Raw genomic sequence first — 56,894 nt, 5'->3', positions numbered from 1 at the left:
CGACCTGATCGGCCGGCCGCACCACGTGCCCGAGTCCGCGCAGGACCCGGCCGAGCGGCGCACCTCGGTGCCGGGCGTGGCGACCGGCCTGGCGGTGACGGGAGCGGGCGGCGACGTGCTGTACGTCGAGGCGTCGCTGGCCGACCCGGAGACGGGCGCGGCGGGCCTGACCCTGACCGGTCAGCTGGGCGACGTGATGAAGGAGTCCGCGCAGATCGCCCTCAGCTTCCTGCGCTCCCACGGCGCCGAGCTCGAACTGCCGGTGGGCGACCTGAAGGACCGGGGCGTGCACATCCACTTCCCGGCGGGCGCGGTCCCCAAGGACGGCCCGAGCGCAGGCATCACGATGACCACGGCCCTCGCCTCGCTGCTCTCCGGCCGCCTGGTCCGCACCGACGTGGCGATGACCGGCGAGGTCTCGCTGACCGGGCGGGTGCTGCCCATCGGCGGCGTGAAGCAGAAGCTGCTCGCCGCGCACCGGGCGGGCGTCACCACCGTGATCATCCCCAAGCGGAACGAGCCCGATCTGGACGACGTCCCGGCCGAGGTGCTGGACAAGCTCGACGTCCACACCGTCACCGACGTCCGCCAGGTGCTGGAGCTGGCGCTGTCGCCGGCGACGAACGGCGCGGCGCCGGAGGTTCCGGTGGCGGCGTGACGGACGCCACCGGATGAGGGAAGGCCCGGGTCCTCGTGAGGGAGGCCCGGGCCTTCACCGCACGCGGCGGCCGCCGGCCCGGCGGACCCGCCGTGGCCGCCGGCGACCGGACCGGACGGCACGCGGCCCCGTGTATGTCGTGTGCATGGCAATCTCTTTCCCGGTGGAGGGGCCGCGCACGTGGACCGCGCCCGGGAGGGGGACCGTGGGGCTGCCGTTGGTCTACGCCTGCGAAATACTGGCGGAGCTGCGGCGATGGCGGCGACGGGCGGGAAATTTCACGGCCGGAAAACACGAGGCAGGGACTGACGTGCACGAAGACGCGAACGGCGACGGGCGGAGAACCGGGTCCGGGATGTCCGCGAGCGGAATGGAGCAGCCCGGATTCCTGGCCCTGGAACGCGAGTTGACGGTGCTGCTGCGACGCGCCCGGGCCAACCAGGGGGAGATGGCCCGTGAGGTCCACCCGGACCTGGAGCCGTCCGCGTACGGGCTCCTCGTGCGCCTCGACGAGCACGGCCCGCAGCGGGCCACCGAGCTCGCCGCCTACATCGGCGTCGGCAAGGCCACGATGTCCCGTCAGCTGCGCGCCCTGGAGGAGCTCGGCCTGGTCGTCCGCGAGCCGGACCCCGCCGACGGCCGCGCCTGGCTGGTCACCCTCACCCAGGAGGGCCACGACCGGGTGAGCCGGGTCCGTGAGGCCCGCCGCGCCCGTTACGCCCGCCGCCTCGCCGACTGGGACCCCCACGAGGTCACCGAGCTGGCCCGGCTGCTGCACCAGCTGAACCGGGGGATGGAGAAGTAGCCGCGCGGGGCCCCGGCCCGCCCGCGCGGTCTTCCGGCCCCGGACCCTCCGGCTCGCGCCCCGGGACTCCGCAGGTTCCCTCCGGCTCGCACCCCGGGACTCCGCGGGCCCTTTCCGGGGCTGCCGGGCTCGCGCCCCGGGACTTCGCAGGCTCTTTCCGGGCTGCCGGGCTCGCGCCCCGGGGCTGCGCAGGCCCTTTCCGGGCCGCCCACGGCCCGGCGGGGCCACCCGCGCCCGTCACCCGGCCCTCAGGCGGGGCCGCCCGCGCCCGTCACCCGGCCCTCAGGCGGGGCCGCCCGCGCCCGTCACCCGGCCCTCAGGCGGGGCCGCCCGCGCCCGTCACCCGGCCCTCACAGCTCCGCGTACACCACCGTCGCGTCGTCGTGCCGCTTGCCCCGCCCCAGGAACACCCGGTCCCCGTCCGCCCGTTCCCGGGCCCGCACCCGGTCCACCAGCGCCTGCCCGCCCTCCTTGCGCACCAGGGTGAGGCAGTCGCCCCAGTCGCCCTCGCGGAACGTCTCCACCCAGCGCGCCGCCCCGTCCGTGAGGGCCGCCAGGGCGCGCACCTCGTCCCGTGGCAGCACCCCCGTCACCGCCCGGCCGGCCACCGCCGGATCCGCCGCCGCCGTGAAGAAGCCGCCCTCCTTGTTGCGGACCGTCGCGTCCACCAGGGCGTCCGTGGCCAGGGCGGCGCGGGGCAGGCGGGCCAGGCGGTCGTCCAGGACGGCGGTGACCGAGCCGTCGGTGGACTCGAGCAGCAGGACCGAGTCCGACAGGACCAGGTACTCGACCGCGACCGGCGACCAGCGGGCCACGACCACCGTCGCCTGGGGCGTCCGGGGGTGAGAAAGGTCACAGGTTGAGGCATGTGCCTCGGCGGTATGCACGAGAGCGCGGGACAGGACGTCGGTCAGGGGAACATCCGGGAGTGAAACGGTCAGTTCGGTCAGGGCCCCGCCGAGGCGCGCGGTGAACCAGGGGACGGAATGCAGACAGCCCGTCCCGCCCCTCGGCGGCGTCACCCCGTCCAGGACGACCAGCGAACCGCCCTGTCCGGAAGCGGGTACTCCGACGCTCGCGAAGTCCTCGTTGGGGCGGTCCGGGGTGCCGGGCACCGAAACAAGCTCCGTACGCATTCGGCCAGTCTGCACGAGCCCTTCACACCGTCCGCAAAAGACCGGCATGTGTGGCCGGAAGGGTGCGCGTGCGCAGGTCGGGCGCCGGTTTTGGGAGGTAAAGTCGTGCTCTGGGAAGGTGTGGTGGCGAATACTGCCACCGGCCGCCCCGGACGTCCAACCGGCGTGCCGCGCGAGGCGGGCGCACGCGCCAGGGGAACTTGCCCGCCAACTCCCCTCCGGGGTTCACTCCTTCGGGTGGCGGGTCAGGTGATGCGCGTCCACTGCCCACCGGCACTGGGAGGGTCGGGAACAGCACCCGGAGTACGCGCCGGTTGACGGAGCGTCACCCGGGCCCATGGGTACACGAGTCAGGAATGCGAGCACCGGTGCAGAAGACGCGGCCTCGTCGCACAGGCAAGCAGACGGCCCCCACGGAGGATGCCGAGCACACGCCCCTCACCGGCAAGGGCCGCCCGACCCACGTGCGCAACCGGCTCATCGTCGCCGTGGCCGTGGTGGCCGCCGCGATCGCCGGTGCCGGCACCCCGTCCGTCCTGGCCGCCTCCGGGCAACTCCACGACACCCAGAACCTGGTGACACTCGCCGGGCGGACCCAGGACGCCCTGGTCCTCGCCCACTCCCTCGCCGACGAACGCGACGAGGTCACCTCCTACATCGCCGCCGGCCGCCCCAAGTCCAAGGCGCCCTCCGAGCAGCGCAGCGCCCGCGTCGACCGGCAGGTCGAGGAACTGCGCTCCGACACCGACACGCCCGCCTCGCTGCGCTCCGACCTCGACGACATCGCGGCCGTACGGCGAGCGGCGCTCACCGGCAAGAGCGGCGCCCTGGAGGCGCACCAGGCGTACTCCGCCGCCATCACCGAGCTGCACCGCCTCGCCGAGCGGCTGGCCGGACAGCTCCCGCCGCGCGCCGGCGCCGGTGCCCACGCCCTCGCCGAGCTGGACTCCGCCGTCCAGCAGGCCGCCGCCGCCCGCGGCCTGCTGCTCGCGGCCCTCAGCGTGCCGCGCAGCACCCGGACCGTCATCGACCCGGTCACCGGCCTGCCCACCACGGCCTCCGGCTCCTCGGACGCCGACGCCGAGCGGCGCGACGCGCTGACCGCTGCCGCCCAGCAGGCCCGGCTGCGCTCCGACGCGGCCCTCGCCGACTTCCGCGCCACCGCGCCCAAGTCCGCCCGGGCCTCCTACGACTCCACCGTCACCGGCCCCGAGGTCAACTCCGCCGAGAAGTACCTCGCCGCCCTCACCGACCAGCCGGCCCTCTCCGACAGCGAACTCGGCACCGACGCCAAGAAGCTGGAGGCCGCCCTCTCCGCCCGCGTCGACCTGATGCGGGGCGCCGAGTCCGCCCTCTACGACCGGCGCACCAAGGACCTGGAGGCGCTGCGCGACGACGACGTCACCGCGCTGGAGATCCGCATCGCGGTCCTCGGCGCCCTGATGCTGATCGCCGTCGGCGTCGCCACCGCCATGGCCCGCACCCTCACGCGCCCGCTGTCCGTGCTGCGCCGTGGCTCCGCCCGTCTCGCCGAGGCGGAGAACCCGGCCGCCGAGGAACCCGTCACCTTCACCGGCCGCAACGACGAGTTCGCCCAGGTCGTCCGCTCCGTCAACGCCCTGCACGCGCACGCCGCCGCCCTCGCCGAGCGCGTCACCACCCTGGAGTCCGACCGCAAGCACCTCGTCGGCCAGCGCCAGAGGATGGCCGACGCCCGCGAGGAGCTGCGCGCCGAACTCACCGAGGTCACCGCCCAGATGGAGCGGCTGCGCACCGCCATCGGCGGCACCTTCGTCAACCTGGCGCTGCGCACCCTCGGCCTGGTGGAGCGGCAACTGTCCGTCATCGAGGGCCTGGAGGAGCGCGAGCAGGACCCGGAGCGCCTCGCCACCCTCTTCAAGCTGGACCACTTCGCCACGGTCATGCGCCGGCACAGCGAGAACCTCCTCGTCCTCGCCGGCACCGAGCACGTCCAGCACACCGCCCACCCCGTGCCGCTCGTCGACGTCGTCCGGGCCGCGGTCAGCGAGATCGAGCGCTACGAGCGGGTGCGCATCGCCGCGCTGCCGCCGCACGCGCACATCGCCGGGTTCGCCGCGGACGACCTCTCCCACCTGCTGGCCGAACTCATGGAGAACGCCACCTCGTTCTCCCCGCCCGAGCTGCCCGTCGAGGTCTCCGGCTGGCTGCTGGAGAACGGCGAGGTGATGCTCTCCGTCCAGGACGAGGGCATCGGCATGGCCGAGGACCGGCTGGAGCGCCTCAACGCCCGCCTCGCCGACTTCGACCCCGAGTCCCCCTACGACCAGGAGGGCGAGGACGGTCTCGGCCTCGGCCTGTACGTGGTGGCCCGCCTCGCGCACCGGCACGGTGTGCGGGTGCAGTTGCGCGAGCAGAAGCAGGGCGGTGTCGCCGCCGTGGTGGTGCTGCCGAAGACGCTGCTCGCCGCGGCCCCGCCGGCCGCCGTCGCGAGCTCCGGCCCCGTCGCGGGCACCACCCAGGCCTTCTCCCTGCCCGGCGCCGACGCCGAGGCCAACTCCAACGTCCTGCACGGCCGTACGCAGGACGCGGACCCGCTGGTGGCGCTGGCGGAGAGGACGGTACGGGAGAAGGCCGCGGAGGCGGCGAGGGACGGCGGCACGGAGAAGTCCGCCGCGGAGCACGCGCCGGAGACCTCCGCCGAGACCACGATGGAACTGCTGATCCCCGCACAGCAGCAGGGGCAGGCGGACCGGACGGACGACGGGGACCGGCCGGCCGCCGCGGACGAGGGCACCCCGCGGGGAGCGCCCGCACCCGCCCACGGGAACCGTACGGACGGCGCGGGCGGGAACGGCCCGGCCGGAGGCGAAGCCGAGGCGGAACACGAACGCACCCCCGACGAGGAGGAACTCGTCACCGACAAGGGCCTCCCCAAGCGCACACCCAAGATCACTGCACCCGCACAGACCCCGCGCCGGCGGTCCGGCTCCGTCGACGCCGAGGCCCTGCGCCGGCGTCTGGGCGGCTTCCGCCAGGGGGCACAGGCGGGTTACCGCGACGTGGAGGCGGAGATCGCCGAGAAAACCGGCCAGAACAAGTCGCCGTACGCAGGAACCGCAGAATCCGAAGAAGCCACGGGGGGCACAGTCGAGGAGGCAAGCAGTTGACCGCGCCCAGTACCTTCGGACTGAGCAGTGAGGCCCGCAATCTGCAGTGGCTGCTGAGCAACCTCGTCGAGGAGGTGCCCGGCATCCTCTCGGTCGCGGTGGTCTCCTCCGACGGACTGCTGCTCCTGTCCTCCGACGCCGGACGGATCGAGGAGGCCCGGCAGACCCGCGGAGCCCAGCGCACCGGACCGCGCGGCTCCTCCGCCGACCTGGCCACCATCGTCTCCGGCATCGGCAGCCTCACCGTGGGCGCCGCCAAGCTGATGGACTACGGCGCGGTCAAGCACACGATGGTCGCGATGGACGAGGGCAGTCTGTTCGTGATGTCGATCAGCGACGGCTCGCTGCTCGGCGTGCACGGCTCCGCGGACTGCGACATGAGCGTGGTGGCCTACCACATGGCGCTGTTCGTCGGCCGCGCCGGACATGTCCTGACCCCCGAACTCCGCACCGAGCTACGCAAGTCCCTCGAGGCCGAGTCGACAGGGAGCGCCCGATGAGCAGTACGAGGAAACATCAGCTCCCGGTCCGGGGCGGCGACCGCAAACCCGCCCGGGTCCGCCCGTATTCGCTCACCGGCGGCCGTACCCGCTTCGGCCACGTCCTGCTCGTCGAGACGTTCGTGGCGAGCACGGCCGCGCTGGACGCCCCGCAGGAGCGCAAGGAGCTGACGAACGGCTCGCTGAGGTCGGCGATCATGCCGGAGATGCGGGCCATCGTCGAACTGTGCCGCCGTATGCGTACGGTGGCCGAGATCGCCGCGCTGCTGAAGATGCCGCTCGGTGTGGTCCGCGTGCTCCTCAGCGACCTCGCGGACCAGGGAAAGATCCGTGTGTACGGAACGGGAACCGGCCACGGCGCGGGCCGCCCGGACCGGGCTCTGCTGGAAAGGGTGCTGAGTGGACTCCGTCGTCTCTGACGCCGCTCACGGTGTCTCTGGTGTAACCCCGCTCGTCGAGCCCGACGAGACTTTGCGGCCCTGGCAGACGGACACCACCCGTGCCCCGATCGCGACGAAGATCGTGGTGGCGGGCGGCTTCGGCGTCGGCAAGACCACACTGGTCGGCTCCGTCTCGGAGATCATGCCCCTGCAGACCGAGGCGCTGATGACCGAGGCGAGCGAGGAGCACGACGACCTCACCGCCACGCCGGAGAAGCTGACCACCACGGTGGCCATGGACTTCGGCCGCATCACCCTCGACGACGACCTGGTGCTGTACCTGTTCGGCACACCGGGCCAGCAGCGGTTCTGGTTCATGTGGGACGACCTGGTGCGCGGCGCGATCGGCGCCGTCGTCATGGCCGACACCCGCCGCCTGAAGGACTGCTTCCCGGCGCTGGACTACTTCGAGAGCTGCGGGCTGCCGTACGTCGTCGCGGTCAACCACTTCGACGGCAGCACGCTGTACGAACCGGAGGACGTGCGGGAGGCCCTTACCATCCCCGCGCACATACCTGTCATGATCATGGACGCGCGGCGTCGGATTTCGGTCATCGAGACCCTTCTGGCGCTCGTGGCCCACGCACTCGAGGAAACCCCCGAGTAGGCCAAGTCGTAGTCCACCTAGGAGTCACCCCGCATGCGGAAGATACTCGTCGTCGGAGCCGGCCAGTCCGGCCTCCAGCTCGCCCTCGGCCTCCAGTCGCACGGGTACGAGGTCACCCTGATGTCCAACCGGACGGCGGACGAGATCCGCACCGGCCGGGTCATGTCGACGCAGTGCATGTTCCACACGGCACTCCAGCACGAGCGCGATCTCCAGCTGAACTTCTGGGAGTCCCAGGCCCCGAAGATCGAAGGACTCGGCGTCTCGGTCGCCGCCCCCGGCTCCTGGGCCGAGGGCCCCGCGGCCCGTGCGATCGACTGGGTGGGCAAGCTGGACGGGTACGCCCAGTCCATCGACCAGCGGGTGAAGATGGCCGGCTGGATGGAGACGTTCGCGCAGCGCGGCGGCCAGCTGGTCATCCACGGCGCCGCCGTCGGCGACCTCGACTACTTCTCCCGCACCTACGACCTGGTGCTGGTCTCGGCGGGCAAGGGCGAGCTGGTGCAGATGTTCGCCCGCGACCCCGAGCGCTCCCCGTACAGCGAGCCGCAGCGCGCGCTGGCGGTGTCGTACGTGCACGGCCTCGGCCCGCGCCCGGAGCACCCGGACACGGAGGCGGTCCGCTGCAACCTCGTCCCCGGGGTCGGCGAGCTGTTCGTCATGCCGTGCCTGACCACCTCCGGCCGTGCCGACATCCTGTTCTGGGAGGGCATACCCGGCGGCCCGCTGGACGTCTTCAACGGCGTCAAGGACCCCGCGGAGCACCTCTCCCTGACCCTGGAACTCATGGAGCGGTACGTCCCCTGGGAGTACGCGCGGGCCACCAAGGTCGAGCTGACCGACGCGGGCGGCACCCTCGCCGGCCGCTACGCCCCCACCGTCCGCAACCCGGTCGGCCGCCTGCCCGGCGGCGGCCTGGTCCTGGGCGTGGCCGACGTGGTCGTGGCCAACGACCCGATCACCGGCCAGGGCTCCAACTCGGCCTCCAAGTGCGCCGCCGCCTACCTCGCCTCGATCCTCGAACGCGGCGACAAGCCCTTCGACGAGGAGTGGATGAGGGCCACCTTCGACCGCTACTGGGACACGGCCCAGCACGTCACCAAGTGGACCAACACCATGCTCGCCCCGCCGCCGGAGCACGTCCTGAACCTGATCGGCGCGGCCGGCGAGATCCAGCCGGTCGCCGACCGCTTCGCCAACGGCTTCAACAACCCGGCCGACTTCGAGAACTTCTTCTACGACCCGAAGAAGACCGAGGCCTACCTGATGGAGGTCTCGGGGGCGGCGGGCGCCTGACCGCCCTCCGCCTCGCCGAGGACGGTGCGGCCGTGCCGGCCGGGACCTGCCCGGCCGGCGTCCGGCCGGGCGGAGCGCCGCGGACACCCGGCGCGTGACGGGACCGCCCCGGCGCCGAGCGGTCCCGGCCCGGCCGCGGCGCTCAGCCGGCAGAGCCGTCCGGCGCCGTGACCGACGCGTGCCCCTCGTCCGGCCCGTCGGTCGCGCCCTCGGGCAGCGTCGGCGGCACGTACCGCCGCAGGGGCCGCCCGCCGGGGTCGGGGCGCACGGCGCCCAGCACCGGGTTGGCCGCGATCGGCGACACCTTCACCCGCGCGCCGGGCCGGGGCGCCTGCACGACCGTCCCGTCGCCCAGGTACATCGCCACGTGCGTGGCCCCGGGGAAGTAGACCACCAGGTCACCGGGCCTGAGCTCGCTCAGCGGGATCCGCTCCAGCCGCTTCCACTGCTCCTGGCTGGTCCGGGGGATGGGCGTCCCGGCGTACGCCCACGCCTGGGAGGTCAGCCCCGAGCAGTCGTACGACTCCGGCCCCTCCGCCCCCCACTCGTACGGTTTGCCGAGCTGCGCCACGGCGTAGCGCACGGCCAGGGCGCCCTTCCGGGACGGAGTGCGCGCGCTGCCGGGCGCGCCACCGGCACCGGAGGCCATGAACTCCTCCTGGGCCCGCTCGGCGCCGTTCTTCTCGAGCGCGGCGAGCGCGGCGAGCTGCCCGTTGCTGAGCGAGGCGAGCAGTTCCTCGACGTCGCGCAGCCGCTTCCGTACGGCGTTCCGCTCCTTCCTGCGCCGTTCGGCCAGGACGAGCCGGCCGTCCAGGGCCTTGCGCGCCCTGCGGGCCAGCGCGTCGGCCCTGCGTTCGCCGGCGGCCAGCCGCTCCACCGTCGCGGCCCGGTGCCGCGCCACCTGCCCGATCACATGACCCTGGTCGAGCGCGCGCTGCGGATCGCGCGCGAGCAGCAGCCGTACGTACGGGGAGAGGTCCGTGCGGCTCTGGTACTGCTGCCGGGCCAGCCGGCCCGCGGCGCCCCGGCTGTCGCGCAGGGAGAGCCGGGCGCGGACCAGGGCCCGGTCCAGCCGCTCGACCTCGGCGCGCTGCTTCCTCAGCTCCTCGTCGGTGGCGTTGTACGCCTCGGCCGCCTTCTCCGCCTCCCGGTACAGCCGCTGAAGGTCCGTCAGCAGGCCGGTCACGGAGCGGACCGGGGATTTTGGGGGCTCCTGGGGCTCCTGCGGCTGCTGGGACGGCTTGCGGCCCTGGGGGCCGGGCGCGGCGGTGGCGGGCACGGGAGCGAGGACGGCTCCGGCCGTCAGCGCCGCCGTGCAGACCAGACGGACCAGCCTTCCCGACCTTCCTGACACATCATCACCTCCGGTGCGTATGCGCGGCGTTCGGCCGCTCTTCGCGGCGGCCTCGTCGGCCGCTTCGCACCGTGAGCATGGGACGGGCGGGCGCCGTCCGCGCGCCGGGTGTGCGCGGTCGGCGCAACGGCGTCACCCGTCGGTGTCGTCCGGCTTGCCGCCCGGCGTGGCGTCCGGCCGGCGGCCGGGCCCGGACCACGGCCACCTCGGGCGGCCGCCCGCCTCGCCCTCGGAGTCGTGGACGTACTTCCACCCCTGCGTCAGCCCGAGCCTGCCCTGCGCCCGGGGGACGCGCCGGTAGACGAGCACGGTGGACGGCCCGCCGTCCGGGGCCGGGACGGGGATGCGGTAGGTCTTGGGCGGGTGCCCGGTGATGCCCAGCAGCACGGGCAGCACCCGTCCGTCCATGGGCCCGCCCTCGAAGGGGGTGTCTGCGCTCTTCACGGCACCAGTGTCAGCCATCGGCGGCCAGCGCCCGGACCAGCTCCCCGGTCTGCGGGTCACGCCGCCCCGTCACCGACAGGACGGCGACGAACTGCTCGACGAGCCAGTCCCGCAGCTCCTCGGCGGGCGGCTGCTTGTCCTCGTCGAGCCAGATGAGGGAGGCGGCCTCCACGGCGGTGATCCACATGCGGACGGTCATCCGCAGCCGGGGGCCGGGCTCGGCGACCCCCAGATGGCTGAGGATGTGCTCGGCGGCGGCCCGGCGCACGCCGTCGACGATGGCCGTCGTCCGCGAGGTCTCCACGACGCTGCCGCCCTGGAGCAGGGCGCTGAAACCGGTGTCGTGCTGGTCGACGAAGGCGAGGTAGCGGTCCAGGGCCCGGGACAGGCGGGGGAGCGGCGGGCCCTCGCGCGGTTCGTCGAAGCAGTGCCGCAGCTCCTCGGCGGCGGACCTGAGCGCGGCCTCGTACAGCTGCTGCTTGCCGCCCGGGAAGTACCGGTACACCAGGGGACGTGACACCCCGGCCGCCTCCGCCACGTCGTCCAGGGAGACGTCCTCGGGCGCGCGGTGCGCGAAGAGCGACAGCGCGGCGGCGAGCAACTGACTGCGACGCTCCTCGACACTGAGGCGCCGGTAGGCGGGGGTGGCGGCGGCGGGTGTCATGCCCGGCAGCGTAATGCGGGCGCGCGGGCCCGCGCAGCCGCGGGCGGGGGCCTCCGGTGGTTCGGCGTGGGCGGGCGGCGGACCGCCCGGACCGGCGAGCGCCTGCTCCCGCGCCTCCTGCCCTCGCGCCCCTACGCCAGCAGCCCCGACGACTTCCACAGCCGCCGCCCGACCCCCCGCAGCACCCCGATGTCGTCCAGGAAGTCGGTCAGCCGCTTCGCCCCGTTCTGCATGACCTCCCGCCGGTGCCCGCTGGCCCGCACCTGCGCGAGCGCCTCCCGCTTGTCCAGCCCCACGTTCGTGTACACCTCCGGGTTCACGAACGCCACGGAGAACACCCGAGCGAACTCCCCGGAGGTGATCCGCGTGAACTCCTGCGACCACTTCGGGGCGGTGACCATCTGGCGCCGCAGTTCCTCGCGCGCGTAGCGGACGTGCCGCGCCTCCTCCACGACGTGGATGCGCGTGACGCCCCGGATCAGCGGCTGCACCCGCTCGTCCGGGAAGGTCAGCCGCTGCATCCAGTCCAGGACCTCCTCGCCGAGCAGGGTCGCCGTGAAGGACCCGGGCGTGGTGGAGACGGTCTTGAACAGGCGCCCCAGTTGCTGGTGCACCCGGCTGACGGGGTACCACGGGGTCCCGCCGCGCTCGATCAGCCGCGCGAACATCTTCGAGTGCCGGCACTCGTCCTCGATCTCCGTCAGCGCGTACCGCACGTGCGCGCTCGTCGCCGGCTTGTCGTAGATGTGCCGCACCAGCAGCTGCATCAGGATGATCTCGAACCAGATGCCGAGCGAGGCGAGCGCCGCGGCCTCGTGCCGGGAGAGCAGGATCCGCTGCTCCTCGCCCATCCGCTTCCACATCGGCGTGCCGTACAGCGACACCAGTTCCGGCGGCCAGAACCACTTGCCCTCCTCGAAGGGCGCGTCCCAGTCCAGCTCCTCGTCCGGGTCGAAGGAGTGCTTGGCGGAGGAGTCGAGCAGCCGCCGGGCCACCTGCTCACGGTCCTTGAGCAGGCCGAGCGCGTCGCGCAGGCCGTCGAGCGCGTCGGCTTCCGTCAGGGTCGTCATCGCTGTCCCACCTCGTTGTGCTCACGTCACCTTGCCCTTATGAGACTGCCTGTCAGCAAGCTCGTCAATCCCCCGCGCGCGACTTGTTGACCCGGAGTCCACGGCTTGGGAGCCTGCGGGACATGCCGACCTCCGACCTGTACGCCGACGGCCCGGACGACACCCGGTGGCAGGTGCCCGCCACCGCCGCGGCCCGCTTCAGCTGGGAGTACGACGACGGCCGCGACCGCCTCCTGGCCCTCTACCAGAAGGGCAAGGACAAGCAGTGGGACGGGCAGAAGCGGATCGACTGGGACCTGGAGGTCGATCCGTACGATCCGCTCGGCACCCCCGACGAGGCGATGAGCCTGTACGGCACCCGGCACTGGGCCAGGCTGAGCGAGAAGGACAAGGGCGAACTGCGCCGGCACTACGCCTCCTGGCAGTTCAGCCAGTTCCTGCACGGCGAGCAGGGCGCGATGATCTGCGCCGCGCGCATCGTGGAATCGGCCCCCGACCTGGACGCGAAGTTCTACTCGGCGACCCAGGCCATGGACGAGGCCCGGCACGCCGAGATCTACGGCCGCTTCCTGCACGAGAAGATCGGGCTGCTGTACCCGATCAACGACAGCCTCCAGTCCCTGCTGGGCGACACCCTGCGCGACTCGCGCTGGGACATGCCCTACCTCGGCATGCAGGTGCTGATCGAGGGCCTGGCCCTGGCCGCCTTCGGCATGATCAGGGACACGACCGACAAGCCCCTGCCGAAGCAGATCCTGGCGTACGTCATGCAGGACGAGGCCCGGCACGTCGCCTTCGGGCGCATGGCGCTGCGCGACTACTACAGGCAGCTGACCGACGCCGAGCTGCGCGAGCGCGAGGAGTTCGTCATCGAAGGCTGCCACCTCATGCGGGACCGGCTGCGCGGCGTGGAGGTGCTGGAGAACTTCGGCATCCCGAAGGCCGAGGCGGAGTCCTGCAGCGAGCAGTCGCAGTTCCTGGCCCTGTTCCGCAGACTGCTCTTCAGCCGCATCGTGCCCTGCGTACGCGACATCGGCCTGTGGGGCAGGCGCCTGCAGCAGGCCTACGTCGACATGGGCGTCCTGGAGCTGGGCGACTGCGACCTCGACCTGCTGATGAACCAGGACGAGGAGATCGCCGAGAGGCTGGACGCGCAGCGCTTCGCGGCGGAGGAGGGGGAGCGGGTGGCGGAGGTGCGGGAGACGATCGAGGAGGGCCGGGACCCGGCCGGCTGACCACCGGGCCGTCGGACGGCGGCCCCGGCCCGGCCACCGGCACCTCCCGCGACGGGGCCGGGCGCCCCCGCCGCTAGGCCGAGCAGCCCAGTCCCTCCGGCACCTCGCCCAGGAGCGGCCGCGCCCCCTGGGGCGGGAACGACGTGCGCAGCGTGAACGCGTACGGCGTCGGGCCGTGCGCGCGCAGGTGGAGCAGCCGCGCCTCCGCCTCCGCCACCGTCGGGCGGTGCCCGGCCGGGACCCACCACAGGGCCGTCATCGCCTCCCGCAGCTTCTCGAACCACTCCCGCCGCCGGGCCAGCATCTCCCGGTGACGGCCCTGGTACATGTACGCCGTCAGGGCGCCGGTGTCCCGCCAGACCGACATGTTGACGATCAGCCAGGAGTCGCCGAAGACCGGGACGTCCGTCGCGTTGCCGGAGTCGCCCTGCAGCCGCCAGACGAACCCGTCGGCGGCGTCCGCGTCCGCGTTCACCGGGTCGAGGGCGTCGACGAAGTCCTTCAACTGCGGTGAGTCCAAGGGGGCCTTGAGGCGGGCGAGGTTGACCTGGGCGAGTTCGTACGCGGCGGCTGCAGTCATGACCGGACGGTAGGCCGGACCCCGCGCTCCGCGATACCCCCCTCTCAGGACCTGAGAACCGCCTCCATCACCGCCCGCGCGACCGGCGCCGCGTCCCCGCCGCCGCTGATCTCGCCCCGGTGCGCCTCCGCGTCCTCCACCACCACCGCGACCGCCACCTTCGGCTCCAGGTCGCCGTGGGCCCGCGCCCAGGAGACGAACCAGGCGTACGGCGTACCGGAGTTGCCGAGGCCGTGCTGGGCGGTGCCGGTCTTGCCGCCGACGACGGCGCCGCGGATCGCGGCGCGTGTGCCGGTGCCCCGCTCCACCACGTCCCGCATCAGCGCGCGCAGCTGCACGGCGGTCGACGGGTGCATCGCCTGCCGTGCCGGACCCGGCGCGGCGGCCGACAGGGTGCCGCCGCCCGCCCGCGTCGTCCGCTCCACCAGGTACGGCTGCCGCACCTGCCCGCCGTTGGCGACGGCCGCCGCGACCATCGCCATCTGCAACGGCGTGGCCCGCGTGTTGTACTGCCCGATCGAGGACAGCGCGAGCTGCGCCCGGTCCACCGAGGTGTCGAAGGTGGACCGCGCCACCGGGAACGGGACGCGCAGGTCCCCGTCGTTGAAGCCGAAGGCGTGCGCGGTGGCCGCCATGTCCGCCGCACCCGTCTCCACGCCCAGCTTGGCGAACACCGTGTTGCAGGAGAAGGCGAACGCGTCGCGCACGGAGGCGTCCGCGCAGCCCCGGGACCCGTTCGTCAGACTCGTCGTCGTCCCGGGCAGGGTGTACCGGTCGGGGGAGTCGGTCGGCGCGTCCAGGTCCGTGACCACGCCCGCGTCCAGCGCCGCCGCCGCGGTGACCACCTTGAACGTCGAACCCGGCGGATACGTCCGCGCCACCGCCCGGTTGAGCATCGGCCGGTCCGGATCGGCGTTCAGCCGCGCCCAGGCCCGCGCCACGTCCGGCCCGTTGCCGGACAGCTCCTGCGGGTCGTACGACGGGACCGACACCAGCGCCAGGATCCGGCCGGTCGACGGCTCCAGCGCCGCCACCGCGCCCTTGCGGCCGCTGAGCCCCTCGAACGCCGCCCGCTGCGCGGCCGGATGGATCGTGGTGACGACGTTCCCGCCCCGGCTCCGGGAGCGCGTGAAGTCGTTCCACAGCGGGAACGGCGTCAGCAGCGCGTCCGTGCCGGACAGCAGGCCGTCCGCGGCGTGCTCCAGGAGCGCCGTGCCGTACAGCTGCGAGGCGAAGCCGGTGACCGGCGCGTACAACGGGCCGTCGCGGTAGGTGCGTTCGTAGCGGAGCTGCTCACCGGTGTCGCGTGAGCCGGTGACGGGCCGGCCGCCGACCAGGATGTCGCCGCGCGGCTGCCCGTACCGGGCGATGTCCGGGCGGCGGTTGGCCGCGTTGCCCTCGTAGGACCGGGCCTGGAGGACCTGGACGCGCGCGGCGTTGCACAGCAGCGCCACCAGCAGCAGGGCGCAGAAGACGGCGGCGTGCCGGATGTGGCGGGTCAACGGGCCTCCCCGCGTCCGCGCGGGCGCCCGTCCCGCCCGCGGCTCATGGGGCGACCCGCCCGTCGTACTGCCGCCGGGCCGAGCCGCTCACGCGCACCAGCAGCGCCACGATCGCCCAGTTGGTCACCACCGACGAGCCGCCCTGCGCCAGGAACGGCATCGCCATGCCGGTCAGCGGGATCAGGCCGCTCACCCCGCCCGCGATCACGAACACCTGCAGCGCCACGATCGAGGCGAGCCCGACGGCCAGCAGCTGCCCGAAGGGGTCGCGGATCGCCAGGCCCGCCCGGTAGCCGCGCTCCACGAGCAGGCCGTACAGCAGGAAGACGGCGGACAGGCCCGCCAGGCCGAGCTCCTCGCCGGCCGTGGCCAGGATGAAGTCCGACTTCACGGCGAACCCGATGAGGACGGAGTGGCCGAGCCCGAGCCCCGTGCCGAGCATCCCGCCCTCGGCGAAGGCGAACAGGGACTGCGCGAGCTGGTTCGGGCCCTCGCCCGCCTCGATCGACGCGAACGGGTGCAGCCAGGTCTCGATCCTGCCGTGCACGTGCGGCTCCAGCCGGCCGACGGCGACCGCGCCCAGCGAGGCCAGCAGCAGGCCCACGGCGATCCAGCCGGTGCGGCCGGTGGCGACGTACAGCAGCACCACGAACAGGCCGAAGAACAGCAGCGAGGTGCCGAGGTCCCGCTCCAGGACCAGCACCCCCACGCTCACCAGCCAGACGGCGACGATCGGGCCGAGCACCCGGCCGGTGGGGAGCTGGAGCCACCCCAGGCGGCGGCCCGTGTAGGCGAGGGCGGTGCGGTTCGCCGCCAGGTACGCGGCGAAGAACACCGCCAGCAGCACCTTCGCGAACTCGCCCGGCTGGATGGAGAACCCGGCGACCCGGATCCAGATGCGGGCGCCGTTCACCGCCGGGAAGAGGATCGGCAGCGTGAGCAGGACGAGGGCGGCGGCGACACAGACGTACGCGTAGCGCTGGAGCACCCGGTGGTCGCGCAGCAGCAGCACGACCAGGATGAACAGGGCCACGCCCAGCGTCGACCAGACCAGCTGGGCCGGGGCCGCCCGGTCGCCCGGCGTCTCCAGGTCGAGCCGGTAGATCAGCACCAGGCCGAGCCCGTTGAGCAGCACCCCGATCGGCAGGAGGAGGGGGTCGGCGTACGGGGCCCGCAGGCGTACCGCGAGGTGCGCCAGGAGCGCGAGGACACCGAGCCCGGCGCCGTACCCGGCCGCGCCGGGCGGCACGGAGCCGGTCCTGGCGAGACCGACGGCGCAGTAGCCGTACACGGACAGCAGGACGGCCAGGACGATGAGGGCGAGTTCGACGCCACGGCGCCGGGGAGGGCGCGCGGCGGGCGCGGGCGGGTCCGCCGTCGCCAGGGTGATTCCGGCCTTGCTCATGCCCGGAACCTACCCAAATGATCTGCCTTGCGTGCTTCGGGTGGGCCGAGCGTGCTCCGTGTCCGGGACATCGGCATCGGCGGGGCGGGGCCGGGCTCCGGGGACCGGGCGCGTGACCGGCGCGGGGAAGGGGCCGCCCGGGGCCGTGAAGGGACCGCCCGTGACCGGCGATGACCGATGACCGATGACCGCGTGCATCCCGTTCGGGGGAAGTCTTTTTGCGCACCGGGTGGGCCGGCCGGCCCCGCGGGTCGTCCACGACGACACCCGCCCGCCCTCCCGCCCCGCCACCCTCGAAGGCGACTGGCTTCTTGCCCCGGAGCGCCCCGCCTGTTCCCATGGTCATGAGGTGATGGCGTATGAGCCGACTGCGCGTCGTACCGACCTGGCGGCACGGTCGGGAACGGCTCTACGTCTGCCTCCCGGACGGCAGGAACGTCGCCTGGTACGACCGTGAGGCGGCCCGGGTGAGCCTGCTCAGCGAGGACCGCGCGGACGACGTACTGGAAGCCCTGGGCCCCTTCATCACGGGCCGGGTGACCGTGGGCCCGCCCCCCGTGCCGACCCCCGCCGAGCTCGCCCGGCTCTCCCTCCACCCGGACGACGACCTGGCGCCCAACCGCCCCGGCGAGGCCCTCCTGATCGCCCTGGACCGCGACCCCGGCCCGGCCCACCGTCTCCGCCCCGACCCGCGCCGCCGGGCCCTGGAGGCGGAACAGGCGGTGGGGGAGGTCCTGGACCGCCTGGACGGCGCCGGCTGGCACGCCCTGCACTCCGTCCCGCTCCCCGGCGGCGACCGCATCCACCACCTGGTGATCGGCCCCGGCGGCCTGTTCGCCGTCCATGCCCTGTACGCCCGCAGACAGCGGGTCACGGTCGCCGGTCCGCTGATCACCCTGGGCCGCCGCGACCCCCTCCCGCTGCTGCGCCGCCTGCGCGCCGACGCCGACCGCGCCTCCTACGCCCTGACCGCCGAGGTCCACCCGGTCCTGGTGCCGGTGGGCGCGGCGGAACTGTCGGTCACCGCCGCCCCGCGCGGGGTCCGCGTCCTGGCGGACTCGGCCCTGACCGACCTGGCCCGCCTGGGCGGAGTGCTCAAGCCGGCCGACGTGGAGGCCCTGCACGCGATGGCGCGGGACCGGAACACGTGGGGGCGGGTGTGACCGCGAGCTGACCGCCGCAGCCGCCCCCTGGCGCGGCCGCCCCCGGAAGACGCCCCGGCACCACCCGGCCCCTCCCCGATTCGCGGAGCGCACCCTCCGCCCCACCGCTCCTCCGCCTCCACCGGAGGAGACATACGATGAGGTTCCTGACCAAAGCCGTATAAATCCTCCAGGCGACTCAATCGCTCAGGCGACCCAACGGTGATCACCGGACGCCCGGAAACCGGAAAGGTGCTGCACGTGAGATCCATATGGAACGGCGACATCTCGTTCGGCCTGGTCAGCATCCCGGTCAAGCTGGTGAACGCCACCGAGAACCACGCGGTCTCCTTCCGCCAGATCCACACGGAGGACGGCGGCCGCATCCGCCACCGAAAGTTCTGCGAACTGGAGGACCGCGAGATCAGCGGCGCGGAGGTCGGCAAGGGCTACGAGGACAGGGACGGCACGGTCATCCCGATCACCGACGAGGACCTGTCCCGTCTGCCGATCCCGACGGCCAAGACCATCGAGATCGTGGCCTTCGTCCCGGCGGACCGGATCGACCCCCTCCAGATGGAGACGCCGTACTACCTGGCGGCGAACGGCACCCCGGCCGCGAAGCCGTACACGCTCCTGCGCGAGGCCCTGAAACGCAGCAACAAGGCGGCGATCGCGAAGTACGCCCTGCGGGGCCGGGAACGCCTGGGCATGCTGCGCGTGGTCGACGGCGCCCTCACCCTGCACGGCCTCCTCTGGCCGGACGAGGTCCGCTCCCCCGAGGGCCTGGCCCCCGACACCGACGTCACGGTCCGCGCCAAGGAACTGGACCTGGCGGAGCTCCTGATGGACACCCTGGGCGAGATCGACCTGGAGGACCTCCACGACGAGTACCGCGAGGCCCTGGAGGAGGTCGTACGGGCGAAGGCGGCCGGCACGACCCTCCCGGAAACCCCGGGTCCCTCGCAGGACGGCCAGGTCCTGGACCTGACGGCGGCCCTGGAGAGGAGCGTACGGGCGGCCCGGGAACCACGCGGCGACAAGCCCCTCGCACAGGAGGCCGACGTCAGCCGCCTCCCCCGGCACGGGTCGACCCGGACGGCCCCGGACGAGGCCGACGGCGAGGAGCCGGCGTCCACGGCGGGAACGCCGGCGCCGGCGCAGGAGCCGACACCGGACACCGGGAAGAGGCCGTCCCCGAAGAGAACGACATCCCGCAAACGCTCGGCCTGACACGGGACAGGCCGCCCCGGAGCGGGCGAGGGCGACCCGCCGACACGCCGCCCATCGCTCCGCTCTCGGACCTCGGTGACGCCGCGATCGGCTCGCTGCGCCAAGTCCATCGACGGACGGCAGGAGATCGCCGACCGCAAGATCGAGGAGCTCTTGCCCGAGGACGAATGATCCCGCGCGGCGCTAGGCTTCGAGCCCCCGTACCCGCCCGGGGGCTTTTGACATTGAAGGGCTGACAGGAACCGGTGGCCGACTCCCTTTCTGCTCGCCCGCGGGCGACGAGCCGCTGGGCTTCCAGCACCTCGAAGTCTGGTTCCCCAGTCGTTTTCAAGAGCAGGTCGCACTTGTGGTCTTGGGAGATGTCATGAGCTTGCTTGCGGTCCTGGACGAAGCGGTGACCGCCCTCAAGGCTCCTCTGGAGGAGGACGACCGGGCGCAGGGCTGGACCGATGATCTCCGAAGGGAGGTGCAGGAGGAGATCTCGATCAATCGCTCGGTGCTGCGTCGCCACGGGATGGGCATGGTGCGGCACCTGCGTCCTCGCTTCGACGAGTGGATGGAACACGAGGGCGTGCAGCCCGGACGCCTCCGGGACCTGGTGGGCGACGTGCAGCGGTCGCTGGTGGAGGCTCGGGCCACGGCGTGAGAAACGCCCGCCGGCCTGGGCGTCCGTCGCCCGTTGCCAATACGTGAACACTCCACAGCCCCCGCCACACGCCCGCTCCGGACAGCACACGCCTGCACATACGCGAAGACCCCGGCCTCAGCGTTTCCGCTGGTGACGGGGTCTTTGGGCACCTAGTCCAAGGTGCCCCCGGCAGGATTCGAACCTGCGCACACGGCTCCGGAGGCCGTTGCTCTATCCCCTGAGCTACGGGGGCGTGTCGGTCGCGTTGCTCGCGGCGACGGGTAGAACACTACCAGCTCCGCCGGGGTGGTCATGAACGGGTTTCCGGCAGGTCGGCCCGGGCGGGTCGGGCCGGGGCGGCGGGTGTGGGTCCCCCGGGCGGGCGGAAGTGGGGAAAACCCGGACGCGGTGGCCGGTCCGGACCTACTCTCAAGTTGTGCCAGGCGCGTCGGGCCGGGTGCTTGTTGTGGACGACAACAAGGTCATCCGGCAGTTGATCAGGGTCAACCTCGAGCTGGAGGGCATCGAGGTCGTGACCGCGGCCGATGGTGCCGAGTGTCTGGAAGTCGTCCATCAGGTGCAGCCCGACGTGGTCACCCTGGACGTCGTCATGCCTCGGCTGGACGGGATCAGGGCCGCTGCGCGGCTGCGTGCCGATCCGCTCACCCGTGACCTTCCCCTCGCCATCATCAGTGCCTGTACGCAGTACGAGGTCGAGGCCGGTCTCGACGTCGGGGTCGACGCCTTCCTCGCCAAGCCCTTCGAGCCTGCCGAGCTCGTGCGTCTCGTACGGCAGCTGATGGGACGGAAGCGGGACCGGGGGAGTCGGGCGGAGGGTGAAGGGGGCACTCCCTCGTTCGAGGGAGGAACCTCGTCGTTCGAGGGGGACACCTCCTCCTTCGGAGGCGTCCTCGGGGTCGGGGAAGCCGAGCGGGCAGGCCGGGCCGGCAGTTGATCCACCGGCCGGGCGCCCGCTGGTCCACCGGCCGGGCACCCTCTGGCCCACCGGCTGAACACCCGCTGACCCACCGGCCGGGCGCCCACTGATCCACCAACCGGGCGCCCGTTGATCCACCATCGGGTGTCCGCCCGTCCACATCCCGGGACCCGGGGCAAACCGGCTCGCCCGCCCACCCCCCTCCTCCCCTACGCTTGTCCCGTGACCCCCGTCGAGCTCTCGCGCACCGTGCTGCACGCGGTGCGCCGTGCCGTCGACGACGGGGAACTGAGCGTGACGCTTCCCGAACGGGTCGTGGTCGCACCGCCCGGTCCCGGGGGATGCGGCGACTACGCCACCAACATCGCCCTCCAGCTCGCCCGGCCCGCCGGACAGCCGCCCCGCCGTGTCGCCGAGATCCTCCGTCCGCGCCTCGTCGGACTCGACGGCATCGCCGACGTCGTCGTCACCGGGCCCGGATTCCTCAACATCAGCCTGCGGGACGGTGCGCCCTCGGCCCTCGTGGCGGAGATCCTCCGGGACGGCCCGCGGTACGGGCACGTCGAGGACCGGTCCGCCGGGCAGGTCACCCGGTTGCACCATCCCCATGAGGTCCGGGCCGCCGTCCTCGCGGACGCCCTCGCCCGCATCCTCCGTTCCCAGGGCGCCCCGGTCCGCGTCACCCGCGACGCCCCGCCCGAGCCGGCGTGGCAGAGCGTGCTGGGCGTCCACGTCGACGGCCAGGGCTTCCCCGGGCCGTCGATCCCCGAGCCGTCGACCCGTGAGCAGTCGGCCCCTCGGCCGACCCCCGCGCAAGCCCCGCCCTCCGCGCAGGCCCCCGCCCCCGCCTCACTCACCCCCGTCACCCTCCGCCCCGTCCCCGCCCCCGCCGACCCTCTTCCCCTCGGCCGTGACGCCGCCCGCTGGGCGCTGCTCCACCCCGCCGCCCACGACCGGCCCCGGATCTGCGGTGACCACCTCGTGCAGCGCGAGAGCAATCCGCTCTTCCGCGTGCGCTACGCCCACGCCCGCACCCGGGCCCTGGTGCGCAACGCCGCCGACCTCGGCTTCGCCTCCGAGCCGGGGGAGGTGCGCGAGGACGTCGCGTCCCTCCTCGCCGTCCTCGCCGACCATCCCCGCGTCCTGGCCCGGGCGGCGGCGCACCGCGCCCCCGACCGTCTCGCCCGGCACCTCGTCGCCGTCGCCGACGCCGCGCTCCCCCTGCTCCCCGCCGTCCTGCCCCTCGGCGAGGAGAAACCCTCGGCCGCCCACCGCGCCCGGCTCGCCCTCGCCGAAGCCGCCGGGACGGTGCTGGCCGGCGGCCTGTCCCTGCTCGGCATCGACGCACCCGACCACCTCTGAGACGAGACACGGAGAGCGACCCAGACATGAGCCGTTCCGCACACCCCGCCGGGCCCCGTCACGCCGACGTCCTCCCCGAGGGGCACTACAGCGCCCCGCCCGCCGACCTCAACGCCCTCGACCCGAAGGTGTGGGCCCAGACGGTCAGCCGTGACGAGCACGGCGTCCTCAGCGTCGGCGGCATCCCCGTCACCCGGCTCGCCGAGGAGTTCGGCACCCCCGCCTACGTCCTCGACGAGACCGACTTCCGGGCGCGCGCCCGTGCCTGGCGGACCGCCTTCGGCGCCGACGCCGACGTCTTCTACGCCGGCAAGGCCTTCCTCTCCCGCGCCGTCGTGCGCTGGCTGCACGAGGAAGGGCTCAACCTCGACGTCTGCTCCGGCGGCGAGCTCGCCACCGCGCTGTCCGCCGGGATGCCCGCCGAGCGCATCGCCTTCCACGGCAACAACAAGTCCGCCGCGGAGATCGACCGGGCCGTGCGCGCCGGGGTCGGGCACATCGTCCTCGACTCCTTCCAGGAGATCGTGCGGGTGGCCCACATCGCGCAGTCCCTCGGCAAGCGGCAGAAGGTCCTCATCCGCGTGACCGTCGGCGTCGAGGCCCACACGCACGAGTTCATCGCCACGGCCCACGAGGACCAGAAGTTCGGCATCCCGCTCGCCGGCGGGCAGGCCGCCGAGGCGGTACGGCGTGCGCTGCAGCTCGACGGGCTGGAGCTCGTCGGCATCCACAGCCACATCGGGTCGCAGATCTTCGACATGTCCGGGTTCGAGGTCGCCGCGCACCGGGTGGTCGGGCTGCTGAGGGAGATCCGCGACGAGCACGGTGTCGAGCTGCCCGAGATCGACCTCGGCGGCGGCCTCGGCATCGCGTACACCAGCGACGACGATCCGCGCGAGCCGCACGAGATCGCCAAGGCGCTGACCGAGATCGTCGGCCGGGAGTGCGAGGCCGCCCGCCTGCGCACCCCCCGCATCTCCGTCGAGCCGGGACGCGCCATCGTCGGGCCCACCGCCTTCACGCTCTACGAGGTCGGCACGGTCAAGCCGCTCGACGGGCTGCGTACGTACGTCTCCGTCGACGGCGGCATGTCGGACAACATCCGCACCGCGCTGTACGACGCCGAGTACAGCGTCGCGCTGGTCTCCCGGGCCTCCGACGCCGAGCCGATGCTCTGCCGTGTCGTCGGCAAGCACTGCGAGAGCGGGGACATCGTGGTGCGCGACGCGTTCCTGCCGGGCGACCTGGCGCCCGGGGACCTGGTCGCCGTGCCGGCCACCGGGGCGTACTGCCGGTCCATGGCCAGCAACTACAACCACGTGCTGCGCCCGCCGGTCGTCGCCGTCCGGGACGGCGAGGCGCGCGTGATCGTGCGCCGGGAGACCGAGGAGGACCTCCTGCGTCTCGACGTCGGCTGAGGCCGGCGCCGCCGGGGCGGAAGATCTTCTGTCTCCCGCCCCCGTACAAATGAAATAAATGTCTCACGATCCGGACGAAGGGCAGAAACTCCGGTCCGGTGGGTGAGACTGGTTCCACCGCATACGGTATTGAGGAAACGAGGTCGGATGATGCGTACGCGTCCGCTGAAGGTGGCGCTGCTGGGCTGTGGAGTGGTCGGCTCAGAGGTGGCGCGCATCATGACGACGCACGCCGACGACCTCGCGGCCAGGATCGGGGCCCCCGTCGAGCTGGCGGGCGTGGCCGTACGGCGCCCCGGCAAGGTCCGTGCGGGCATCGACCCGGCCCTCGTCACCACCGACGCCACCGCCCTGGTCAAACGCGGCGACATCGACGTCGTGGTCGAGGTCATCGGCGGCATCGAACCCGCCCGTACGCTCATCACCACCGCCTTCGAGCACGGGGCGTCCGTCGTGTCCGCGAACAAGGCGCTGCTCGCCCAGGACGGGGCCGCCCTGCACGCCGCCGCCGAGGAGCACGGCCGGGACCTGTACTACGAGGCCGCCGTCGCCGGTGCCATCCCGCTGATCCGGCCGCTGCGCGAGTCCCTGGCCGGCGACAAGGTCAACCGGGTGCTCGGGATCGTCAACGGGACGACCAACTTCATCCTCGACAAGATGGACTCCACGGGCGCCGGATACCAGGAGGCGCTCGACGAGGCCACCGCCCTGGGGTACGCCGAGGCCGACCCGACCGCGGACGTCGAGGGGTTCGACGCCGCGGCCAAGGCGGCCATCCTCGCCGGGATCGCCTTCCACACGCGCGTGCGCCTGGACGACGTCTACCGCGAGGGCATGACCGAGGTCACCGCCGCCGACTTCGCCTCGGCCCGGGAGATGGGCTGCACCATCAAGCTGCTCGCCATCTGCGAGCGGGCCGAGGACGGGGCCTCCGTCACCGCGCGCGTGCACCCGGCCATGATCCCGCTCAGCCACCCGCTGGCCTCCGTCCACGGCGCGTACAACGCCGTCTTCGTCGAGTCGGACGCCTCCGGGCAGCTCATGTTCTACGGGCCGGGCGCGGGCGGTGCCCCGACCGCCTCCGCCGTGCTCGGCGACCTGGTCGCCGTCTGCCGCAACCGGCTCAGCGACGCGACCGGGCCGGGCGAGTCCGCGTACGCCGCGCTGCCCGTCTCGCCGATGGGCGAGGTCGTCACGCGCTACCACATCAGCCTCGACGTGGCCGACAAACCGGGTGTGCTCGCCCAGGTCGCGACCGTCTTCGCCGAGCACGGTGTCTCGATCGACACGGTGCGCCAGCAGGGGAAGGACGGCGAGGCCTCCCTCGTCGTCGTCACCCACCGTGCGTCCGACGCGGCCCTCGGCGGGACCGTCGAGGCGTTGCGCAAGCTCGACACCGTGCGCGGTGTCGCCAGCATCATGCGGGTTGAAGGAGAGTAACCAGCAATGACCCACCAGTGGCGCGGAATCATCGAGGAGTACCGGGACCGGCTGCCGGTATCGGACACCACGCCGGTCGTGACGCTCCGCGAGGGCGGCACGCCCCTCGTGCCCGCGCAGGTGCTCTCCGAGCGCACGGGCTGTGAGGTCCACCTCAAGGTCGAGGGCGCGAACCCCACCGGGTCCTTCAAGGACCGCGGCATGACCATGGCCATCTCCAAGGCCAAGGAGGAGGGGGCGAAGGCCGTCATCTGCGCCTCCACCGGCAACACCTCCGCCTCCGCCGCCGCGTACGCGGTGCGTGCGGGCATGGTGTCCGCCGTGCTCGTGCCGCAGGGCAAGATCGCGCTCGGCAAGATGGGCCAGGCCCTGGTGCACGGCGCGAAGATCCTCCAGGTCGACGGCAACTTCGACGACTGCCTCACCCTCGCGCGCGGCCTGAGCGAGAACTACCCCGTGGCGCTGGTGAATTCGGTCAACCCGGTGCGCATCGAGGGGCAGAAGACGGCCGCCTTCGAGATCGTGGACATGCTCGGCGACGCGCCCGACATCCACGTGCTGCCGGTCGGCAACGCCGGGAACATCACGGCCTATTGGAAGGGCTACCGGGAGTACGCCGGTGACGGCGTCGCCACCAGGACCCCGCGCATGTGGGGTTTCCAGGCCTCCGGCAGCGCCCCGATCGTGCGCGGCGAGGTGGTCAAGGACCCGTCGACCATCGCCACCGCCATCCGCATCGGCAACCCCGCGTCCTGGCAGTACGCCCTGGCCGCCCGGGACGAGTCCGGCGGTCTCGTCGACGAGGTGACGGACCGTGAGATCCTGCGGGCCTACCGGTTGTTGGCCGCGAAGGAGGGCGTCTTCGTCGAGCCCGCGTCCGCCGCGTCCGTCGCCGGTCTGCTGAAGGCCGCCGAGCAGGGCAAGGTCGACCCGGGGCAGCGCATCGTGTGCACGGTCACCGGCAACGGCCTGAAGGACCCGGACTGGGCCGTCGCCGGCGCCCCGCAGCCGGTCACCGTGCCCGTCGACGCGGCCGCGGCGGCCGAGCGCCTCGGACTGGCGTAGCCCGCGGCCCGGAGGGGCCCGTCCCGCCACCGCCCGCGCACCGGCGCCCGCGGTGGCGGGGCCCGCGCCACCAGCGCCGGGGCACCGCGCGCCACGGCCCGGCGTAAGACGACGCCCGCCCGGGGAAGTTCCCTACGATGGGTGCACAGGGGGCTTGCGACACGCATCGTGCGCCTTCTGTGCGCCCTATGTCGCCACAGAACCTTCCTTCGATAGGCTGTACCGAACCCGCCCGCCGCATATGCCCTCGCATATGGCGCGTGCCGCGCCGTCTCCGCGGCCCGGACAGCGGCCGGCCCCCGGCCGGCAGCGGCCCTCGGGGTTCTCGTACGTCATCGAATGTCGTTCGACCACCACGCAGCTCAAGGAGAGTCATCGAGCGATGGCCGGTCCAGCGTTCCGCGCCGCCGCCGTCCGGGTGCGCGTCCCCGCCACCAGCGCCAACCTCGGGCCGGGCTTCGACGCCCTCGGTCTCGCGCTGGGGCTGTACGACGACGTGGTCGTCCGGGTGGCCGACTCCGGGCTGCACATCGACATCGCGGGCGAGGGCAGCGAGACTCTCCCACGCGACGAGCGTCATCTTCTTGTGCGCTCCCTGCGTACTGCCTTCGATGTGCTGGGCGGGCAGCCGCGTGGCCTGGAAATCGTCTGCGCCAACCGCATTCCGCACGGCCGGGGCCTGGGCTCCTCCTCGGCCGCCATCTGCGCCGGCATCGTCGCCGCCCGCGCCGTGACCATAGGCGCCGAGGCCAAGCTCGACGACATCGCGCTGCTGGAGCTCGCCACCGAGATCGAGGGCCACCCCGACAACGTCGCGGCCTGCCTGCTGGGCGGCTTCACGCTCTCCTGGATGGAGGGCGGCGGCGCGCGGGCGATCAGGATGGAGCCGGCCGATTCCATCGTTCCGGTGGTTTTCGTGCCCGCGAAGCCGGTTCTGACCGAGACCGCCCGCGGCCTGCTGCCGCGCACCGTGCCGCACGTCGACGCCGCGGCCAACGCCGGCCGCGCCGCACTGCTCGTCGAGGCCCTGACCAGGCGCCCCGAACTGCTGCTGCCCGCCACCGAGGACCGCCTCCACCAGGACTACCGGGCCCCCGCCATGCCCGAGAGCGCGGCGCTGGTGGAGCGGCTGCGGGCCGACGGCGTCCCCGCGGTGATCTCCGGCGCCGGCCCCACGGTCATGGCGCTCGCCGACGCGGGCACCGCCGACAAGGTCGAGGCGCTGGCGGGCGCGGACTGGGCCGCGAACCGGCTGGGCCTCGATCTGCAGGGCGCGAGCGTGCTGCCGCTCGCCACCCTGGACACCGCCTGACACGGTTGCCGGATTTCGAGAGGGGGAATGTTTGTTGGATCCGGTAGTGTTAATCTCAAGTCTGCACCCGACCCCACCATGGCGAGGTGCCTCGTGTCCCCGTCCGGGACAGACATTCTTCCGGGAGCCCCCCAAGCCGCACTGTGTTCCGTACGTCGTACGCAGGCCGTACGCCGTGCACGAACACTGAACGGCCCGACGGGCACGCTCCGGAACCGGTGCGACCACGCCGCGTGACACAGACACTGGGTGCCACGGCTCAAGGAAGCGCCATCACCAGATATCTCTTCCGCCGTTCAGGCGGACCACCGCCCCGGCGCGGTCCACACAGCAAGGACCGAAGCCGGACAGCACAACCGGTCGCCGAGCCAGACAGGCCGACGTCCGCTCCAGGGAAGGACCCTTCGTGAGCGACACCACCGATCTGATGGGCGCACGTGTCGAGGAGACCGCTGCCGCGCCCGCCACGGACGCCTCCGCGCCTGCCACCGGTGCCGGCTCCCGGCGGCGCCGCGGTACCGGCCTCGAGGGCATGGTGCTGGCCGAGCTGCAGCAGGTCGCATCCGGCCTCGGCATCAGGGGCACCGCGCGCATGCGCAAGAGCCAGCTGATCGAGGTCATCAAGGAGGCGCAGGCGGCCGGCGGCGCCGCCCCGGCCAAGGCCGAGGCCCCCGCCGAGACCAAGCCCAAGCGCCGCGCCACCTCGCGGACCCGTACGGGTGACAGCGCCGAGAAGGCCGAGAAGCAGGCGGACGCCAGGACCGAGGCCCCGGCCGAGAAGGCCGTGGCCCAGCAGCAGATCGAGATCCCGGGCCAGCCCTCTCCCAAGGCCTCGGCCTCGCCCGACCAGCAGGGCGCCCCCGCCGGCGAGGACGCCCCCGCCGAGCGCCGTCGCCGCCGCGCCACCGCCGAGGCCGGCGCCCCGTCCGCCGCGCCCGAGACGATCGCCGCCGAGGCGAAGGGCGAACCGAAGGCCGAGACGTCCGCGCAGTCCCAGCAGCAGTCCCAGAACGACACCAGGGGCGAGGGCGGCGAGGGCGGCGAGGGCCGCCGCCGCGACCGCCGTGAGCGCGGCCGTGACCGCGACCGGGACCGCGACCGCCGCAAGGGCGACGACCAGCAGGGCGGCCAGCGCGGCCAGCAGCAGAACCAGCAGCAGGGCGGCGGCCGTCAGGACCGTCAGCAGGACGACGGCTACGACGACGAGGCGGGCGGCCGCCGTGGCCGCCGCGGCCGCTACCGCGACCGCCGTGGCCGCCGCGGCCGCGACGACATCGCCCCCGAGCCGCAGATCGCCGAGGACGACGTCCTGATCCCCGTCGCGGGCATCCTCGACATCCTCGACAACTACGCCTTCATCCGCACCTCCGGCTACCTGCCGGGTCCGAACGACGTGTACGTCTCCCTCGCCCAGGTCCGCAAGAACGGCCTGCGCAAGGGCGACCACATCACCGGTGCGGTCCGCCAGCCCAAGGAGGGCGAGCGGCGCGAGAAGTTCAACGCGCTGGTACGCCTGGACTCCGTCAACGGCATGGCGCCCGAACACGGCCGCGGCCGCCCGGAGTTCAACAAGCTCACCCCGCTGTACCCGCAGGACCGCCTCCGCCTGGAGACGGACCCGGGCGTGCTGACGACCCGCATCATCGACCTGGTCTCGCCGATCGGCAAGGGCCAGCGCGGTCTGATCGTGGCCCCGCCGAAGACCGGCAAGACCATGATCATGCAGGCCATCGCCAACGCGATCACGCACAACAACCCCGAGTGCCACCTGATGGTCGTCCTGGTCGACGAGCGTCCGGAAGAGGTCACCGACATGCAGCGGTCGGTCAAGGGCGAGGTCATCTCCTCGACCTTCGACCGCCCCGCCGAGGACCACACCACGGTCGCCGAGCTCGCCATCGAGCGCGCCAAGCGGCTGGTGGAGCTGGGCCACGACGTGGTCGTGCTGCTCGACTCCATCACGCGTCTGGGCCGTGCGTACAACCTCGCCGCCCCGGCCTCCGGCCGCATCCTGTCCGGTGGTGTCGACTCGACCGCCCTGTACCCGCCGAAGCGCTTCTTCGGTGCCGCGCGCAACATCGAGGACGGCGGCTCGCTCACCATCCTGGCCACGGCTCTCGTCGACACCGGCTCCCGCATGGACGAGGTGATCTTCGAGGAGTTCAAGGGCACCGGCAACATGGAGCTCAAGCTCGACCGGAAGCTCGCCGACAAGCGCATCTTCCCGGCGGTGGACGTGGACGCGTCCGGCACCCGCAAGGAGGAGATCCTGCTCGGCGCCGAGGAGCTGGGCATCGTCTGGAAGCTGCGCCGGGTGCTGCACGCGCTCGACCAGCAGCAGGCGATCGAGCTGCTGCTCGACAAGATGAAGCAGACCAAGTCGAACGTCGAGTTCCTGATGCAGATCCAGAAGACGACGCCGGCGCCCGGCAACGGCGACTAGCCGACCGGGTTCGCGGGGCGCGACGCGGCTGCGGCTGCGTCGCGCCCACGCGGCGGAGCCGCGCATCGGCACGGCTCCGCGCCCCCGGGACGAAAGGCCGTTCCCCGTCACCCTGTGACGGGGAACGGCCTTTCGGCGCAGAGGGGAAGGGGCGCACCAGGCGCCCCTTCCATCTCATGCATCTCTGGGGGGACTTCCTTGCCCACGTCCATGTCCGGCGCCGGCCGTCACAGACGCCGGATACGCTTCGCCCTGCCCATCGGAGCCGCCGGGATCGCCGCCGTCCTGGGCGCCGCGCTGCTGACCTCGTCCGCGGACGCCGCCACCCCGCTGCCGCGGCCCACCGCCAAGCCCGCCACCGCCTCCCCGTCGCTCGCCGAGCTGCAGCGGCGCATCGCCGGCGCCGTCGCCGGCGACGACACCGCCGGGCGGACGAGCAGGTCGCCGCTGAACGCGAGCGCCGGCGACGGCACCGTCGACGCGAAGATCATCGGCGGTACGACCACCACCCTCACCTCGGCGCCCTGGATGGCCCAGCTCTGGTACCACGACGACCGGGGCACCACCGGCACCACCGACGACATCGGCTTCTTCTGCGGCGGCGCGGTCGTCGCGCCGGCGAAGATCCTCACCGCCGCGCACTGCGTCAAGGGCTACGACTGGCACGCCAAGGGCGCCGTCGTGACCGGCACGTCCCAGCTGGCCTCGGGCGACGACCTGCACGGCGGTACCGCCACCGGCGTCTGGCGCCAGTGGAACCACCCGTCGTACAACGCGACGACGCTCGACAACGACATCGCCGTGCTGACCCTGCCCCACCCCGTCAGGGCCACGCCGATCCGGATGACGACGTCCGGCGACACCGCCTCCTACGCCGCCGGCACCAGCGCCAAGGTCTACGGCTGGGGCCGTACCAGCTCCACCAGCCAGGACATCTCCGACACGCTGAAGACGGCCACGCTGCCGATCCGGTCCGACAGCACCTGCGCGGGCTACTACGGCGCCGACTTCGTCAAGGGCCACATGGTCTGCGCGGGCACCCCCGCCAGCGGCAGCGACACCGGCACCACCACGGCCTGCAACGGCGACTCCGGCGGCCCCCTGGTCGTGAACAACCGGATCGTCGGCGTGGTGTCCTGGGGCGTGCGGGACTGCGTCGAGAAGGGCGCCTACAGCGTCTTCGCCAAGGTCAGTGCGTACGTCGGCGCCGCCTACCCGCGCATCGACGACACCAACCTCAACGGCGACCACAGGGCCGACCTGTGGGTGCGCAACGCCGCCACGCGGACCGGCTACTCCAAGAACTCCACGGGCACCGCGTTCGCCACCCGCGAGTCCTGGGGCGGCTGGGACGGCGTGAACACCGTCCTGCAGACCGACCTCGACCGGGACGGCTACGAGGACCTCGTCTACCGGGTCGGCGCCACCGGCGACGTCCACTGGACGCACTACGTGCCCGCCAGTGGCACCTGGGCCACCAAGCAGCTCGCCGACAACTGGAAGACCCGCACCCGCATCGTCACCCCCGGCGACGTCACCGGCGACTACCTGCCCGACCTGCTCTCCGTCGACTCCGCCGGCGACCTGTGGATCTACCCGGGCAAGGGCAACGGCACCTTCGCCGCCCGCGTCAAGGCCGGCTCCGGCTGGAACCAGTACAACTCCCTGCGCGGCCACGGCGACTTCACCGGCGACGGCAAGACCGACCTGATCACCCGCAGCAAGAGCAACGGCGACCTGTACCTGTACAAGGGCACCGGCAAGTCCGGCACCGGGGCCTTCTCCACCCGTGTGAAGGTCCGCAGCGCCTGGACCGGCTACAACGCCTTCGACGCGGTCGGCGACATCACCGGCGACGGCAGGGCCGACTTCCTGGCCCGCACGCCCGGCGGCACCCTGTACCTGTACAAGGGCACCGGCAAGGCGACCAGCGAGATCTTCGCCACGAGGATCTCCCTGGGCACCGGCTACCAGCAGTACGACATCTGGGGCTGAAACCCCGGCCGGCACGGCGCCCCACGGCGGGGCCGACCCGCCGTGTGCCCGCCGCCCCCGCGGCGGGCACACGGCGTCGTGCGAACCCGCGGCCGGTTTCCCCGTCGGGCCGGACCGAGGGACGATGGGTGCACAAGGGACCGAACGGACCAGGCCTGGCACCGAGTGCAAGGGGTAACCGACCGGAGACGAGCCGAGGAGCACATGAGCGCCCAGAGCACGCCGGGGGAGACCGGCACCGGCGGGCCGCGCCGCCGCAGACCCCGCGGCAGGCGCCACAGAGGGCTGCTGGTCATGGCCTGGACCGCCGCGGGCATCGTCGTCCTGGGCGGCACCGGCGCCGGTTACCTGTACGTCAAGCTCAACGGCAACCTCCGCAGCGTCGACATCGACCAGGTGCTGGGCGGCGACCGCCCGCGGAAGGCCGACAACGACTCCCGGAACATCCTCGTCCTCGGCTCCGACACCCGCGCCGGCGGCAACAGGGAGCTCGGCGGCGGCGCCGGCGACGGCACCGCCCGCTCCGACACGGCGATGATCGTGCACGTGTACGAAGGCCACCGGAGGGCCGGCGTGGTCTCCATCCCGCGCGACACGATCATCGACCGCCCCGCGTGCACCGGCACCGAGGGCGAGGAGCACCCCGCCGCGCGCGGCGTGATGTTCAACTCCGCCTACTCCACCGGCGGCGCCGCCTGCGCCGTCAAGACCGTCGAGTCCCTGACCGGCCTGCGCATGGACCACTACCTGGAGGTCGACTTCAGCGGCTTCCGCAAGCTCGTCGACGAGCTCGGCGGCGTGGAGGTCACCACCACCAGGGACATCGACGACCCCGAGAGCCACCTCCGCCTCCCGGCCGGCACGCACCGCCTGGACGGCGAGCAGGCCCTCGGCCTGGTCCGCACCCGGCACGGCGTCGGCGACGGCTCCGACCTCGGCCGCATCCAGCTCCAGCAGGCCTTCGTCAGGGCCCTGGCCGAGCAGGTCGAGGACATCGGCGTCTTCACCAGCCCGAAGAAGCTGTACGACCTCGCCGACACCGCCACCAGGACCGTGACGACCGACTCCGACCTCGGCTCGGTCAACAGGCTGATGTCGTTCGCGGGCGGCCTCAGGGGCATCGGCGCGTCGAACATGCAGATGGTGACCATGCCGGTCCGGTACGACCCCGCCGACCCCAACCGCGTCCTCGTCGAGAAGGCCAAGGCCCGGCTGGTGTGGGACGCCCTGCGGGGCGACAGGCCCGTCCCGAGGGCCGCCACCGAGGGCACCGCGACCGGCGAGGCCGGGGACGTCGTGAGCGCCCCGTGAGGGACGTGCCCCCCGTGCTCCTGGGGGGCACGGGGGACCGGGCGGCCGGCCGCGAACCCCCGTGCCCCCGCGAACCCCCCGCGCCCCCGGGGAACACCCGCGCCCCCGGGGAACAAACGACAACGGCCCCTGGTTTTGGGGTACGGCGCCAGTCCTGGCAGACTGGTACGTCGGCTCCGGTTCACGCTCCCGCATCCCGCGGCGGCGACCCGGCGCCCTCCCGAAACCTAGGAGACACCTTGAAGCGCGACATCCACCCCACGTACGTCGAGACGCAGGTAAGCTGCACCTGCGGCGCGTCGTTCACCACCCGCAGCACCATCGAGTCCGGCACCATCCGGGCCGAGGTCTGCTCCGAGTGCCACCCGTTCTACACGGGCAAGCAGAAGATCCTCGACACCGGTGGCCGTGTGGCCCGCTTCGAGGCCCGCTTCGGCAAGGCCGCCGGCTCCAAGAAGTAGCGAGCCCCCATCCGCCGGTCCACGGCCGCGCTCTTCGGTGCGCGCCGGGACCGGCGTTTTTGGTCGCCCGCCTTCCCCTTCCCCGCAGGACTTCCCCGCAGGACACAGGAGCCCCCAAGATGTTCGAGGCCGTCGAGGAACTCGTCAGCGAGCACGCCGACCTGGAGAAGAAGCTCGCCGACCCGTCGGTCCACGCCGACCAGGCCAACGCGCGCAAGCTGAACAAGCGCTACGCCGAGCTCACCCCGATCGTCGCCGCGTACCGCTCCTGGAAGCAGACCGGCGACGACATCGAGACCGCGCGCGAGCTGGGCGCCGACGACCCCGACTTCGCCGCCGAGGTCAAGGAGCTGGAGAAGCAGCGCGAGGAGCTCACCGAGAAGCTGCGGCTGCTGCTCGTCCCGCGTGACCCCAGCGACGACAAGGACGTCATCCTGGAGATCAAGGCGGGCGCGGGCGGCGACGAGTCCGCCCTGTTCGCCGGCGACCTGCTGCGCATGTACCTGCGCTACGCCGAGCGCGTCGGCTGGAAGACCGAGATCATCGACGCCACCGAGTCCGAGCTGGGCGGCTACAAGGACGTCCAGGTCGCCGTGAAGGCCCGCGGGCAGGTCGAGCCCGGGCAGGGCGTGTGGGCGCGCCTGAAGTACGAGGGCGGCGTGCACCGCGTGCAGCGGGTGCCGGCCACCGAGTCGCAGGGCCGCATCCACACCTCCGCCGCCGGTGTGCTGGTCACCCCGGAGGCCGAGGAGGTCGACGTGGAGATCAACCCCAACGACCTGCGCATCGACGTCTACCGCTCCTCGGGACCGGGCGGCCAGTCGGTCAACACCACCGACTCCGCCGTGCGCATCACGCACATCCCGACCGGTGTCGTGGCCTCCTGCCAGAACGAGAAGAGCCAGCTGCAGAACAAGGAGCAGGCACTGCGTATCCTGCGCTCCAGGCTGCTCGCCATGGCGCAGGAGGAGGCGGAGCGGAACGCCGCCGACGCCCGCCGCAGCCAGGTCCGCACCGTCGACCGCTCCGAGAAGATCCGCACCTACAACTTCCCGGAGAACCGCATCTCGGACCACCGCGTCGGCTTCAAGGCGTACAACCTGGACCAGGTCCTGGACGGCGACCTCGACGCGGTGATCCAGGCCTGCGTCGACGCGGACTCGGCCGCCAAGCTCGCAGCCGCGTGACGCACGAGTACGCCTAGCCGTAGTACGGAGCACCGAGTACCGGAGGACGAGCGTGCAGCAAGACCCCGGGGGGCGACCCCCGAGCCCCCGCAGCGTGCTGCTCGCGGAGGTGGCCCAGGCCACCCAGCGGCTGGCCGACGCCGGCGTGCCCTCGCCGCGCACCGACGCGGAGGAGCTCGCCGCCTTCGTGCACGGCGTGAAGCGGGGCGAGCTGCACACCGTGAAGGACTCCGACTTCGACGCCCGCTACTGGGAGGTCGTCGCCCGCCGCGAGGCCCGCGAGCCCCTGCAGCACATCACCGGACGCGCCTACTTCCGGTACCTGGAACTCCAGGTGGGGCCCGGGGTGTTCGTGCCCCGGCCCGAGACCGAGTCCGTGGTCGGCTGGGCCATAGACGCCGTACGGGCCATGGACGTCGTCGAGCCGTGCATCGTCGACCTGTGCACCGGGTCGGGCGCCATCGCGCTCGCCCTCGCCCAGGAGGTGCCGCGTTCGCGGGTGTACGCCGTGGAGCTGTCCGAGGACGCCCTGGTGTGGACCCGCAAGAACATGGAGGGGTCCCGGGTCGAACTGCGCCAGGGCGACGCGCTGACGGCCTTCCCGGACCTCGACGGCCAGGTCGACCTGGTCATCTCCAACCCGCCCTACATCCCGCTCACCGAGTGGGAGTACGTCGCCCCCGAGGCACGCGACCACGACCCGCAGATGGCCCTGTTCTCCGGCGAGGACGGCCTCGACCTGATCCGCGGCATCGAACGCACCGCGCACCGGCTGCTGCGCCCCGGCGGGGTCGTCGTCGTCGAGCACGCCGACACCCAGGGCGGCCAGGTGCCGTGGATCTTCGCCGAGGACCGCGGCTGGACCGACGCGGCCGACCACCCCGACCTGAACAACCGCCCCCGGTTCGCCACCGCCCGCAAGGCGCTGCCGTGAGCAGCCCGCAGACTTCACCCCCGCAGTACGTGTACGAGGAGGCCCACTAGACATGGCACGGCGATACGACACCAACGACGCGACCGACCGTGTGACCGGCCTGCGCGAGGCAGCGTCCGCCGTCCGCCGTGGCGAGCTCGTGGTGCTGCCGACGGACACGGTGTACGGCATCGGCGCCGACGCGTTCTCCGCGGAGGCCGTCGCCGACCTGCTCCAGGCCAAGGGCCGGGGCCGGAACATGCCCACCCCCGTCCTCATCGGCTCCCCGAACACGCTGCACGGACTCGTCACGGACTTCTCCGAGCTGGCCTGGGAGCTGGTCGACGCCTTCTGGCCGGGCGCGCTGACGCTGGTCGCCAAGCACCAGCCGTCCCTGCAGTGGGACCTCGGCGACACCCGCGGCACGGTCGCGGTGCGCATGCCGCTGCACCCGGTCGCCATCGAGCTGCTGACGGAGGTGGGCCCCATGGCCGTCTCCTCCGCCAACCTGACCGGCCACCCGGCGCCGGAGAACTGCGACGCCGCGCAGGAGATGCTCGGCGACTCCGTCTCCGTGTACCTGGACGGCGGCCCCACCCCCGGCAACGTGCCGTCCTCGATCGTCGACGTGACCGGCCCGGTGCCCGTGCTGCTGCGGCAGGGGGCGCTCTCGCCGGACGAGCTGCGCAAGGTGGTACCCGACCTCGAGGTGGCGAATTGACAGCCCCCGGCTCCCCCGGGGTCCCGGCCGCGCTCGACCAGGGGGCACCCCCATGCGCGGCATAGGCAACGGGGAACGCGAGGCGGAGGAGACGACGACCTTCGGGTTTCCGCGCGACACCTTCCGCATCCTGCACGTCAGCACCGGCAACGTGTGCCGCTCGCCGATCACCGAGCGGCTGACCCGCCATTTCGTGCAGGAGCGGCTCGGGATCCTGGGCGGCGGGCTGATCGTGGAGAGCGCGGGCACCTGGGGGCACGAGGGCGCGCCCATGGAGGCCCACGCGGAGACCGTGCTGGCCGACTTCGGCGCGGACGCCTCGGGGTTCGTGGGCCGGGAACTGCTGGACGAGCACGTGATCCGCGCCGACCTGGTGCTGACCGCCACACGGGACCACCGGGCGCAGGTGATCTCGATGGGGCACTCGGCGGGGCTGCGGACCTTCACACTGAAGGAGTTCACCCGGCTGGTGAAGGCCATCGACCCGGCGACGCTGCCCCCGCTGGAGGAGGGCCTGGTCGCGCGTGCGCGCGCCCTGGTGCGGGCCGCCGCCGCGCTGCGCGGATGGCTCCTGGCGCCCACGGCGGAGGCGGACGAGGTGTACGACCCCTACGGCGCTCCCCTGACGTTCTTCCGGTCGATCGGGGACGAGATACACCAGGCGCTGGACCCGGTGGTGACGGCGCTGACCGGGGTGCCCGCGCGGACGTAGCCCTGCGGCGATTGCCGTAACAACCCGGGCGTACGGGACCTCTCGGGCCTACATTGGACGTACGTCACCGACGACGCCCGGAGCGCACCATGACGGTCAGTCCCGCCCTAGAGGCCGATGTCCTGCGGCGTCAGGACCCCGAGCTCGCCGACGTCCTGCTCGGCGAGCGGGAGCGGCAGTCGACGACGCTCCAGCTGATCGCCGCCGAGAACTTCTGCTCGCCGGCCGTGCTGGCGGCCCTCGGCTCCCCGCTGGCCAACAAGTACGCCGAGGGCTATCCGGGGGCGCGGCACCACGGCGGCTGCGAGATCGTCGACCTCGCCGAGCGCCTCGCCGTGGACCGGGCCAGGGAACTGTTCGGCGCCGATCACGCCAACGTCCAGTCCCACTCCGGCTCTTCGGCGGTGCTCGCCGCCTACGCCGCCCTGCTGCGCCCCGGCGACACCGTCCTCGCGCTCGGCCTGCCGCACGGCGGCCACCTCACGCACGGCTCGCCCGCCAACTTCTCCGGCCGCTGGTTCGACTTCGTCGGGTACGGGCTCGACGCGGAGACCGGGCTCATCGACCACGACCAGGTGCGCGCCCTGGCCCGTACCCGCCGCCCGAAGGCGATCGTGTGCGGCTCGACCGCCTATCCCCGGCACGTCGACTACGCCTTCTTCCGCGAGGTCGCCGACGAGGTGGGCGCCTACCTGATCGCCGACGCCGCGCACCCCGTGGGGCTCGTCGCCGGGGGAGCGGCGCCCAGCCCGGTGCCCTACGCCGACATCGTCTGCGCCACCACGCACAAGGTGCTGCGCGGGCCGCGCGGCGGCATGATCCTGTGCGCCGCCGAGCTGGCCGAGCGGGTGGACCGGGCGGTGTTCCCCTTCACCCAGGGCGGCGCCCAGATGCACACCGTCGCCGCCAAGGCCGTCGCGTTCGGCGAGGCGGCGACACCGGCGTTCGCCGCCTACGCCCGTCGGGTGGTGGCCAACGCCAGGGTCCTCGCGGCCCGGCTGGCGGCCGAGGGGCTGGCCGTCACCACCGGCGGCACGGACACCCACCTCGTCGTCGCCGACCCGGCCCCGCTCGGCGTCGACGGGCGCACCGCGCGCGGCCGGCTGGCCGCCGCCGGCCTGGTCCTGGACTGCTGCGCGCTGCCGTACGGCGACGTCCGCGGACTGCGCCTGGGCACGGCCGCCGTGACCACGCAGGGCATGGGGGAGGGGGAGATGCGGAAGATCGCCGGGCTGCTCGCGGAGGTGCTCAGGGGCGGGATCGAGCCCGCCCGGGCGCGTGCCGAGGCGCGGGAGCTGGCCGGTGGATTTCCGCCGTATCCGCGCTGAGGCGGGGTGGGCGCGACCACGGGCGCAGTCACTCGTGCAACCATCGTCGCTACCCGGAAGTCCCCACCCGTATGCGCACATCGCTAGGGTGTGGGGCTGAGATGGCCAGCGAGACCTGTGGGGAAGCCCGTGCGTGAATACCTGCTGACGCTCTGCGTCACGGCCGCGGTGACGTATCTGCTGACAGGGCCGGTACGGAAGTTCGCGATCGTGGCCGGGGCGATGCCGGAGATCCGGGCGCGTGACGTGCACCGGGAGCCCACTCCGCGGCTCGGCGGTATCGCCATGTTCTTCGGCCTGTGCGCGGGCCTGTTGGTCGCCGACCACCTCACCAACCTCAACCAGGTCTTCGAGAAGTCCAACGAGCCGCGGGCCCTGCTCTCCGGAGCGGCGCTGATCTGGCTGATCGGCGTCCTGGACGACAAGTTCGAGATCGACGCCCTGATCAAGCTGGGCGCCCAGATGATCGCCGCCGGCGTGATGGTCGTGCAGGGCCTGACGATCCTGTGGCTGCCCGTCCCGGGCGTCGGCTCGGTCGCCCTCACCCAGTGGCAGGGCACCCTGCTGACGGTCGCGCTCGTCGTCGTCACCATCAACGCGGTCAACTTCGTCGACGGCCTGGACGGCCTCGCGGCGGGCATGGTGTGCATCGCGTCGACCGCGTTCTTCCTGTACGCCTACCGGATCTGGTACTCGTACGGCATCGAGGCCGCCGCCCCCGCCACGCTCTTCTCGGCGATCCTGATGGGCATGTGCCTGGGCTTCCTGCCGCACAACATGCACCCGGCGCGGATCTTCATGGGCGACTCGGGCTCCATGCTCATCGGCCTGGTCCTGGCCGCGGGGGCGATCTCCGTCACCGGGCAGGTCGACCCGGACGCGCTCAACCTGTACACCGGGTCCGAGAAGGAGGCCGTGCACCAGACGGTGCCGGTCTACATCCCGCTGCTGCTGCCGCTGACGATCATCGCGGTGCCGGCCGCCGACCTGATCCTGGCCATCGTGCGGCGCACCTGGCGCGGCCAGTCACCGTTCGCCGCGGACCGCGGGCACCTGCACCACCGGCTGCTGGAGATCGGCCACTCGCACAGCCGCGCGGTGCTGATCATGTACTTCTGGTCGGCGCTGATCGCCTTCGGCGCGCTGGCCTACTCGGTCAACTCGGCGTCCATGTGGATCGTCCTGGGCGTCGTCTTCCTCAGCGCGATCGGCCTGGTCCTGCTCCTGCTGCCGCGCTTCACGCCGCGGGCCCCGCGCTGGGCGGAGCGCTTCGTGCCGCCGCGGTACCGGCGGCGCCGGGTGGCCGCCGCGGAGCCCGGGGACGCGGCGCCGGCGCCCGCCGCCGAGCAGACCGAGCAGGCCGGCCAGGCCGAGCAGGCCGGCCAGGCCGAGCAGGCCGGCCAGGCTGAGCAGGCCGGCCAGGCTGAGCAGGTGTCCCGCACCCCGGTGGTCAGCGGGGTGTCCGGGGCCAACGGGGCGAGCGCGATCGGCCACCGGTCGCGCTTCGCGGACCCGAGGAAGGCCGGGACGTCGCGCTGAGGGCCCGCGGCGAAGGGCCCGTCTTCAGGACGAGAAGCCGCAAGGTAAGAATCTGACTAGAGCATTGCCAAGTCGTGGGAGTTCGATGGGGGTGCAGATCGCCCCATACCAGACAAATGGGCCGTGATTCCGCTCAGACGCGCAGCTTCACTCTCAGGTGTGACGGCTGGCACACCATTCAGGTAAAGACTGCATCAAATAGTTTGTGATACCGTTCACGAGAACCCCCGGACAGAGCCGAAGGACCGTAGTGCGACGGTCCATTGGTGTGAGGTCCTCACACTCCTCCCGGGACTACGCTCGTCCATGACGACACCCTGCCCCCTGTGAAAGCGGAGTTGCCGCCATGCCGTCCAACGACGTCCGGATCCTGGCCCAGGCCGCGGTGCCCACGGCTGCCGTCGGCGCGATCGCCGCCGTCGTCAGCGGTGTGGTGGCCGGGGGCGAAGGGGCGATCGGAGCAGTCGTCGCGACGCTCGTGGTCGTCCTGTTCATGGGCATCGGCCTCTACGTCCTGCAGCGCACCGCCAAATCGCTTCCGCACCTCTTCCAGGCGATGGGCCTGATGCTCTACGCGGCACAGATCCTGCTGCTGTTCGTCTTCCTCTCCGCGTTCAAGAACACGACGCTGTTCAACCCCAGGACCTTCGCCGTCACGCTCCTCGTCGGCACGCTCACCTGGGTCGCCGCGCAGACGCGTGCCCACATGAAGGCCAAGATCCTCTACGTCGAACCCGATTCGACCACGGGCGGGAAGCCCGAAAAGTCGGGACGCTCGTCGTGAGGGATAGGGCCGGGATAAAGAGGCATGAGAGATCCTGCTATCGTCCGGTGCCAACTGCGGCATCGCGGGCGCGGGCAATCCGAGCTGACGCCTGCTCATTCGCGAGGCGAGATGCCCCACAGCCGCCCCCACATCCGTAACACCAGTCCCGTGCCGAACAGCGGCCGCGCGCCGCGCCGACACAACGAGGTTGCCGTACCCATGCGTCACGCCGAAGGAGCCCGCGGTGAGTGCTGACCAGACCCAGCTCGCCTTTGACTGGAGCTGTCGGATCATGTCCGACAACGGGTGTGGCTTTCCGGCTCCGGGCCTGCACTCGTTCCTCTTCAAGCCGATCACCACGGTCGGGGGGTTCGAGTTCAACAAGGTGATGCTGCTCGCGCTCATCACCACCGTTCTCGTGATCGGCTTCTTCTGGGCCGCCTTCGGGAAGGCCAAGGTCGTCCCCGGCAAGCTCCAGATGGTCGGTGAGGCCGGCTACGACTTCGTCCGTCGCGGCATCGTGTACGAGACGCTCGGCAAGCGTGAGGGCGAGAAGTACGTGCCCCTCATGGTCTCGCTGTTCTTCTTCATCTGGATCATGAACATCTGGTCCGTGGTCCCGCTGGCCCAGTTCCCGGTCTCGTCGATCATCGCCTACCCGGCGGTGCTGGCCCTGATCGTCTACGTGGTCTGGGTGTCGCTGACCTTCAAGCGCCACGGCTTCGTCGGCTTCTTCAAGAACGTCACCGGCTACGACAAGTCGCTGGGCGCGGTGCTGCCGCTGGTCGTGGTCATCGAGTTCTTCTCGAACCTGCTGGTCCGGCCGTTCACCCACGCGGTGCGACTGTTCGCCAACATGTTCGCCGGTCACCTGATGCTGGTCATGTTCACCGTCGCCTCCTGGTACCTGCTGAACAGCTGGATGATCCCGGCGGCCGGTGTCTCCTTCGTCATGACCGTCGTCATGATCCTCTTCGAGCTTTTCGTGCAGGCCGTCCAGGCGTACGTCTTCGTGCTCCTCGCCTGCTCGTATATCCAGGGCGCTCTCGCCGAGCACCACTGAGCGACCCCGCCCCAGCCCCCTGAACGTCCGGTGGCCAACCCCCGCCGGTCCATGAAAGAGAAGGAAGAATCAGCATGGCTGCCCTTGAGACCCTCGCCGCCGTCGAAGGCAACATCGGTTCCATCGGCTACGGCCTCGCCGCCATCGGCCCCGGCGTCGGCGTCGGCATCATCTTCGGCAACGGCACCCAGGCCCTCGCCCGCCAGCCCGAGGCCGCCGGTCTGATCCGTGCCAACCAGATCCTCGGCTTCGCCTTCTGTGAGGCGCTCGCCCTCATCGGCATCGTCATGCCGTTCGTCTACAACTGACGGACGCCGACGAGCCAAACCTTTCGACGAAAGGCACTGATGTGATCGCCAACCTGGTACAGCTGGCGGCCGAGGAGGAGCAGAACCCGCTCGTTCCTCCGGGTCCCGAGCTGCTCGTCGGCACCATCGCCTTCGCCATCGTGTTCTTCTTCTTCTGGAAGAAGCTGCTTCCGAACATCAACAAGGTTCTGGAGGAGCGCCGCGCGGCGATCGAAGGCGGTATCGAAGAGGCCGAGACCATGAAGGTCGAGGCCCAGAGCGTCCTTGAGCAGTACAAGGCCCAGCTCGCCGAGGCCCGGCACGAGGCCGCGCGTCTGCGCCAGGAGGCGCAGGAGCAGGGTGCCGCGCTCATCGCCGAGATGCGGGCCGAGGGCCAGCGTCAGCGCGAGGAGATCATCGCCGCCGGTCACGCGCAGATCGAGGCCGACCGCAAGGCCGCCGCGTCCGCGCTGCGCCAGGACGTCGGCAAGCTCGCCACCGACCTGGCCGGCAAGCTCGTCGGCGAGTCCCTCGAGGACCACGCCCGGCAGAGCCGCGTCATCGACCGCTTCCTCGACGAGCTCGAGGAGAAGGCCGAGGCCGGGCGATGAACGGAGCGAGCCGCGAGGCCCTGGCCGCCGCACGTGAGCGTCTCGACGCGCTGACGGACTCCACGTCCGTGGACGCGACGCGGCTCGCCGACGAGCTGGCCGCCGTCACCGCGCTGCTCGACCGCGAGGTGTCGCTGCGTCGGGTCCTCACCGACCCGGCGCAGGCCGGTGAGGCCAAGGCCGAGCTGGTCCAGCGCCTGCTGGGCGCCCAGGTCAGCGGTCCCACCGCCGACCTGGTGGCCGGCACGGTGCGCTCCCGCTGGTCACAGTCGCGCGACCTGGTGGACGCGCTGGAGGAGCTGGCGAACACCGCCGACCTCACCGCCGCGCAGCAGGCGGGCACGCTCGACGACGTCGAGGACGAGCTGTTCCGGTTCGGCCGGATCGTCTCCTCGAACACCGAGCTGCGCGCCGCGCTCACCGACCGCAAGGCCACCGCCTCGGCCAAGGGCGAGCTGCTGCGCAGCCTGCTCGGCGGCCGGGCACGGCCGACCACCGAGCGTCTGGTGAAGCGTCTTGTGACCGCGCCGCGGGGACGTAGCCTGGAGGCAGGGCTCGAGTCCCTGTCCAGGCTCGCCGCCGAGCGCCGGAACCGCATGGTGGCCGTCGTCACCTCCGCGGTTCCGCTGAGCGACGCGCAGAAGCAGCGCCTGGGCGGTGTCCTGGCGAAGCTCTACGGCCGCCAGATGCACCTCAACCTCGACGTGGACCCCGCGGTCCTCGGCGGGATCCGGGTGCAGGTCGGCGACGAGGTCATCAACGGCTCCCTCGCGGACCGCATCGAGGACGCCGGCCGCCGGCTGGCGGGCTGACCGACACCGCGGCACCGCGGCAACTGAACACGCAGTACGTACTTACGGCCCATGTTGGGCCGTGAAGAGGATTCCTGGGGGTCGCCCCCAGACCCCCCAAGTGAAACTTCGGGCCCAACAAGGAGAGCAGGGAACCCAGATGGCGGAGCTCACGATCCGGCCGGAGGAGATCCGGGACGCACTGGAGAACTTCGTCCAGGCGTACCAGCCGGACGCGGCCTCGCGCGAGGAGGTCGGTACGGTCACCCTTGCCGGCGACGGCATCGCGAAGGTCGAGGGTCTTCCCTCGGCCATGGCCAACGAACTGCTGAAGTTCGAGGACGGCACCCTCGGCCTCGCCCTCAACCTCGAGGAGCGCGAGATCGGTGCCATCGTCCTCGGTGAGTTCAGCGGCATCGAGGAGGGTCAGCCGGTCACCCGCACCGGTGAGGTCCTCTCCGTGGCGGTCGGCGAGGGTTACCTCGGCCGCGTCGTCGACCCGCTCGGCAACCCGATCGACGGCCTCGGCGAGATCGAGACCGACGGCCGCCGCGCCCTCGAGCTGCAGGCCCCCACGGTCATGCAGCGCAAGTCGGTGCACGAGCCGATGGAGACGGGCTACAAGGCCGTCGACGCGATGACCCCGATCGGCCGTGGTCAGCGTCAGCTGATCATCGGCGACCGCCAGACCGGCAAGACCGCCCTGGCCGTCGACACGATCATCAACCAGCGCGACAACTGGCGCTCGGGCGATCCGAAGAAGCAGGTCCGCTGCATCTACGTCGCCATCGGTCAGAAGGGCTCCACCATCGCGTCGGTCCGCCGCGCGCTGGAGGAGAACGGCGCGCTGGAGTACACGACCATCGTCGCCGCCCCGGCGTCCGACCCGGCCGGCTTCAAGTACCTGGCGCCGTACACCGGTTCGGCCATCGGTCAGCACTGGATGTACCAGGGCAAGCACGTCCTGATCATCTTCGACGACCTGTCGAAGCAGGCCGACGCCTACCGCGCCGTCTCCCTGCTGCTGCGCCGCCCGCCGGGCCGCGAGGCCTACCCGGGTGACGTCTTCTACCTGCACTCCCGCCTGCTGGAGCGCTGCGCCAAGCTCTCCGACGACATGGGTGCCGGTTCGATGACCGGTCTGCCGATCGTCGAGACCAAGGCCAACGACGTCTCGGCGTTCATCCCGACCAACGTCATCTCCATCACCGACGGCCAGTGCTTCCTGGAGTCCGACCTGTTCAACGCCGGTCAGCGCCCGGCCCTGAACGTCGGTATCTCGGTCTCCCGAGTCGGTGGTTCGGCCCAGCACAAGGCGATGAAGCAGGTCTCCGGCCGTCTGCGCGTCGACCTCGCCCAGTTCCGTGAGCTGGAGGCGTTCGCCGCCTTCGGTTCCGACCTGGACGCCGCGTCGAAGGCGCAGCTGGAGCGCGGTCAGCGCATGGTCGAGCTGCTGAAGCAGGCGCAGTACCAGCCGATGTCCACCGAGGACCAGGTCGTCTCCATCTGGGCCGGCACCACCGGCAAGATGGACGATGTGCCGGTCAACGACGTCCGCCGCTTCGAGAGGGAGCTGCTGGAGTACCTGCACCGCAAGGAGCAGGGCCTCATGACCTCCATCCGGGAGGGCGGCAAGATGTCCGACGACACCCTGCAGGCCGTCGGCGACGCCATCGCGGAGTTCAAGAAGCAGTTCGAGACCTCGGACGGCAAGCTGCTCGGCGAGGACGCCGCGTCCGCCGCCAAGTGACGTAAGGAAGGGACCTGACTCATGGGAGCTCAGCTCCGGGTCTACAAGCGTCGCATCCGATCCGTCACCGCGACCAAGAAGATCACCAAGGCGATGGAGATGATCGCCGCCTCGCGCGTCGTCAAGGCGCAGCGCAAGGTGGCGGCCTCCACGCCGTACGCGACCGAGCTCACCCGCGCGGTCACGGCGGTCGGTACCGGTTCGAACACGAAGCACCCGCTGACCACCCAGGCCGAGACGGTCGCCCGGTCCGCGGTGCTGCTCCTGACGAGCGACCGTGGTCTCGCCGGTGCCTTCAACTCCAACGCCATCAAGGCGGCGGAGCAGCTGACCGAGCGCCTGGAGCGCGAGGGCAAGCAGGTCGACACGTACATCGTCGGCCGGCGGGGTGTGGCCCACTACAACTTCCGTGAGCGCAAGGTCGCGGAGTCGTGGACGGGCTTCACCGACGAGCCGACGTACGCGGACGCCAAGAAGGTCGCGGCTCCGCTGATCGAGGCCATCGAGAAGGACACGGCGGACGGCGGCGTGGACGAACTCCACATCGTCTTCACCGAGTTCGTGTCGATGATGACGCAGACGGCGCAGGACCAGCGCCTGCTGCCGCTCAGCCTCGACGAGGTCGCGCAGGAGACGGCGCCCAAGGGCGAGATCCTTCCGCTGTACGACTTCGAGCCCTCGGCGGAGGACGTCCTCGACGCCCTGCTGCCGCGCTACGTCGAGAGCAGGATCTACAACGCGCTGCTTCAGTCGGCCGCTTCCAAGCACGCCGCCACGCGGCGCGCGATGAAGTCGGCCACCGACAACGCCGGAGAGCTCATCGAGACGCTCTCCCGGCTTGCCAACGCGGCCCGCCAGGCCGAAATCACCCAGGAAATCAGCGAGATCGTCGGTGGCGCGAGCGCCCTGGCCGACGCGACCGCGGGGAGTGACAACTAATGACCACCACTGTTGAGACGGCCACGGCGACGGGCCGCGTCGCGCGGGTCATCGGCCCGGTCGTCGACGTGGAGTTCCCCGTCGACGCGATGCCGGAGATCTACAACGCACTTCACGTCGAGGTCGCCGACCCGGCGAACGCGGGCGAGAAGAAGACGCTGACCCTCGAGGTCGCCCAGCACCTGGGCGACGGCCTGGTCCGCGCGATCTCCATGCAGCCCACCGACGGTCTGGTCCGCCAGGCCCCGGTGACCGACACCCACGCCCCGATCTCGGTGCCGGTCGGCGACTTCACCAAGGGCAAGGTGTTCAACACCCTCGGTGAGGTGCTGAACGTCGACGCCGAGTACGACGGCGAGCGCTGGCCGATCCACCGCAAGGCGCCGAACTTCGACGAGCTCGAGTCGAAGACCGAGATGTTCGAGACCGGCGTCAAGGTCATCGACCTGCTGACCCCGTACGTCAAGGGCGGCAAGATCGGTCTGTTCGGTGGTGCCGGCGTCGGCAAGACGGTGCTCATCCAGGAGATGATCTACCGTGTCGCCAACAACCACGACGGTGTCTCCGTGTTCGCCGGTGTCGGTGAGCGCACCCGTGAGGGCAACGACCTCATCGAGGAGATGACCGAGTCGGGCGTCATCGACAAGACCGCGCTGGTCTTCGGTCAGATGGACGAGCCCCCGGGCACCCGTCTGCGCGTCGCGCTGGCCGGCCTCACCATGGCCGAGTACTTCCGTGACGTCCAGAAGCAGGACGTGCTGTTCTTCATCGACAACATCTTCCGCTTCACGCAGGCCGGCTCCGAGGTCTCCACGCTGCTCGGCCGTATGCCCTCCGCGGTGGGTTACCAGCCGAACCTGGCCGATGAGATGGGTCTCCTCCAGGAGCGCATCACCTCGACCCGTGGTCACTCGATCACCTCGATGCAGGCGATCTACGTCCCCGCGGACGACCTGACCGACCCGGCCCCGGCCACCACGTTCGCCCACCTCGACGCGACGACGGTGCTCTCCCGCCCGATCTCCGAGAAGGGCATCTACCCGGCCGTGGACCCGCTGGACTCCACGTCCCGCATCCTGGACCCGCGTTACATCGCGCAGGACCACTACGACTGCGCCATGCGCGTCAAGGGAATCCTGCAGAAGTACAAGGATCTCCAGGACATCATCGCGATCCTCGGTATCGACGAGCTGGGCGAGGAGGACAAGCTCGTCGTCCACCGTGCCCGTCGCGTGGAGCGCTTCCTGTCCCAGAACACCCACGTCGCCAAGCAGTTCACCGGCGTGGACGGTTCGGACGTGCCGCTGGAGGAGTCGATCGCCGCGTTCAACGCGATCTGCGACGGCGAGTACGACCACTTCCCGGAGCAGGCGTTCTTCATGTGCGGTGGTCTCGAGGACCTGAAGAAGAACGCGAAGGAGCTGGGCGTCTCCTGAGCCTCGTGCTCTTCCTGAGGGGGCGGGCGCGTCCCGCCCCCTCATTCACGCCCATTAGACTTGTAACCAACACCCGGCAGTCCCGCCGGGTGGTGACCCGAGGAGCCACCCTTGGCTGCTGAGCTGCACGTCGAGCTGGTCGCCGCCGACCGCCAGGTCTGGTCCGGCGAGGCCACCCTGGTCGTCGCGCGCACCACGTCCGGCGACATCGGCGTCATGCCCGGTCACCAGCCGCTGCTCGGTGTGCTGGAGTCGGGCCCGGTGACCATCCGTACGAGTGACGGTGGGACGGTCGTCGCCGCGGTGCACGGCGGTTTCATCTCGTTCGCGGACGACAAGCTGTCGCTGCTGGCCGAGACCGCCGAGCTGTCGGACGAGATCGATGTCCAGAGCGCGGAGCGGGAGCTCGAGCGCGCGAAGGCGGAGGGCGACGCAGCCGCCGAGCGTCGCGCGGACGTCCGACTGCGTGCGGCGGCGGCGCGCTGACACGTGAAGGCGATCCCCTGGCCGTCTAGGCTCGGGGGGAGCCGTGCGATGACGTCACTCAGCCGCGGCCGGCACCGGAGCGATCCGGAGCCGGCCGCGGCTGAGGCAGATATGGGTGTTTTTTACGTTCCGTTACCTAGGAGACGAGGAGGTCGGTGCCGATGGTCCTCGCTCTGACTGTGTGCGGAATCGTCGTGGCCCTCGTGCTCGTGGGCCTGTTCGTCTTCGGGCTGCGCCGCCGGCTGATCCAGCGCTCGGGCGGCACCTTCGACTGCAGCCTGCGCTGGGACGCCCCCGAGCAGGGTGACGCCGGCGGCAAGGGCTGGGCCTACGGGGTGGCCCGGTACAACGGCGACCGCGTCGAGTGGTACCGCGTCTTCTCCTACGCCCCGCGCCCGCGCCGCGTCCTGGAACGCTCCGCGATCGAGGTGGCCGGCCGCCGCGTCCCCGAGGGCGAGGAGGAGCTGGCACTGCTGTCCGACTCGGTGATCCTCGCCTGTCTGCACCAGGGCACGCGTCTGGAGCTGGCCATGAGCGAGGACGCACTGACCGGTTTCCTCGCGTGGCTGGAGGCGGCCCCGCCCGGTCAGCGGGTGAACGTGGCCTAGCTGTTCCGCCCGGGGAGGTCGTGGGCAGGTGGTGCAGGTCCCGACCGGGGGACCTCGAAATGGGTGAGGGCCTTCTGGCTCGGTGTGGATTGCGACGTCCGCCCCAGCAGAAAGGTCCTCGTGTCCCACCGTGATGCACCCCTGACCGAGACCGGCAGCCTGCGCCTGGCCCGCTGCGTGGTCGAGGACGGCTGGGCGCTGCGCCGGGCCGCCGAACGCTTCCAGGTCTCGTCGACCGCGGCCCAGCGGTGGGCCTACCGCCACCGGCAGTACGGCGAGGCGGGCATGGCCGACCGCTCCAGCCGCCCGCCGGTGCCCCCGCCGCACTCCCACCCGTACTGAACGGCGCATCATCAAGATCCGCGTTCTGCGCCGCTGGGTCCGGCCCGCATCGCGCCCCTGGACCGGGCCACAGGCCGTGTCGTACGCCGTTACGAACGCGAGAAGACCCGGCGAGCCGGTCCACGTGGACATCGAGAAGCTCGGCAACATCGTCGACGGCGGCGGGCACGAGATCCCCGGCCGGGCCGCGGGCCGCAAGAACCGCACGAACGCCGGCCACCGGGGGCGCCGCCCGGCCGAAGGCTGGGTGACTACCTGCACACCGCCGTGGACGACCACTCCCGCCCGGCTTGCAGCGAGATCCACCCGGACGGGAAGAAGCAGACCGCCACCGGCCTCTGGCCCCGGGCCCAGGCGTTCCTCGCCCGGGCCGGGATCACCGTCGAACGGGCGCTGACCGGCAACGGCTCCTGCTGCCGCTCACGCGACTGGCGCGATGCCCCGGCCGCGGCCGGGACCGTCCACAAGCGAACCCGGCCCTGCCGGCCGCGGACCAACGGCGAGGTCGAGCGCTTCCACCGCACCCCGCTCGAAATGGGCCTACGCCCGCCCCTACCGCTTCGAGGCCGAACGACGGGCCGCCTTCGGCGAGTGGCCGCACACCCGCAACCACCACCGCGGACACACCGCGCCGAAAGGCCAACCACCCGCCAGTCGCGTCCCCATCCTCACAGGGAAATGCATCCAGCCCGCGGGACTCTCCCTCCCGAACGGTAAAGGGGCGGCACCGCAGGGTGCCGCCCCTTCACCGTGCCGGGCCCGGGTGCTCCGCCCGGGCCCCGCTGCCTTACTTCAGGCCCGCGTCGATGGCGGACACCAGCTCGCCGTTGCCGGTGTCGCCGCTGAACTCCCAGAAGAAGGCGCCGCCCAGGCCCTGGTTCTTGGCCCAGGCCATCTTCGTGCCGATGGTGGCGGGGGTGTCGTAGGACCACCAGTTGCTGCCGCAGTGCGCGTACGCCGTGCCCGCGACGGTGCCGGTGGCCGGGCAGGACGTCTTGAGGACCTTGTAGTCCTCGATGCCCGCCTCGTAGGTGCCGGTCGCCGGGCCGGTCGCCGTGCCGCCGGGGGCGGACTGGGTCACGCCGGTCCAGCCGCGGCCGTAGAAGCCGATGCCGAGCAGCAGCTTGGCCGCCGGGACGCCCTTGGCCTTCAGCTTGGCGATGGCGGCGGCGGAGGTGAAGCCCTCCTTCGGGATGCCCGAGTACGACGTGAGCGGCGAGTGCGGGGCGGTCGGGCCGGTCTTGTCCCAGGCGCCGAAGTAGTCGTACGTCATCACGTTGTACCAGTCGAGGTACTGGGCGGCGCCGCCGTAGTCGGCCGCGTCGATCTTGCCGCCGTCCGTGCCGTCCGCGGTGATGGCGGCGGTGATCAGGTAGTCCTCGCCGAACTCGGCGCGCAGCGCCTGGGAGAGGGTCCTGAACGCGGCGGGCCCGGAGGTGTCGCAGGTCAGGCCGCAGGCGTTCGGGTACTCCCAGTCGATGTCGATGCCGTCGAAGACGTCGGCCCAGCGCGGGTCCTCCACCACGGCCTTGCAGGACTTGGCGAACGCGGCCGCGTTCTGCGCCGCCTGGCCGAAGCCGCCGGAGTAGGTCCAGCCGCCGAAGGAGTACAGCACCTTGATGTGCGGGTACTTCGCCTTCAGCTGGCGCAGCTGGTTGAAGTTGCCGCGCAGCGGCTGGTCCCAGGTGTCGGCGGTGCCGCTGACGGACTGGTCGGCGGTGTAGGCCTTCTCGTACGCGGCGAAGGTGTCGTCGACGGTGCACTGACCGTTCTTGACGTTGCCGAACGCGTAGTTGATGTGCGTGATCTTGGCGGCCGAGCCGGACGTCACCAGGTTCTTGACGTGGTAGTTGCGGCCGTAGACGCCCCACTCGGTGAAGTAGCCGAGCTTGACCTTGTCGCCGGTGGGCGGGGGCTCCTCGGTGCTGCCGGCGGTGCGGACCTTGACCGAGCCGCTGACCGGGCCGGTCTGGTCGGCGGTGTCACGGGCCTGCACGGCGTAGGAGTAGTCGGTGCCCTTGGTCAGGCCGGTGTCCGTGTACGAGGTGGTCGTCACGGTGGCGACCTTGGTGCCGTCGCGCAGGACGTCGTAGTTCTTGACGCCCTTGTCGTCGGTGGCGGCGGACCAGGCCAGCTTCACCGAGGTCTCGGTGACGCCGGAGGCGGTGGGGGTGCCGGGCGCGGAGGGGGCCGCGTCGCCGGGGACCGAGCCGCCGTCACAGCTGCCGCCGTTGAGCTTGCAGTTGGCGGGGGAGCCGGAGCCGGAGCCGTTGAAGCCGAAGGTGACGGAGGCGCCCGGGGCGAGGGTGCCGTTCCAGGCCTTGTTCTTGGCGGTCCAGTGGGTGCCGGAGGAGGTGACGTCCGCGTCCCAGGAGGAGGTGACGGAGGTGCCGGAGGGGAAGTCCCACTCGACGGTCCAGGAGCTGATGGCGGTGGTGCCGGTGTTCTTCACCGTCCACTTGCCCTCGAAGCCGGAGCCCCAGTCCTGGGTCTTGGCGTAGGTGGCGGTGGCGGACGTGGCGGCCTGGGCCGGGCTCGCGAGGCCGACCAGTCCGGCCAGCGGGAGCAGCAGGGTCGCGAACCCTGCCGCGGCTCTGTGTCTGAAGCGCATGGTGCGCCTCCTCGTCGGGGGTGTGGGGGGGCATGACTGAGCCTCATGCCCACAGTGCGGCGAGAATAGAAAGGTCTGGACCACAGGTCAATAGGTCTGGACCACTTGCCGCGGGCGCTCTTCAGATCCCCAACTCCTGGGCGAGGACCGCCGCTTGAACCCGGCTGCGCAGCCCCAGTTTCCCCAGCAGACGGCTGACGTGCGTCTTCACGGTCGCCTCGGCCATGTCGAGCCGTTCGGCGATACCGGCGTTGGACAGACCCTCGCCGAGGCAGGACAGCACCTCGCGCTCGCGCCGGGTGAGCTGGTCCAGGACGGCCGGGTCGGCCGCGGGCCCCCGTACCGGCTTCGCGGCGAACTTCGCGATCAGCCGCCGGGTGACGGCGGGCGCGATCAGGCCCTCGCCGCGCGCGACCGTCCGGACGGCCTCCAGCAGGTCCCCGGCCTCGGTGTTCTTGAGCAGGAAGCCGCAGGCGCCCGCGCGCAGCGCGCCGAAGACGTACTCGTCCAGGTCGAACGTGGTCAGCACCAGGACGTCGGCGAGGTCCTCGGCGACCACCCGCCGGGTCGCCGACACCCCGTCCAGGCGCGGCATCTGCACGTCCATGAGCACCAGGTCGGGCCGCAGCTCGCGGGCCAGGGCCACCGCCTGCTCGCCGTCCGCCGCCTCGCCGACCACCTCGATGTCGGGTGCGCTGCGCAGGATGAGGACCAGCCCGGCGCGGACGGCGGACTGGTCCTCGGCGACCAGGACGCGGATCATGCCCAGTCTCCTTCCGTGAGGGGCAGGGCGGCGCGTACCGCCCAGACCTTGCCGTCCGGTCCCGTCTCGGGGCCGGCCTCGAACGTGCCGTCCAGCAGCGCGACCCGCTCCCGCATGCCCACCAGACCGGCGCCGGAACCGGGCGCGCGCGGCCCGTCCCGGTCGCCGTACGGGCTGGTCACGGCGATGGCCAGCAGGCCGTCCCGCTGCCGGAGCACGACCGTGACCCGGCCGGGAGGGGCGTGCTTGAGCGCGTTGGTCAGCGACTCCTGCACGATCCGGTACGCCGCGAGCTCCACCGGTGCGGGGACCTTCTCGTGCGTGACGTCGAGGGCCACGTCGAGCCCGTTGGCGCGGGCGGTGTCGACCAGGGCGCCGATGCCGTCGAGGGTGGGAGCCGCCGCGGGCTCGGTGTCCCCGCTGGAGTCCCGCAGGATGCCGATCAGCCGCCGCATCTCGGCCAGGCCGTCCACGCTGTTCTCCCGGATCACGGCGAGCGCCTCCCGGGAGGTCCCCGGATCGTCGAGGGAGAGCGCGGCGGTGGAGTGGATGGCGATCGCGGAGAGGTGGTTGGCGACCATGTCGTGCAGTTCGCGGGCCATCCGGGCGCGCTCGGCGGTGACCGCCTGGGTGCGGTCCATCTCGGCGAGCAGCGCGGTCTGCTCGGCGCGCAGCCGGGCCGTCTCGGCGGCGTCGCGGTGGTAGCGGACGATCAGGCCGGTGGAGGCGGGCGCGAACGCCACGATGCCGGTGCCGACACCGATCAGCAGCGCCTCGGGCTCGCGCCACACCGCGAACGGCACCACCGTCGCCACCACCGTCAGCAGCCCGGTGATCCAGGGGATGCGGCGCGCCGAGGCGGGCGTGCCGTACAGGACGGCCGCGTACATGAGGTCGGTGTACATCAGCAGCGTGACCAGGTTGCCCTGCGTCACGGTGTCCGTGACCAGGGCCGCCGTGCCGGTCAGCAGGGCGGTGCGCGGGGCGGTCCGGCGCAGCAGCTCGCAGCCGGCGGTCACGGCGAGCGGCAGCAGGACCCACCCGGAGCCGTGGAGCAGCACGACCGGCTCACCGGCCGGCCGGGTGCCCAGACCGATGCCCCACAGCAGGAGCCCGCCGAGCAGGCCCGCGGCGGCGGCGCACACGTCGACGCGGTGCGGGCGGGGGAGTCGTAGGGCCATGGGCACCATCCAACACGGCACGTGCCGCGCGCGCCTGATCCACGCGGACGGTCCTGGACTGCATCTTTCGATGTACCGCGAGTTCGTCGCCGGCGACGACGAAACCGGCGGGCGCAGACGGGAGCCTTGGAGGGTGAGCGAAACCGCCGGAAGGAGCGCGAGCCGTGATCGTCACACTGATCGTCCTCTGTGAGGTCGGCTTCTGGGTGCTGCTGGCGGCCGGTCTGGCCTTCCGGTACCTGCTGAGGATGCCGCGCACGGGTCTGGCGCTGCTGCTGTGCGAGCCGCTGCTGGAGGTCGTCCTGCTGGTCGTCACCACGCTCGACCTGAAGAACGGCGCGGACCCGAGCTGGAAACACGGCCTGGCCGCGCTGTACATCGGCTACACCGTCGGCCACGGCCACCGCACGGTGAAGTGGCTCGACGGCCACGCCGCCCACCGCCTCGCCGGCGGCCCGCCCCCGCCGGGGCCCCCGCGCTACGGCATGGCCCGCGCCCGCCACGAGGGCAGGGTGTGGCTGGGCACGGTGGCGGCCGCCGCCGTGGCGAGCGCGCTGCTCCAGCTCGCCGTCTGGTACGTCGGCGACCCGGGCCGCACGGGCTCCCTGCACGAGTGGATGTACATCGCCTGGCGCGCGGCCGGCATCCACGGCCTGATCGCGCTGTCGTACGCGATCTGGCCGAAGAAGGCGCCGGCGGACGAACCCGGGGCGACCTCCGGGAAGCGGGGCGAGAAGGAACGGGCGGGCCGGTGAGCCGCGGGGCCGGGCACCTGGGGGAGGGGAGCGCCGCCTCAGCGCTCCCCGCCCGGCACCCACAGGACGTCGCCGGCCTCCTTGTTGGCCGCGCGGGCCAGGATGAACAGCAGGTCCGACAGGCGGTTGAGGTAGGTCGCCGTCAGGGGGTTCATCGTCTCGCCGTGCGCCTCCAGGGCGGCCCACGTGGAGCGTTCGGCCCGGCGCACGACCGTGCAGGCCTGGTGCAGCAGGGCCGCGCCCGGGGTGCCGCCCGGCAGGATGAAGGAGCGCAGCTTCTCCAGCCGCCCGAGGAAGCGGTCGCAGTCCTCCTCCAGCCTGTCGACGTAGAACTGCTCGACCCTCAGCGGCGGGAACTCCGGGTTCTCCACGACCGGTGTCGACAGGTCCGCGCCCACGTCGAACAGGTCGTTCTGGACGCGGGTGAGGACCTTGACGATCTCCTCGTCCAGGCCGCCCAGCGCGATCGCCGTGCCGATCACCGCGTTGGCCTCGTTGGCGTCGGCGTACGCGGCGATGCGCAGGTCGGTCTTGGGGACCCGGCTCATGTCGCCGAGGGCGGTGGTGCCCCGGTCGCCGGTCCTCGTGTAGATGCGCGTCAGATTGACCATGCGGCCAGCGTAGTTAGGCTCCGGCCGTGCGGAACACCCGTGTGCCCACCGTCACGGCGAGCACCGTGAGGCCGACGGCCGCCAGGACGCCGTACAGCATGTGCGCCGTGGCGTAGGCGCCGACGTAGGCGTCCCGCACCGCGTCCACCAGATAGCGGAACGGCATCAGGTGGGACAGGACGTCCAGCCAGGCCGGGCCCAGGGTCATCGGGAGCATCAGGCCCGACAGCAGCATCGACGGCATGGTCAGCGCGTTGATCGCGGGGCCGAACGTCTGCGGGGTGCTGAGCCTCATGCCCAGCGCGTACGACAGCGACGCCAGCGAGACGGTGAGCAGGGCGACGAACGCGAAGCCGATCAGGACGCCGGGCAGCGGTGCCCGCAGGCCCATGGCGACCGCCGCCAGCACCAGCAGGACCGCCTGGAAGACGAAGACCGTGGCGTCCCGCAGGACCCGGCCGAGCAGCAGGGCCAGCCGGCTGACGGGGGTGACCCGCATGCGTTCCACCACCCCCTGGCCCTTCTCGATGATGATCGCGAAGCCCGCGAACGAGGCCCCGAAAAGAGCCAGTTGGAGCAGCAGCCCGGGGACCAGGACCTGCCAGGAGCTGCCCTGTCCGCCGAGCGGCAGGTCCGTGAGCAGGGGCCCGAAGAACACCAGGTACAGCAGCGGCATCAGGACGCCGAACAGCAGGGCGAAGCCGGAGCGGAGGGACTGGCGCAGGCAGCGGCCGTAGATGAGCGCGGTGTCGTGCAACAGCATGGGGGGTCCTTATACGGCTACGGGGGCGGGGTCGGCGGCAGCGGTGCTGCGGCCGGTGACGGCGAGGAAGGTGTCCTGCAGCGAGGCGTCGGGCGAGCCGCCGTACCGCAGCTTCAGCGCGCTCGGGGTGCCCTCGGCCGCCACCACGCCCCGGTCGACGATCACCAGGCGGTCGGAGAGGGCGTCGGCCTCGTCGAGGTGGTGGGTGGTCAGGAAGACGGTCGTGCGGTGCTCGTCGCGCAGCCGGCGGACCAGGTCCCACAGGTCGGCGCGGCCGCCGGGGTCGAGGCCGGTGGTCGGTTCGTCGAGGAACAGCACCTTCGGGCGGTGGGTGAGCGCCATGGCGATGTCCAGGCGGCGCCGCTGGCCGCCGGAGAGCGCGGCGCACTTGCGCTCCAGCAGGTCGGCGAGGCCGAGGTCGCGCGCCAGCTCCTCGGCGCGGGAGACGGCCTGCGCCTTCGTCAGGCGGTACAGGCGCCCTTGGGTGACCAGCTCCTCCCGCACGGTGATCTGCGGGTCGACGCCGCCGGACTGCGCCACGTAGCCGCAGGCCCTGCGCACCCCCGCGGGGTCGGTCGCCAGGTCGCACCCGGCGACCGTGGCCGCGCCGCCGGTGGGAGCCAGCAGGGTGGTGAGCATCCGGAGGGTGGTGGTCTTGCCGGCGCCGTTCGGGCCGAGGAAGCCGAGGATCTCTCCCTCGCGGACGGTGAGGTCGATGCCGCGCACGGCCTCCACGGGGCCGCGTGCGGTCTGGAAGGTACGGGCCAGGCCGGCCGTACTGATGATTGCCATGGCGACAGGAAAACAGAGTCACTGAAACTTTGCAACGTCCACAAAAATCCATCGGCACCAGTGAAGTTAGGATCCCGTCATGGCCGAGGGACTCAGGGAACGCAAGAAGCGGCAGACCAGGCAGTACATCTCCGATGTCGCCACAGCTCTCTTCATCGATCGCGGCTTCGACGCCGTCACCGTCGCGGAGGTCGCACAGGCCGCGAACGTCTCCGTGAACACCGTGTACAACTACTTCCCGGCCAAGGAGGACCTCTTCCTCGACCGCTCCAAGGGCGTGATCGACCGGCTCTCGCGCTGGGTGCGCGGCCGGCGCGACGGCGAGTCGGCGGCCCGGGCCGTCCTGC

53 protein-coding genes, 1 tRNA gene and 1 pseudogene (2 of these 55 cut by a window edge) are annotated in these 56,894 nt (G+C 72.0%); 40 read left to right on the top strand and 15 right to left on the bottom strand.

The window, feature by feature from the left end:
- Window positions 1-658 carry the 3' portion of an endopeptidase La gene (lon, locus tag AB0L29_RS11485; RefSeq protein WP_365825807.1) on the top strand. It extends 1,766 nt beyond the left edge of the window, so the window shows 658 of its 2,424 coding nt (coding positions 1,767-2,424); the start codon falls outside the window, past its left edge; its stop codon occupies window positions 656-658.
- Window positions 659-968: 310 nt separating this feature from the next.
- Window positions 969-1,463, top strand: coding sequence for a MarR family transcriptional regulator (locus AB0L29_RS11480; RefSeq protein WP_365825805.1), 495 nt, complete (start codon window positions 969-971; stop codon window positions 1,461-1,463).
- Between the two features lie 350 nt (window positions 1,464-1,813).
- Here AB0L29_RS11480 and AB0L29_RS11475 read toward each other — a convergent pair whose 3' ends face one another.
- The gene (locus tag AB0L29_RS11475; RefSeq protein ID WP_365825803.1) at window positions 1,814-2,599 is read right to left on the bottom strand and encodes a protein phosphatase 2C domain-containing protein; all 786 of its coding nucleotides are present in this window, start codon (window positions 2,597-2,599) and stop codon (window positions 1,814-1,816) included.
- Window positions 2,600-2,967: 368 nt separating this feature from the next.
- On the opposite strand from AB0L29_RS11475, the gene AB0L29_RS11470 reads away from it, so the two are divergent.
- From AB0L29_RS11470 to AB0L29_RS11450, 5 genes are read left to right on the top strand one after another with little or no spacing between them, the layout of a single operon-like run.
- Entirely contained in the window at window positions 2,968-5,748 is a 2,781-nt protein-coding gene (locus tag AB0L29_RS11470; RefSeq protein ID WP_365825801.1) for a nitrate- and nitrite sensing domain-containing protein, read from the top strand.
- Complete coding sequence (locus AB0L29_RS11465; protein WP_365825799.1) at window positions 5,745-6,248, top strand: roadblock/LC7 domain-containing protein; 504 nt, start codon at window positions 5,745-5,747, stop codon at window positions 6,246-6,248. Before AB0L29_RS11470 ends, AB0L29_RS11465 begins: the two co-directional genes overlap by 4 nt.
- Window positions 6,245-6,667 (top strand): DUF742 domain-containing protein, encoded by a 423-nt coding sequence (locus AB0L29_RS11460; protein WP_365825797.1) that lies wholly within the window; start codon window positions 6,245-6,247, stop codon window positions 6,665-6,667. The genes AB0L29_RS11465 and AB0L29_RS11460 overlap by 4 nt, the downstream gene beginning before the upstream one ends.
- Entirely contained in the window at window positions 6,648-7,295 is a 648-nt protein-coding gene (locus AB0L29_RS11455; protein ID WP_365825795.1) for an ATP/GTP-binding protein, read from the top strand. Before AB0L29_RS11460 ends, AB0L29_RS11455 begins: the two co-directional genes overlap by 20 nt.
- A gap of 33 nt (window positions 7,296-7,328) precedes the next feature.
- Window positions 7,329-8,591 (top strand): styrene monooxygenase/indole monooxygenase family protein, encoded by a 1,263-nt coding sequence (locus AB0L29_RS11450; RefSeq protein ID WP_365825793.1) that lies wholly within the window; start codon window positions 7,329-7,331, stop codon window positions 8,589-8,591.
- 142 nt (window positions 8,592-8,733) lie between these two features.
- Here the strand turns inward: AB0L29_RS11450 and AB0L29_RS11445 are convergent, their stop codons facing one another.
- From AB0L29_RS11445 to AB0L29_RS11430, 4 genes are all read right to left on the bottom strand, one after another.
- On the bottom strand, window positions 8,734-9,945 hold the full coding sequence (locus tag AB0L29_RS11445; protein WP_365825791.1) for a C40 family peptidase: 1,212 nt from the start codon (window positions 9,943-9,945) through the stop codon (window positions 8,734-8,736).
- Window positions 9,946-10,077: 132 nt separating this feature from the next.
- Window positions 10,078-10,389, bottom strand: a complete 312-nt coding sequence (locus AB0L29_RS11440) for a hypothetical protein (RefSeq protein ID WP_365825789.1) — start codon at window positions 10,387-10,389, stop codon at window positions 10,078-10,080.
- A gap of 10 nt (window positions 10,390-10,399) precedes the next feature.
- Window positions 10,400-11,053: a TetR/AcrR family transcriptional regulator gene (locus tag AB0L29_RS11435; protein WP_365825787.1), complete on the bottom strand. Its 654-nt coding sequence runs from the start codon at window positions 11,051-11,053 to the stop codon at window positions 10,400-10,402.
- A gap of 131 nt (window positions 11,054-11,184) precedes the next feature.
- Window positions 11,185-12,123: a diiron oxygenase gene (locus AB0L29_RS11430; RefSeq protein WP_365825785.1), complete on the bottom strand. Its 939-nt coding sequence runs from the start codon at window positions 12,121-12,123 to the stop codon at window positions 11,185-11,187.
- Window positions 12,124-12,245: 122 nt separating this feature from the next.
- On the opposite strand from AB0L29_RS11430, the gene AB0L29_RS11425 reads away from it, so the two are divergent.
- Window positions 12,246-13,358 (top strand): ferritin-like domain-containing protein, encoded by a 1,113-nt coding sequence (locus AB0L29_RS11425; RefSeq protein WP_365825783.1) that lies wholly within the window; start codon window positions 12,246-12,248, stop codon window positions 13,356-13,358.
- Between the two features lie 73 nt (window positions 13,359-13,431).
- Here AB0L29_RS11425 and AB0L29_RS11420 read toward each other — a convergent pair whose 3' ends face one another.
- Genes AB0L29_RS11420 through AB0L29_RS11410 form a run of 3 tightly spaced genes read right to left on the bottom strand, consistent with a single transcriptional unit; the run spans window position 13,432 to window position 16,845 of the window.
- On the bottom strand, window positions 13,432-13,938 hold the full coding sequence (locus AB0L29_RS11420; protein ID WP_365825781.1) for a DUF3291 domain-containing protein: 507 nt from the start codon (window positions 13,936-13,938) through the stop codon (window positions 13,432-13,434).
- A gap of 44 nt (window positions 13,939-13,982) precedes the next feature.
- Window positions 13,983-15,440 carry a penicillin-binding transpeptidase domain-containing protein gene (locus AB0L29_RS11415; protein ID WP_365825780.1) on the bottom strand — a complete coding sequence of 486 codons (1,458 nt, stop codon included), beginning with the start codon at window positions 15,438-15,440 and terminating at the stop codon, window positions 13,983-13,985.
- 43 nt (window positions 15,441-15,483) lie between these two features.
- A complete protein-coding gene (locus tag AB0L29_RS11410) occupies window positions 15,484-16,845 on the bottom strand; it encodes an FtsW/RodA/SpoVE family cell cycle protein (protein ID WP_365825778.1) in 1,362 nt (453 codons plus the stop codon).
- Between the two features lie 359 nt (window positions 16,846-17,204).
- Between AB0L29_RS11410 and AB0L29_RS11405 the strand changes: the two genes are divergently transcribed.
- The 3 genes from AB0L29_RS11405 to AB0L29_RS11395 all read left to right on the top strand — a co-directional run bounded on the left by AB0L29_RS11405 (window position 17,205) and on the right by AB0L29_RS11395 (window position 19,866).
- On the top strand, window positions 17,205-18,008 hold the full coding sequence (locus tag AB0L29_RS11405) for a nuclease-related domain-containing protein (protein ID WP_365825776.1): 804 nt from the start codon (window positions 17,205-17,207) through the stop codon (window positions 18,006-18,008).
- A gap of 231 nt (window positions 18,009-18,239) precedes the next feature.
- Window positions 18,240-19,220, top strand: coding sequence for a Ku protein (locus AB0L29_RS11400; RefSeq protein WP_365825774.1), 981 nt, complete (start codon window positions 18,240-18,242; stop codon window positions 19,218-19,220).
- A gap of 364 nt (window positions 19,221-19,584) precedes the next feature.
- Complete coding sequence (locus AB0L29_RS11395; protein ID WP_365825772.1) at window positions 19,585-19,866, top strand: hypothetical protein; 282 nt, start codon at window positions 19,585-19,587, stop codon at window positions 19,864-19,866.
- Between the two features lie 163 nt (window positions 19,867-20,029).
- Here the strand turns inward: AB0L29_RS11395 and AB0L29_RS11390 are convergent.
- Window positions 20,030-20,101, bottom strand: a tRNA-Arg gene (locus tag AB0L29_RS11390).
- A 183-nt stretch (window positions 20,102-20,284) separates the two neighbouring features.
- On the opposite strand from AB0L29_RS11390, the gene AB0L29_RS11385 reads away from it, so the two are divergent.
- The 27 genes and pseudogenes from AB0L29_RS11385 to AB0L29_RS11255 all read left to right on the top strand — a co-directional run.
- A complete protein-coding gene (locus AB0L29_RS11385; protein WP_365825770.1) occupies window positions 20,285-20,803 on the top strand; it encodes a response regulator in 519 nt (172 codons plus the stop codon).
- A gap of 204 nt (window positions 20,804-21,007) precedes the next feature.
- A complete protein-coding gene (gene nrtL / locus AB0L29_RS11380) occupies window positions 21,008-22,147 on the top strand; it encodes an ArgS-related anticodon-binding protein NrtL (RefSeq protein ID WP_365825768.1) in 1,140 nt (379 codons plus the stop codon).
- 26 nt (window positions 22,148-22,173) lie between these two features.
- Window positions 22,174-23,565 (top strand): diaminopimelate decarboxylase, encoded by a 1,392-nt coding sequence (lysA, locus tag AB0L29_RS11375; protein ID WP_365825766.1) that lies wholly within the window; start codon window positions 22,174-22,176, stop codon window positions 23,563-23,565.
- Between the two features lie 147 nt (window positions 23,566-23,712).
- The gene (locus AB0L29_RS11370; RefSeq protein WP_365825764.1) at window positions 23,713-25,005 is read left to right on the top strand and encodes a homoserine dehydrogenase; all 1,293 of its coding nucleotides are present in this window, start codon (window positions 23,713-23,715) and stop codon (window positions 25,003-25,005) included.
- Window positions 25,006-25,011: 6 nt separating this feature from the next.
- The gene (thrC, locus tag AB0L29_RS11365; protein WP_365825762.1) at window positions 25,012-26,070 is read left to right on the top strand and encodes a threonine synthase; all 1,059 of its coding nucleotides are present in this window, start codon (window positions 25,012-25,014) and stop codon (window positions 26,068-26,070) included.
- Between the two features lie 382 nt (window positions 26,071-26,452).
- The gene (thrB, locus tag AB0L29_RS11360; protein WP_365825760.1) at window positions 26,453-27,382 is read left to right on the top strand and encodes a homoserine kinase; all 930 of its coding nucleotides are present in this window, start codon (window positions 26,453-26,455) and stop codon (window positions 27,380-27,382) included.
- Window positions 27,383-27,788: 406 nt separating this feature from the next.
- Window positions 27,789-29,825: a transcription termination factor Rho gene (gene rho, locus AB0L29_RS11355; protein WP_365825758.1), complete on the top strand. Its 2,037-nt coding sequence runs from the start codon at window positions 27,789-27,791 to the stop codon at window positions 29,823-29,825.
- Window positions 29,826-30,035: 210 nt separating this feature from the next.
- Window positions 30,036-31,820 carry a trypsin-like serine protease gene (locus AB0L29_RS11350; RefSeq protein ID WP_365825987.1) on the top strand — a complete coding sequence of 595 codons (1,785 nt, stop codon included), beginning with the start codon at window positions 30,036-30,038 and terminating at the stop codon, window positions 31,818-31,820.
- Between the two features lie 204 nt (window positions 31,821-32,024).
- Window positions 32,025-33,131, top strand: a complete 1,107-nt coding sequence (locus AB0L29_RS11345; protein ID WP_365825756.1) for an LCP family protein — start codon at window positions 32,025-32,027, stop codon at window positions 33,129-33,131.
- 239 nt (window positions 33,132-33,370) lie between these two features.
- Window positions 33,371-33,592 carry a 50S ribosomal protein L31 gene (rpmE, locus tag AB0L29_RS11340; protein WP_365825754.1) on the top strand — a complete coding sequence of 74 codons (222 nt, stop codon included), beginning with the start codon at window positions 33,371-33,373 and terminating at the stop codon, window positions 33,590-33,592.
- A gap of 119 nt (window positions 33,593-33,711) precedes the next feature.
- A complete protein-coding gene (prfA, locus tag AB0L29_RS11335; protein WP_365825752.1) occupies window positions 33,712-34,779 on the top strand; it encodes a peptide chain release factor 1 in 1,068 nt (355 codons plus the stop codon).
- A 94-nt stretch (window positions 34,780-34,873) separates the two neighbouring features.
- The gene (gene prmC / locus AB0L29_RS11330) at window positions 34,874-35,713 is read left to right on the top strand and encodes a peptide chain release factor N(5)-glutamine methyltransferase (protein ID WP_365825750.1); all 840 of its coding nucleotides are present in this window, start codon (window positions 34,874-34,876) and stop codon (window positions 35,711-35,713) included.
- A gap of 52 nt (window positions 35,714-35,765) precedes the next feature.
- Window positions 35,766-36,413 (top strand): L-threonylcarbamoyladenylate synthase, encoded by a 648-nt coding sequence (locus AB0L29_RS11325; protein WP_365825748.1) that lies wholly within the window; start codon window positions 35,766-35,768, stop codon window positions 36,411-36,413.
- 52 nt (window positions 36,414-36,465) lie between these two features.
- On the top strand, window positions 36,466-37,125 hold the full coding sequence (locus AB0L29_RS11320) for a protein-tyrosine-phosphatase (RefSeq protein ID WP_365825746.1): 660 nt from the start codon (window positions 36,466-36,468) through the stop codon (window positions 37,123-37,125).
- Window positions 37,126-37,214: 89 nt separating this feature from the next.
- Window positions 37,215-38,453: a serine hydroxymethyltransferase gene (gene glyA / locus AB0L29_RS11315; protein WP_365825745.1), complete on the top strand. Its 1,239-nt coding sequence runs from the start codon at window positions 37,215-37,217 to the stop codon at window positions 38,451-38,453.
- Between the two features lie 129 nt (window positions 38,454-38,582).
- Window positions 38,583-39,992 (top strand): MraY family glycosyltransferase, encoded by a 1,410-nt coding sequence (locus AB0L29_RS11310; RefSeq protein ID WP_365825743.1) that lies wholly within the window; start codon window positions 38,583-38,585, stop codon window positions 39,990-39,992.
- 346 nt (window positions 39,993-40,338) lie between these two features.
- Window positions 40,339-40,776, top strand: coding sequence for a hypothetical protein (locus AB0L29_RS11305; RefSeq protein WP_365825741.1), 438 nt, complete (start codon window positions 40,339-40,341; stop codon window positions 40,774-40,776).
- A 274-nt stretch (window positions 40,777-41,050) separates the two neighbouring features.
- Window positions 41,051-41,821: a F0F1 ATP synthase subunit A gene (atpB, locus tag AB0L29_RS11300; protein WP_365825985.1), complete on the top strand. Its 771-nt coding sequence runs from the start codon at window positions 41,051-41,053 to the stop codon at window positions 41,819-41,821.
- A gap of 74 nt (window positions 41,822-41,895) precedes the next feature.
- Window positions 41,896-42,129 carry an ATP synthase F0 subunit C gene (gene atpE / locus AB0L29_RS11295; RefSeq protein ID WP_143636214.1) on the top strand — a complete coding sequence of 78 codons (234 nt, stop codon included), beginning with the start codon at window positions 41,896-41,898 and terminating at the stop codon, window positions 42,127-42,129.
- A gap of 41 nt (window positions 42,130-42,170) precedes the next feature.
- Window positions 42,171-42,719 (top strand): F0F1 ATP synthase subunit B, encoded by a 549-nt coding sequence (locus tag AB0L29_RS11290; protein ID WP_365825739.1) that lies wholly within the window; start codon window positions 42,171-42,173, stop codon window positions 42,717-42,719.
- Entirely contained in the window at window positions 42,716-43,531 is an 816-nt protein-coding gene (locus AB0L29_RS11285; RefSeq protein WP_365825737.1) for a F0F1 ATP synthase subunit delta, read from the top strand. Before AB0L29_RS11290 ends, AB0L29_RS11285 begins: the two co-directional genes overlap by 4 nt.
- 139 nt (window positions 43,532-43,670) lie before the next feature.
- The gene (gene atpA / locus AB0L29_RS11280) at window positions 43,671-45,260 is read left to right on the top strand and encodes a F0F1 ATP synthase subunit alpha (protein ID WP_365825735.1); all 1,590 of its coding nucleotides are present in this window, start codon (window positions 43,671-43,673) and stop codon (window positions 45,258-45,260) included.
- Window positions 45,261-45,281: 21 nt separating this feature from the next.
- Window positions 45,282-46,199, top strand: a complete 918-nt coding sequence (locus tag AB0L29_RS11275) for a F0F1 ATP synthase subunit gamma (RefSeq protein WP_365825733.1) — start codon at window positions 45,282-45,284, stop codon at window positions 46,197-46,199.
- A complete protein-coding gene (gene atpD, locus AB0L29_RS11270) occupies window positions 46,199-47,635 on the top strand; it encodes a F0F1 ATP synthase subunit beta (protein WP_365825731.1) in 1,437 nt (478 codons plus the stop codon). Before AB0L29_RS11275 ends, atpD begins: the two co-directional genes overlap by 1 nt.
- A gap of 111 nt (window positions 47,636-47,746) precedes the next feature.
- Window positions 47,747-48,121: a F0F1 ATP synthase subunit epsilon gene (locus AB0L29_RS11265; protein ID WP_365825729.1), complete on the top strand. Its 375-nt coding sequence runs from the start codon at window positions 47,747-47,749 to the stop codon at window positions 48,119-48,121.
- 161 nt (window positions 48,122-48,282) lie between these two features.
- Window positions 48,283-48,729: a DUF2550 domain-containing protein gene (locus AB0L29_RS11260; protein WP_365825727.1), complete on the top strand. Its 447-nt coding sequence runs from the start codon at window positions 48,283-48,285 to the stop codon at window positions 48,727-48,729.
- Window positions 48,730-48,849: 120 nt separating this feature from the next.
- Window positions 48,850-49,750: pseudogene (locus AB0L29_RS11255) on the top strand (leucine zipper domain-containing protein); the annotation flags it as partial.
- A 108-nt stretch (window positions 49,751-49,858) separates the two neighbouring features.
- Here AB0L29_RS11255 and AB0L29_RS11250 read toward each other — a convergent pair.
- The 3 genes from AB0L29_RS11250 to AB0L29_RS11240 form a co-directional block, all read right to left on the bottom strand.
- A complete protein-coding gene (locus AB0L29_RS11250; protein ID WP_365825725.1) occupies window positions 49,859-51,682 on the bottom strand; it encodes a glycoside hydrolase family 18 chitinase in 1,824 nt (607 codons plus the stop codon).
- A gap of 121 nt (window positions 51,683-51,803) precedes the next feature.
- Window positions 51,804-52,445, bottom strand: coding sequence for a response regulator transcription factor (locus AB0L29_RS11245; protein ID WP_365825723.1), 642 nt, complete (start codon window positions 52,443-52,445; stop codon window positions 51,804-51,806).
- Window positions 52,442-53,626 carry a histidine kinase gene (locus tag AB0L29_RS11240; protein WP_365825721.1) on the bottom strand — a complete coding sequence of 395 codons (1,185 nt, stop codon included), beginning with the start codon at window positions 53,624-53,626 and terminating at the stop codon, window positions 52,442-52,444. Before AB0L29_RS11240 ends, AB0L29_RS11245 begins: the two co-directional genes overlap by 4 nt.
- Before the next feature lie 164 nt (window positions 53,627-53,790).
- Between AB0L29_RS11240 and AB0L29_RS11235 the strand changes: the two genes are divergently transcribed.
- A complete protein-coding gene (locus tag AB0L29_RS11235; protein WP_365825719.1) occupies window positions 53,791-54,381 on the top strand; it encodes a hypothetical protein in 591 nt (196 codons plus the stop codon).
- A gap of 38 nt (window positions 54,382-54,419) precedes the next feature.
- Here the strand turns inward: AB0L29_RS11235 and AB0L29_RS11230 are convergent, their stop codons facing one another.
- The 3 genes from AB0L29_RS11230 to AB0L29_RS11220 are packed head-to-tail and all read right to left on the bottom strand — an operon-like array spanning window position 54,420 to window position 56,547.
- A complete protein-coding gene (locus AB0L29_RS11230) occupies window positions 54,420-54,992 on the bottom strand; it encodes a cob(I)yrinic acid a,c-diamide adenosyltransferase (protein ID WP_365825717.1) in 573 nt (190 codons plus the stop codon).
- Window positions 54,993-55,005: 13 nt separating this feature from the next.
- Complete coding sequence (locus AB0L29_RS11225) at window positions 55,006-55,755, bottom strand: ABC transporter permease (protein ID WP_365825715.1); 750 nt, start codon at window positions 55,753-55,755, stop codon at window positions 55,006-55,008.
- 9 nt (window positions 55,756-55,764) lie between these two features.
- Window positions 55,765-56,547 carry an ATP-binding cassette domain-containing protein gene (locus tag AB0L29_RS11220; RefSeq protein WP_365825713.1) on the bottom strand — a complete coding sequence of 261 codons (783 nt, stop codon included), beginning with the start codon at window positions 56,545-56,547 and terminating at the stop codon, window positions 55,765-55,767.
- 79 nt (window positions 56,548-56,626) lie between these two features.
- Between AB0L29_RS11220 and AB0L29_RS11215 the strand changes: the two genes are divergently transcribed.
- Window positions 56,627-56,894, top strand: partial view of a TetR family transcriptional regulator gene (locus AB0L29_RS11215; RefSeq protein ID WP_365825711.1) — the beginning only. The gene runs 374 nt beyond the window's last position; only the first 268 of its 642 coding nucleotides appear in the window; the start codon lies at window positions 56,627-56,629; its stop codon lies beyond the right edge, outside the window.

It is taken from the genome of Streptomyces sp. NPDC052701, assembly GCF_040678355.1.
Classification (GTDB): domain Bacteria; phylum Actinomycetota; class Actinomycetes; order Streptomycetales; family Streptomycetaceae; genus Streptomyces.
The sequence above is the reverse complement of the archived record's forward strand: the minus strand, read 5'-3'. Positions and strand labels throughout refer to the sequence as shown.

Bases quoted from the DNA above. Each gene is read 5' to 3' on its own strand.
- AB0L29_RS11475 (WP_365825803.1), bottom strand. From the start codon at position 2,599: ATGCGTACGGAGCTTGTTTCGGTGCCCGGCACCCCGGACCGCCCCAAC.
- AB0L29_RS11285 (WP_365825737.1), top strand. From the start codon at position 42,716: ATGAACGGAGCGAGCCGCGAGGCCCTGGCCGCCGCACGTGAGCGTCTC.
- AB0L29_RS11430 (WP_365825785.1), bottom strand. From the start codon at position 12,123: ATGACGACCCTGACGGAAGCCGACGCGCTCGACGGCCTGCGCGACGCG.
- AB0L29_RS11405 (WP_365825776.1), top strand. From the start codon at position 17,205: ATGAGCCGACTGCGCGTCGTACCGACCTGGCGGCACGGTCGGGAACGG.
- atpE (WP_143636214.1), top strand. From the start codon at position 41,896: ATGGCTGCCCTTGAGACCCTCGCCGCCGTCGAAGGCAACATCGGTTCC.
- AB0L29_RS11395 (WP_365825772.1), top strand. From the start codon at position 19,585: ATGAGCTTGCTTGCGGTCCTGGACGAAGCGGTGACCGCCCTCAAGGCT.
- AB0L29_RS11305 (WP_365825741.1), top strand. From the start codon at position 40,339: ATGCCGTCCAACGACGTCCGGATCCTGGCCCAGGCCGCGGTGCCCACG.
- glyA (WP_365825745.1), top strand. From the start codon at position 37,215: ATGACGGTCAGTCCCGCCCTAGAGGCCGATGTCCTGCGGCGTCAGGAC.
- AB0L29_RS11240 (WP_365825721.1), bottom strand. From the start codon at position 53,626: ATGGCCCTACGACTCCCCCGCCCGCACCGCGTCGACGTGTGCGCCGCC.
- atpD (WP_365825731.1), top strand. From the start codon at position 46,199: ATGACCACCACTGTTGAGACGGCCACGGCGACGGGCCGCGTCGCGCGG.
- AB0L29_RS11435 (WP_365825787.1), bottom strand. From the start codon at position 11,053: ATGACACCCGCCGCCGCCACCCCCGCCTACCGGCGCCTCAGTGTCGAG.
- AB0L29_RS11460 (WP_365825797.1), top strand. From the start codon at position 6,245: ATGAGCAGTACGAGGAAACATCAGCTCCCGGTCCGGGGCGGCGACCGC.
- thrB (WP_365825760.1), top strand. From the start codon at position 26,453: ATGGCCGGTCCAGCGTTCCGCGCCGCCGCCGTCCGGGTGCGCGTCCCC.
- AB0L29_RS11275 (WP_365825733.1), top strand. From the start codon at position 45,282: ATGGGAGCTCAGCTCCGGGTCTACAAGCGTCGCATCCGATCCGTCACC.
- AB0L29_RS11450 (WP_365825793.1), top strand. From the start codon at position 7,329: ATGCGGAAGATACTCGTCGTCGGAGCCGGCCAGTCCGGCCTCCAGCTC.
- AB0L29_RS11410 (WP_365825778.1), bottom strand. From the start codon at position 16,845: ATGAGCAAGGCCGGAATCACCCTGGCGACGGCGGACCCGCCCGCGCCC.
- AB0L29_RS11220 (WP_365825713.1), bottom strand. From the start codon at position 56,547: ATGGCAATCATCAGTACGGCCGGCCTGGCCCGTACCTTCCAGACCGCA.
- AB0L29_RS11425 (WP_365825783.1), top strand. From the start codon at position 12,246: ATGCCGACCTCCGACCTGTACGCCGACGGCCCGGACGACACCCGGTGG.
- prfA (WP_365825752.1), top strand. From the start codon at position 33,712: ATGTTCGAGGCCGTCGAGGAACTCGTCAGCGAGCACGCCGACCTGGAG.
- AB0L29_RS11230 (WP_365825717.1), bottom strand. From the start codon at position 54,992: ATGGTCAATCTGACGCGCATCTACACGAGGACCGGCGACCGGGGCACC.
- AB0L29_RS11250 (WP_365825725.1), bottom strand. From the start codon at position 51,682: ATGCGCTTCAGACACAGAGCCGCGGCAGGGTTCGCGACCCTGCTGCTC.
- AB0L29_RS11260 (WP_365825727.1), top strand. From the start codon at position 48,283: ATGGTCCTCGCTCTGACTGTGTGCGGAATCGTCGTGGCCCTCGTGCTC.
- atpA (WP_365825735.1), top strand. From the start codon at position 43,671: ATGGCGGAGCTCACGATCCGGCCGGAGGAGATCCGGGACGCACTGGAG.
- AB0L29_RS11350 (WP_365825987.1), top strand. From the start codon at position 30,036: ATGTCCGGCGCCGGCCGTCACAGACGCCGGATACGCTTCGCCCTGCCC.
- lysA (WP_365825766.1), top strand. From the start codon at position 22,174: ATGAGCCGTTCCGCACACCCCGCCGGGCCCCGTCACGCCGACGTCCTC.
- AB0L29_RS11225 (WP_365825715.1), bottom strand. From the start codon at position 55,755: ATGCTGTTGCACGACACCGCGCTCATCTACGGCCGCTGCCTGCGCCAG.
- AB0L29_RS11370 (WP_365825764.1), top strand. From the start codon at position 23,713: ATGATGCGTACGCGTCCGCTGAAGGTGGCGCTGCTGGGCTGTGGAGTG.
- AB0L29_RS11345 (WP_365825756.1), top strand. From the start codon at position 32,025: ATGAGCGCCCAGAGCACGCCGGGGGAGACCGGCACCGGCGGGCCGCGC.
- thrC (WP_365825762.1), top strand. From the start codon at position 25,012: ATGACCCACCAGTGGCGCGGAATCATCGAGGAGTACCGGGACCGGCTG.
- atpB (WP_365825985.1), top strand. From the start codon at position 41,051: ATGTCCGACAACGGGTGTGGCTTTCCGGCTCCGGGCCTGCACTCGTTC.
- AB0L29_RS11320 (WP_365825746.1), top strand. From the start codon at position 36,466: ATGCGCGGCATAGGCAACGGGGAACGCGAGGCGGAGGAGACGACGACC.
- AB0L29_RS11325 (WP_365825748.1), top strand. From the start codon at position 35,766: ATGGCACGGCGATACGACACCAACGACGCGACCGACCGTGTGACCGGC.
- AB0L29_RS11245 (WP_365825723.1), bottom strand. From the start codon at position 52,445: ATGATCCGCGTCCTGGTCGCCGAGGACCAGTCCGCCGTCCGCGCCGGG.
- AB0L29_RS11420 (WP_365825781.1), bottom strand. From the start codon at position 13,938: ATGACTGCAGCCGCCGCGTACGAACTCGCCCAGGTCAACCTCGCCCGC.